Origin of the sequence: Clostridium sp. Cult1 (genome assembly GCF_021655095.1) — a bacterium.
Taxonomy (GTDB): domain Bacteria; phylum Bacillota; class Clostridia; order Tissierellales; family Tepidimicrobiaceae; genus Schnuerera.
This window is the reverse complement of sequence record NZ_PPXW01000001.1, coordinates 2417384-2475054: the sequence shown is the minus strand read 5'-3', so window position 1 is coordinate 2475054 and position 57671 is coordinate 2417384. Positions and strand designations below refer to the sequence as shown.

Below are 57671 nucleotides of genomic sequence, written 5' to 3'. Positions count from 1 at the left end.
CACTCCAGTATCTTTTTGGATTCTTTCTATTTCCTGAAGGCTATATCCAGTTTCCCTCATCATCTTTTCGTAATCGAAAGCAATACTACCAGATTCAAAAACATTGTAATCTATTCCAACTGCTTTCTTCATTATCTCGCTATTTCTTCCCATTACAGCTTCAAAACTCATATCCTTAGCCATATTATTCACCATCCTTTTCTATCAAGCTTCTAACTTGCCTACCAATATACAATAGCTCGGGTACACATTTTCCAAAATCGTGATCATAATAAGGATTTACCTCTATTAGTGTCCCTTCCACCTTTCTTCCGATATAGGTTTCTATTTGTACTTTGTCTCCTATATTAGCCTCTTCGCTAAGTAAAAAACCTTTAGTCCAAAATTCAAGAGGTACATTTTGTGTATCTTCTGGTATATTTGGAGCCCTATCTCCAGCTTCTAATACTATATTATGAATCCTTACCCAATCGCCTCGTTTAGCATCCATTCATATCCCTACCTTTCTTATTTTTATGAGGCGACCAAAGGTCGCCCTTACAATCATCAATTGTTAATCGATTAAATCTCTCATATCTCCCATTATAGCTCTTGGTACTGGTAAGTCGATCATAGTCTTAAGTCCTGGTGAAGCATTGATTATATGAGGTATCATATTAACACACATAGCAATTGTTCCTATGCCTCCGGGAACCTCAGGTTTAATGGACATATTTATATCAGGGGTACCTTTAATAGTAATATAATCCCCAGTAGTTCCACCTTCTAGCTGGGGTTCAACTTGTTGAGGGTGTACCATTTCAATCTTTAATTCTCCATCTACTTTTCCATATCCTTTCATATTACAACCAGCAACATCTCCCGGTTTAACTTCAGCATGAGGAGCTTTTCTATATACATTAGATACAATTGGTTCTCTGCTTAATTCTATTTCATCGCTTAACTTCCAACCTAATGCATCAGCAATCATAGTGATAGATTCAGGAAATCCAACGTGACCTGCTAAATCATTTTCATTTACTCTTCTATTAAATTCATCTACTGTCAATCCTACCCCTTGACCATGCATTACTGCTGGTCCAAATGGTGAAAGGTTATTAACTCTTTCCGCTTTAATACTTTCCACATCAATACAAGCACCAGTCAAAGTAATAACCAGCAAATCCATTATAAGACCTGGATTAATTCCTGTGCCTAATACGCTAACACCATTTTCCTTTGCTATTCGATCCATTTCTTTAGCAAGGCCAGGTTCTTGGGCCTGAGGATAAGCCATTTCTTCTGCAGTAGAAATAACATTTATTTTGTTTTCTAAACAATACTTTATTTTATCAAAAGTATCTCTTGTAAAAGAATCTGTAGCTATAATAACTACATCTGCCGCTTTTTCAGTAATCACTTTATCGTATTCACCAATAATTATATCTGGCCTGTCTCCTCTTTCAACATCTAAGTAATCATACATACTTTTACCAAGTCTATAAGTTCTACCTACTACACCTACTATTTCTACTCCTTTTTTATTGAGGAGCATTTCTGCCATTCCTTTTCCCATTGCACCTATTCCCCATAGGATTACCTTTACATTTTCCTTTCTCATATAAACACCTCCATAAGTTCTTATACTTTATCTATATATTTCACTTATTATTACATGCAAAAACGTTGCCAATATTTCAAAATTAATGGGCCTTATTTTTCTTTATAAAATGCTCATTAAATGCCATTTATTCATTGATAACTTAAAATATTAATGATTTAACAGCAAAATAGTTTGCATCAGACGCAAACTATTTTGCTGTTAATGAATATTTTTTAATTTTGTGCTGTAAAGTCTGTCTCTTAATACCTAATTTTCTTGCAGTTTTAGAAATATTATTCTCGTTAGCCTTCAAAGTTTTGATTATTATCTCTTTTTCAATCTCTTCCAAATAATTGGGTAAGGAAGTATCTATAATCGAAGTATTATTTTTAATAATTATATTATTGCTAAAAATATTAGAACAGGATATAAAATCCTCATTTTGTAAATACCTCCTATGGATCGGGGCATAATTCATAGCTGATTCTATAAAGTTTTCAAGTTCTCTTACATTACCAGGCCAAGAATAATTATAAAAAGATTCTAGAACTTCTCCATCTATACCGGCTATATCTCTACCTAATATATAATTATATTTAGTAATAAAATGATTAACTAAAGTTAATATATCATCTTTTCTTTCTTTTAAAGGAGGAATATTTATATATACTACATTTAATCTATAATATAAATCTTTCCTTAAGGTACCATTTTTAATACTTTCTAATGGTTCTTCATTAGTAGTTGCAATTATTTTAACATCAACAGGTATATCCTTAATTCCACCTATGCGGCGAATATATCCCTCTTGAAGAACTCTTAATAATTTTGCTTGTAATCCAAGGGACATAGAATTGATTTCATCTAATAAAAGGGTGCCTTCATTGGCCTGTTCAAATATTCCTTCCCTTTCAACTGCACCAGTAAATCCTCCTTTTTCCGTGCCAAATAATATACCCTCCAATAAAGTTTCTGGAATGGCAGCACAATTTTGTGCAATAAAGGGTTTATTTCTTCTATTACCACCATTATGGATGCTTTGGGCAAATAATTCTTTTCCAGTCCCGGTTTCTCCATATATTAATACGGATGATGGAGAAGAAGCAGCACTTTTAGCTATTTCAATAGCCTGGGTCATTTTTTTATTACTCCCAATTATATCTTTAAATGTATAGTATTTAATCTTATTTCCATTATTGCCTTTTTTGTTTGCAATTTTTAATTCTTGTTGAAGATCTATCAGTTTATCCGACAACCTCTTAAGATAAGTTATATTCTTAGCTATTTCCAATGCACCTACTACTTCATCTTTGCAAAATAGGGGAATGGTTGAATTTATGGAAGTAATACTTTCCCCTTTAAAATTGATATAAGTTTGAGTCTTGTCTAGGATAGGTTCTTTTATGGTTAATACTTTTATTAAAGTTGAAGTTTCTTCGCTTAAACTAGGAAATATGTCCAATAAATTTTTATCTATTACCTGTTCAATTTTTAAACCTTCTAATTTAGCCATAGCTTCATTATACAATATTGTTTTTCTATTACTATCAATTACATGTATCCCTATGTCTGTATGCTGCAAAATATTTTGCAGCACCAATAAGTTTAGATCTTTTTTGCCCATAAAATCATCCTTTATATCAATTAATCTTTAGGATTTACAGTCAACCCAATAGCAGCAATCATCCTACTTTTAGTACCTTTATCTCTCCTATAAGAATGAAAATTTTCTACTTGGCAGCTAGTACATGTATTAGATAATATAATATTACCACAATGAACTCCTTTTTCTTCTACTTGATAATAATTCAACCTCCATAAATCTAAAAAAACTTTTCCATCTCTTTTAATCAATATACGGGGAAACTTGTTATATTTTTCAGAAAACTCATTAGCTAACTCCTGACCAATCTCATAACAACACGGCCCTATTGAAGGCCCTATCCCTACTAATATATCCTTATTATTTGAATTATATCTAGTTGTCATCATATCTATCATCTTGCCACTTATATTATTAAAGGTACCTCTCCATCCTCCATGTGCAATTCCTACGACTCTATTTTTCATATCATAAAAATAAATTGGAACACAATCAGCATGATAGGTGGTTAATACTATACCTGTTAAATCTGTGATTAAACCATCTGCTTCTAGTTTCGATATTTCACAATAATTTTCTAATCTCTTATCAATAATTTCTATATTAGTACTATGAATTTGTTTTAAACTAATAATGTTTTCTTCAGGAATCTGAAATATATCAGATATACTAGCTTTGAAGCTATCATTATCCCACCCTACTTTAGAAGTGAAAAGATGATTAATATCATTAATGTCTACAAATCTGTCGAATTGATAATACATAATTCCATTCTTATGCTTTTCTATAATAGCCATGTCTCACCTCATCAAATTTAATCATCATTCAATAATTTATTCAACTCTTCCATAAATGTATTTATATCTTTAAACTGTCTGTAAACAGATGCAAATCTTACATATGATACCTCATCGATTCCTTTTAGTCTATTCATAATCATCTCTCCAATATGTTGACTAGTTACTTCTTTCTCCATAGAGTTATATAGTTCCTTCTCAATTTCATCTACCGTTTCCTCAATTATATTTAAAGGTACAGGTCTTTTTTCACAAGCCTTTAAAATTCCATTTAATATTTTATTCCTGTCATAAGGTTGTCTATTCCCATCCTTCTTTACTACTATTAAAGGTATTTTTTCAATCTTCTCATAAGTTGTAAATCTCTTTGTACATTTCAGACATTCTCTTCTTCTTCTAATAGCTTGTCCTTCATCAGTAGGTCTTGAGTCTACTACTTTGGTTTCATGATAATTGCAAAATGGACAATGCATCCTAACACCTCCTAACAATATCTCCAACTTGATTATAATATATCCTTTTCCAATTGTCTAATTAGTTGATTAGTATTCCGTATCTATGTCTACTAAAATTGCATCGGTACCAATTCGCACTATATTTTTCCATTCTATTAATAAATCCTTATTCTTCCCAAATAGACCTAAAACTTTCCCAGGACCAGGTATTATTACTGCAACTACTTTACCATTTTCTAAATCTATCTCAAAATCATAAATAAGACCAATTTTCACCCCATCTCTTATATTGATTACTTCTTTCTCCCTCATTTCTGATAAGTTAATCATTACCCCACCTCTTTTCTAGTACTCTCTATATATATATTTAAACCTTCATGGAAAATATACCTAATATTTTGTGGGGTAACGATCCTTGTTTTATTTATTTAAATCAATTTTCTCATCTGTCTTAATGCGTTTTTCTCTAGCCTAGAAACTTGAGCCTGCGATATGCCAATTTCTTCAGCTACTTCCATTTGAGTCTTCCCTTCATAAAATCTAAGGTTTAATATAAGCTTTTCTCTTTTATTAAGTTTACTTATGGCATCTCTAATAGCAATTCCTTGAAGCCACACTTCATCTTCTGATTTTTCATCTTTCACTTGATCCATTACATATATAGCATCTCCACTGTCATGATAGATTGGCTCAAATAAAGATATAGGTTCTTGAATTGCATCTAGGGCAAAAACTACTTCTTCCTTTGGTAGATTTAGTTCCTCTGCTATTTCCATAATAGTTGGTTCTTTTAGATTCTTATTAACTAAATGGTCTCTTGCTTGTAAAGCTTTATAGGCTATATCTCTTAATGATCTACTTACCCTTATAGAATTATTATCCCTTAAGTATCTTCTGATCTCTCCTATAATCATTGGTACTGCATAGGTAGAAAATCTTACATTCTGGCTTAAGTCAAAATTATCTATAGCTTTTATTAACCCTATACATCCTACTTGAAATAGATCATCTGCATTTTCTCCTCTTCTATTAAATCTTTGAATAATACTTAAAACTAATCTCAAATTACCTTGTATGAATTTTTCTCTCGCCTTCATATCTCCTGCTTTTATTTTAATAAATAGTTCTTGCATTTCTTCGTTTGTAAGTACTGGTAATTTTGAAGTATTTACCCCGCAAATTTCTACCTTATTAGTGTGCACAGCCTTCATTCCTTTCCACATGTTTTGCCCCTTTTCATTTAAAATTATTGCCTCCTTTTGCTTTTTTATTCAATTTGTCTTTGGTAAAACCATCCATTTTTCTTAAATAATTACTATAATCCAATAGGATTCATAAAAATAAAAAAGTGACAGAAATCACCATCTGTCACATTAATCGTACCATTTCCTTTCTCAGTCGTTTAATTATCCTTTTTTCCAATCTAGATATATAGGATTGAGATATACCTAGTATATCTGCTACCTCTTTTTGAGTTCTTTCCTTTCCATTGTTGAGACCAAATCGCAATTCTACTATCGTTTTTTCCCTACCTGAAAGTTTGTTAATGGCTTGATTTAATAATTCCTTATCTACCTCTTCTTCAAGAAATTTAAAAATAATATCTCTTTCTGTGCCCAATATATCAGATAATAACAATTCATTTCCATCCCAATCTACGTTTAAAGGTTCATCCAAAGAAACTTCTGATCTTAGTTTATTATTCCTTCTTAAATACATGAGGATCTCATTTTCTATACATTTAGAAGCATAAGTAGCAAGCTTAATATTCTTATCTGGATTAAAAGTATTTACTGCTTTAATCAATCCTATGGTTCCAATTGATATTAGATCTTCAATGCAAATACCTGTATTTTCAAATTTTCTTGCAATATAAACAACTAGCCTTAAGTTTCTTTCAATGAGTACACTTTTTATACTATCATCATATTTTAATCTTTTTAAAAAATAACTTTCTTCTTCAGGTTTTAATGGTGGTGGAAGAACTTCACCACTACCTATATAATAATTAGTTTTCAACAACCTTACCTTTGCCAACACCTTGTAAAAAAATAGTTTAATTCCAATTAGCATTTTTTTCAAAACCTCTCCCCCTAACCTAATATTTCTGGATGTAATAATCCATTATATTGTTCATCTGTTGCTAATTTATCGTTATATATAGCAACGATAATCTCATCCGTTAACTTTTTAATTCCATTATCCAAATAAACTTTTATACTATCTGGTACAAAACCAATCAATATACCATTATCATTTCCTAGGGATTTAAAGGGTATCAATCTTAGTTTTATTTCATCACCTAATTCTTCCATAACTTTGGCAATTAAATTTAGGTCTAAGTCGTTGTTTTGAGTATATACCCTTATGACTAGCTCCGGAAGTATTGCTTTTAACGCGGTAAATTCTGCTATTATAACTGGTTTCTGTGATATTGGCTCCTTTAGAGAGTTTCCTGTATCAATTAATGCTGTTAGATCTATTTCCTTATTATTTAAACTAATGGTTATATTAGTTATACAATTTTCTTTATTAATTTTTATTAAAAAATTTTCAAGGATACTCCTAATTAAAATAATTGCCAACCCTATACCTAGAGTTAAAAACATAATTAATTCATTAGAGTTACCAAATGAAAACTTAGAAAAAGTAAATTTGTTATTTAAAATATAGAAAATTCCAATTACTGTACCTGCAAATACAAAAGAAGTCAAATAAAAAGTTGATAGTTGTTTTAGAAAACTATTTAACCTTTCTGGATTGAAAGCTAGTATTATCATCAATATAGACACAGAGAATTTTATTATAAATTTACCCATAAATTCTAAGGATGGAAAAAAAGCAACTAATGTATAAATGGACCCTACTAATGCTGCAATGAATAATCTTAATTTACTAGTTTTTGTTCTTGTTATCTTGTTTGTTACATATAATATTATAAAATTAATTATTATATTTTCTATTAACAGGTATTCAGCATAGATATACAATAGAATACCTCCTTTATATGAAATTCTTATACTAAAAGCTTATTCAATTAATTTTAAATTTATGTCTATTATATATTATCGATGAGTAAAAATTTGTCATTATTTAATAAATAAAAAAAACGCATCTCAGTTTTGAGAAACGTTTTTTGACATTTAAGTATAAAAAAACTATCTATTTTTTTTTCTCAGGAAAGGTGGAATATCCAAATCGTCCAGTTGAAAATCCTTAGTTGCAGCACTTTCTTCTTCAGTATTAAACTCTAGTATTTGTTCCCTTCTTCTACCTCTTTCCACATCAAATCCTGTCGCAATTACTGTTATTTTTATTTCTTCTTTTAATGATTCATCTACTCCAGCTCCAAATATTATATTTGCATCTTGATCTACAGCTTGCCTTATTAAATCAGCAGCTTCATTGACTTCAAATAATCCTAAATCTTCTCCTCCAGTAATATTTAATAACACAGCTTTAGCTCCATCTATAGAAGTCTCTAGTAATGGACTTTTTATGGCTTGTTTAGCAGCTTCCACAGCTCTATTCTCACCAGAAGCATTTCCAATACCCATATGGGCGATGCCACGATTATACATTATAGTTTTTACATCGGCAAAATCTAAATTTATTAGATTAGGAACAGCAATTAAATCAGATATACCTTGTATACCTTGCTTAAGTACTTCGTCTGCCATTAAGAAAGCTTGTACCATAGTAGTTTTCTTTTCAGCTACCTGGAGTAATCTATCATTGGGGATAGTAACTAAAGTATCTACCTTAGTCTTTAACTCTTCTATACCTTTTTCAGCATGGATTAGTCTTCTTCTTCCTTCAAAAGTGAAAGGTTTAGTAACAACTCCTACAGTAAGTATACCCAACTCCTTTGCTACTTCCGCAATTATTGGAGCAGCTCCTGTACCTGTACCGCCACCCATTCCTGCTGTAATAAAGACCATATCTGCACCTTTTAGAGCTTCAGTAATTTCGTTTCTATTTTCTTCAGCAGCCTTCATCCCAATTTCTGGGTTGGCGCCAGCCCCCAATCCTTTGGTAAGCTTTTCTCCAATCTGTAATTTCTGTTCAGCTCTTGATGAATAAAGGGCTTGTCTATCAGTATTAACTGCAATAAAATCAATACCTCTAACTCCACAATCAATCATCCTATTTACAGCGTTATTTCCACCACCGCCCACACCAACTACTTTTATCTTTGCAAATTCTTCAACATCTACATCAAAGTCAAACATAGATTTAACCCCCTTATTTATTTATTGCGTACTTTTCTCTTAACATTAAACTTTTCCTCGAACCATAAAAATTGTTCAAATTTAACAATATTACTGCTAACATACTATTCTTGGTTTTTAAATCTTTTTTTAAACACAATACGCCTAATACTTGCAAAGTTTTCAAACAATCTTCCTCCAAAGGTAAAGATTGCAGCATAATATAGTGGGACTCCAAGTCTATCTCCAATATAAGCTAAAAATGCAGCCAAAATAGCATTTCCAAAAAAACCAGACATAAAAATGCCTAAATCAAATTTATTCTCCAGATTAGCTCTTATCCCACCAAATACAGAATCTAGACAAGCTAGAATCGCCACTGAGATATATAAAGAGTATTGAACATTATAAGTATATGGCAATATAAGGCCTATTGCTATACCAATTAAAATACCTATTGAAGCAAAAAACATATTAATCACCTTCTTTTGATGGTTTGGCGTATTTGAAACTAAATCTTCCATTATATCCTGGAATTATAATATTATCTTCTATAGTGGTTTCAATATTAAGTTTGTCTATAGTTTTTAAAGCATATCCATAAGTATTTGGTGCATTTATTGCTGCATTCAACAATTTTGGTTCACCTATGGCCTTAATATAAAATGGTGTTCCTACACTTCTTCCATTAATTCTAATAATTGGCCCTCCACATTTTATTTCTGAAATGGATAGTACCCTTTGGTCATTTATACTTATTGCTTCAGCTCCAGCACCTCTTAAATCATTAATTATTCTTAACACATCTGCATCATGAATTATATCCAAATTATATTCTTGACCAAAAGCTTCTTCAGACATGTTGTCTTCCATTTTTATTATGATACCTGGTCCTTGAACTTTTTTTAATCCTGCAACCAATTGGTTTTTGCTTAATTCAGCTTGTAATATATCTATAATATTTTCATCACCACTAGCTATACTTTCTAACATTTCAATTTGAGCATTTTTACTTTCTAGCATTACTCCTAATTCTTCAATTTCTTTATTTATTGCATTTATTTCACTTTTAGTGGCTTGAATTGAATTCAATGTAACAGGTGCAAAATTGGGTATATTTTGTTTAAGCTGAATTGCTATAAAAATACCCAATAATACAGAAAAAGCAAAAACTGCTAAATTAGGTTTATTATTTCTTTTCATGTAAATCCCCCAAATTTTAATTGGCCTCATCTTCGACAGGTTGTGAATATACAAATTCTATTAATTTCCTATATTTTGGTATTTTTATATTTTTTTCTTTAGCCAAATAAACGTTATAATCATAGTATTTTAATGTCCAAACAATTCCTCTCTTTATGGATAGAGCTGATTCTAAAATTTCAGGATTTCCAATGGCTTTTATGACAATAGGTGAATTTATGGATACTCCATTCACCTCTATATGATCCCCTGCTCTTTCTATTTCAGTGAAAGCAGTATATCTTTGATCATTAATAGAAATCGCTTCTGCTTCTGCAGCATTTAATACACTAACAGTTTGAAGTATTAAATCTATGTCATCTACTATACTATATTCTAAACCAAACTGAACATCAGCAGGAGGCTCTTGGATTTCCAGAACTATTCCTGGACCTTCCAAATCCACATAACCTGCTAATATTCTGTATTTTTCCAAATCCTTATATAAGTTTTCAGCATAGACATTATTATCAGCTTCTCCTTTCTCATATTGCTTAATTTTATTTTCAGCTTCGTATAAAGCATTAATAGCCGCATCCCTTTCTTCTTGTGCTTTCTTTAGATCAATAGCTAATTGCTGAGCTCTTTGGGTTGGTAAAACTCCTTCACCAACGGTCTTACTAACGGTTTTAAACTGTATCGCTAAAATAATGCCTAAAAATAAGGAAACCAATGTAATTGCAATTTGACCATTTTTCCTTTTCATACAATTCCCCCTAGCTATCTTCTGTCACTACTATTGGATTATCACCTTTATTTAATAATATCTGTTTCACCTTGATATCTTTTTTTTCTATATCATTTAAAATCTTATTAAGGAAGCTCAATTTATATTTTACATTATTTAAAGGTCCAAAAGCAACCTTAATGCCATCTTTTAATTCAACCATTATATTATTATTATCGGCAAAATTAATATATTTCATTAACTTTATAAGATCTAACTGTTCACTATAAGTAATTAATTCTTCTATACCTTGTTCTAAAGTAGAATATATATTATCTCCTACTTCCAATTCTTCTAGTTCCAATCCAAATATTCGAGGTAATTCAACCTTATCCTTTTTTTCATCTATATTTAATATATTTCCTTCTTTATCTATATAAAGAAAAGAACCTATATAAGATATAATTGCAATTTCCTTTCTTTCATCTATTTCTATAATTATTTCCTTTGGTAAATTTCTTTTAATTTTTGCATCTTTTATATAGGGCAATCTTTCCAAGCTTTCTTTTCCTTTTTTCCTATTTATTTTAAATATGTTTTCTCCCATATTACACATTGAAGCCTTTATAACTTGATCATAACTTAACTTTTTATTTCCAACAACTTTTATACTTCTTATGTTGAAAAAATCAGTTTTAAAAGCAAATAAGTAAAGTAGTACCAGTGTTAAAACAAATAAAAGCAATTTCAATATTCTTTTTCTTTTTTCTATTCTTCTTTTAGACTTTTTCTTTTTTTTCATTTATTACCCCACCTATTCGCTTGTCCTAAAAATAGAGAGCAGCATAAGCTGCTGTTAATCAACTTTCTTAATATCAGCACCTAATGCTTTTAATTCTAAATGAAAATTTTCATATCCTCTTTCAATATGGTACATATTCTCCACCTCAGTAATCCCTTTTGCAGCTAAACCTGCTAAAACAAGACATGCTCCACCTCTTAAATCTTTTGCTGTAGTCTTTGCTCCAGTTAATTCTTTTACTCCCTTAATTATTGCAACTTTACCAAACACTTTAATATTTGCTCCCATTCGTATTAATTCTTCAGCATGTTTAAATCTATTTTCAAATACTGTCTCTGAAATAATGCTAGTACCATTGGCTATACTTAGTAGGGCCATCATCTGAGCCTGCATATCTGTAGGAAATCCAGGGTAAGGCAATGTCTGAATCATCTCAATGGAATTTATTTTTTTGGGTCCAATTATCTTTAATGAGTTATTATCGCTGTATATTAAGCAGCCAGCTTCTTTTAATTTTGCAATAACTGCCTGTAAATGATCAATAATAATGTTTTTAATAATTACTTCTCCTCCTGTAATAGCAGAAGCAATCATATAAGTTCCTGCCACTATTCTATCTGGCATGGTATTATGAGTAACATCCCTTAGTTTATCTACTCCATCGATTATTATAACACTCGTACCAGCACCATTTATCTTTGCTCCAGCTTTGTTTAAGAAATTCTGTAAATCGATTATCTCAGGTTCCCTTGCTGCATTACGAATGGTTGTAGTTCCTTTAGCTTTTACAGCTGCTAATATAATATTCTCTGTTGCACCAACGCTTGGATAATCCAGCTGAATCTCACATCCCTTTAATCCTTTTGTCTTACAATAAATAAATCCATGAGACTCCTCTATCTCTGCTCCTAATTCTCTTAAGGCCTTAAGATGCATATCTATTGGCCTAGGCCCAATTTCACACCCACCTGGATAACTTATGATAACCTCCCCAGTCCTTGATAGCATAGCTCCCATAAGTATTATTGATGATCTCATCTCCCTTACTAATTCTTCAGGAATTTTTATATTATTTAAAGGTTTGGAATCGATCCACATCATATTACCCATTTTTTTTACATTACAACCAAGGGATAATAGTATTTTTTCCATAACTTCTACATCTCTAAGTTCTGGAACATTAAAAATTGTACTTTCATTTGCTCCTATAACGGTAGCAGCTAGAATTGGTAAAACTGCATTTTTTGCCCCAGCAATATTTATTTCTCCAGTTAAACTATTGCCACCAGTAACAATTATTTTTCCCATTATCGCACCTCCAAATATGACTATACAGACGTATATGACTATATTATGCATATTTTATGGAAGTGTGACAAAATAGTTATTCAGTTATTTTATCTATTATATTTACTATTTTTTCTGTTGCATCTAACCTGCCCAAACTTTTACTTTTATTGGCCATTTCATTCAGTTTCCCACTATTCATAATTAATTTATTTATTACTTCATTTAATCCTTCTCCTGTTAAGTCCTTCTCTAGAATTAAATAAGCTGCCCCCTTTTTTTCAAAAGCCTTTGCATTATATTCCTGATGGTTTTCAGCTGTATAACCTTTAGGTACTAATATACTTGGTACACCTACTGCAGAAAGTTCTGCTAAAGTTATAGCTCCGGCGCTTGTTATAACTAAATCCGCTATATTTAATCCTTTGGGGATATCATAAAAATACGGTACAATCTTAATGTTCTCTTTTGCATCTAAATTTTCTTTCTTCATTTTTTTTATAAATTCATCATAAAATCTTTTACCTGTAACGTGAATGATTTGCAAGTTATCCTTTGATATGTTTTTTTTAATCACATAATACATTGCATCATTTAATTTCTTCTGTCCACCACTCCCCCCAAAGGAAAGTATAAATGGAACATTGGGATGTATACCTAAATCCCTGTAGGCTTGGCTCTTATCAACTTTTATAATACTACTTCTTACAGGATTTCCAGTTATAATCACTTTATTAGGATATTTAAAATATTTTTTAGATTCCTCAAAGGTTACAAGAATTTTATCCACATATCTAGCAAGAATTTTATTGGTAATTCCTGGGTAAGCATTTTGTTCATGAATTATAGTAGGAATTTTCTTCCTAGTTGCCATATAAACTACAGGTCCACATACATAACCTCCAGTACCAATGACCACATCTGGATTAAACTCATTAATAATCTTTTTTGAATCCAATAATCCTAATATTAACTCCTTAAATGCTTTAAATGACTCCTTATTTATTTTTCTAGGCATACCCATAACTCTAATAGTTTCAAAATCAAAGCCTTCTTTTGGCACTAACTCGCTTTCAAGACCTTTTTCTGTACCTACATATAATATCCTTGAATCCTTGTCTCTATTTTTTATCTCCCAAGCTATTGCCAAAGCTGGATATATATGCCCCCCAGTTCCTCCCCCAGTTATTAAGTATTTCATTCTTTCAACTCCTATCCAATTTTACATGTCTTGATATATTTAAGAGAATGCCTACCGATGACATATAAAGAATTAATGACGTTCCCCCATAACTAATAAAAGGAAGGGGGATTCCTGTTGTTGGTATGGATGATGTAACTACTGCAATATGGATTAAAGACTGGACCGTAATTAAAGCCACTATGCCTGTAGCAAGTAAGCAACCAAAAAGGTCTTCTACATTTAGAGCAATTCTAATTCCTCTCCATATAAGTATCATAAATAATAGAATTACCGTTAATGCACCTAAAAAGCCAAGTTCCTCTCCGATAATTGCAAAAATAAAATCATTATATGGTTCTGGAATATAGAAAAATTTTTGCCTGCTTTTACCCAAACCTAGCCCAAATAAGCCGCCAGAACCTAATGCATATAGGGATTGCACTGCCTGCCATCCAGTATCAGCTTTATCAGCAAAAGGATCTAAAAAAGCAGTAAGTCTCCTCATCCTATATTCATTTTCATCACTAGTAATGGCCAATACTAATCCAACAGAAGCACCTGCTAATAATAAAAGCAAATGACTAATTTTTAATCCAGATACAAAAAACATGCTCATTAAAGTCATTCCCAAAGTTACAGTTGTACCTAAGTCCTTCTGTAAATAGATTAACCCACAAGATAATCCAATAATTAATACAGTAGGAATAGTGGTCTTTTTAAAATCCTTGATCATATCCTTTCTTTTAGATAAAAAAGCAGCTAAAAAAATAATAGATCCCAATTTAATTACATCAGATGGCATAAAAGTAGTAAATCCCAAATTAACCCATCTTCTTGCGCCTTTTTTTACAATTCCTAAAGGAGTAAATATTAATAGGCCACTTAACATAGACATAATATATATTAATTTTGACATTCTATATATTATCCTGTAATCAAAATTCATAAAAAAAAGCATCGCAATTAATCCTAAAGTCGCCGCAATAATTTGCTTTTTTAGGAAATAATAACCATCATTCATCCTTATGCCTTCTGGCCAAGATGAACTAAATACCATAATTATACCTATAAATACAAGGAGTAATGTTGCTAAAAGTAAAGTGAAGTCACATGCCCTCTTTTTAACCTTTTTAGCCATTTTTTTCCTCCCTTAAGTCATATACATAATTTTTAAAATCATTACCTCGCATTTCAAAACTACTATACATATCCCAAGAAGCACAAGCAGGTGATAACAAGATATTATCCCCGGTACTAGCTAATTCATAACTTTTGTTAACTGCTTCTTCCATTGTATTCACTATATATATATTATTAAATCCATATTTTATGGCAGTATTCTTTATTTTTTCTTTAGTTTCTCCTAATAATACAACGGATTTTACTTTATACTTGAAAGATAGAATAAAATTATCAAATTCACTTCCTTTATCCTGACCGCCAGCTATTAATATAATAGAAGATTTTAGAGCTTCTATGGCTTTTATGCTTGCTTCAGGATTTGTTCCCTTTGAATCATTATAAAATTTAACTCCATTAATAGTATCTACATATTCAATCCTATGTTCAACTCCTGGAAAAGTTTTAAGTACTTCATTCATAATTTTTATGTCTAGTCCCATTATCCAGCCTATAGCTACACTAGCAAGGACATTTTCCAGATTATGCTTTCCTAGAATTTTTATTTCTTCAGTTCTAATGATATTATGAACTTCATTTCCATCATCTATTACTATATACCCATTTTTTATATATGCTCCCTTTGAAATTTCATTATCAACACTAAACCAAATTAAATGAGACTTTATTTCTTCTCCTAAATTCTTTAATAAAGGATCATCATAATTAAGGATAGTATATTCGTCTTCAGTTTGATTGACAAATATTTTTTTCTTTGCATTGATATAGTTGTCTAAAGTTTTATGCCAATTTAAATGATCTGGTGTGATATTTAATATCAAGCTGATTTTAGGGTTAAATTTCACAGTATTTTCTAATTGAAAACTACTAGTTTCAACAACAAATATATCATCTTTGGAAGAACTTACAACATCCCATAGAATTCCCACACCAATATTTCCTGCTACATGAGTATGGAATCCTGCTTTTTTAAAAAATTCTCCTACTAAAGTAGTTGTTGTAGTTTTTCCATTAGTACCTGTAATAGCAATAAAATTACTGTTTGGACTAATCCGATAGGCTAGTTCCAAGTCGGTAATTACCTCAATACCCTTCTGCTCAGCTTCCTTTATAATATCTAGATTTAATGGTATTCCTGGACTCTTAATAATTAAATCTATGTTATTTAGTGGAACATCATTAGTCCCTAAATATAATTCTATATTTAAATTTTTGATTTCAGAAATATTTTCTTCTAATTCCTTTTCATCTTTTAAATCACTAATAGTGATTTTAGCCCCTAATTTATTTAAAGCTTTTACAGTAGAAATCCCACTAATCCCTAGACCTAATATTAGTATATTTTTGTTTTTCAAATCCATATTTACACCTTACTTTCTATTAGTTTAAACTTGCCACACCTACTAAACATAAGATTACGGTAATACTCCAAAACACAATCACTACTTTAGTTTCTTTCCATCCTTTTTGTTCAAAATGATGGTGAAGAGGGCTCATCAAAAAAACTCTCTTTCTTGTAAGTTTATAAGATACAACTTGAATAATAACGGATAAAGCCTCAGCAAAATATATTCCTCCTACTATTGGAATCATTAAAGGTAAATTTAATAATATTGCAATAGCAGATACAGCTCCACCTAAAGCCATAGAACCAGTATCTCCCATAAATATCTTTGCTGGATAAGCATTATATATTAAAAAACCAAGACAGGCCCCAGTCAATGAGGCTGAAAATATGGAGATACTATCCATCCCCCAATTAAGAGCCACTAGTCCAAAGAAGGATAAAACTATTAAAGTAACTCCAGAGGCTAATCCATCTAATCCATCAGTTAAATTAACACTATTTACAGTACCTACAACAACAAAAGCTATAAAAGGCACATAAAGAACTCCCAAATCCAAATATCTATGACTTAGAAAAGGAATAATTACTTTGGTACCTAACATAGATGTTCGAGATTGATAAATTGCTAACAATATAGCTAATATTATTTGGCCTATTAGCTTTTGATATGCTCTCAATCCTAAAGATCTCTTATTAACTATTTTCATATAATCATCAATAAATCCTATAAGTCCAAATCCAATAGTTGATACTAATAAAATATACATATCACTGTTCAACAACCCTGAACTTATCGTCGTTACAAGTAATGCAATTACTATTATAATACCTCCCATAGTAGGTGTTCCAGATTTTGTTAAGTGAGTTTTGGGTCCATCTTCTCTTACATTTTGACCGATGTTAAGCTTTTTCAGTATTGGTATTATAATAGGTCCTAATATAACAGTTATTATAAACGCTATAATAACAACTCTAATAATATCTATATATTCAACCATTTGTTTTCTCCTCTCTCGTATCTGCTGCTGTTATTTATCTAAATTATTCAGTATATCTAACACTATTTGCTTTTCATCAAAAGGAATTACTTTATCTTTAATGATAGTATATGTTTCATGGCCTTTTCCAGCCAATAATATTACATCCTTTGATTTAGCATTTGATAAAGCAAATTCAATTGCTCTTCGCCTATCAGTAATAGCTATATATTTTCCTTTAACCTTTTCAACTCCTACTATAATATCCTTAATAATTGATTCCGGATTTTCAAACCTTGGATTATCTGAAGTCACTATACACAAGTCAGCATGCTTTGCTACCGTCTCCCCCATAATTGGTCTTTTAGCTTTATCCCTATTGCCACCTGCACCGAAAATAACAATTTTCCTTCCCTCAGCAAATTGATCTATAGTCATTAAAACCTTCTCTAAACCATCAGGTGTATGAGCAAAATCTATAATGACACTAAAATCTTTATCTATTGGAACTGTATCAAATCGACCTGTAATACCTGTAATGGATTCTAGCCCCATCTTAATTATAGATAAGTCCACATCATATACGATTCCACAGGAAGCAGCCGCCAATGCATTATAAATATTGAATTTACCTAATAATTTTAAATTTATGGGAATAGAACCCTTCGGAGTGTTCAAAGTAAAATCTACTCCCTTAATATGACATTTGATATCTGTAGCGTAAACATCCCATTTATCATTTAATCCATATGTAATAATAGGTATGGGATTTTTAATATCATCTATCATCCTAATTCCAAAAGGATCATCTCCGTTGATTATATTATACTTTTTAGTTCTATCAAATAATTTAAGTTTACTATTATAGTAATTTTCCATATTCAAATGGTAATCTAAATGATCTTCTGTTAAATTAGTAAAAACACCTACCTGAAAATCTATATATTCTACCCTTTTTAAATCTAAAGAATGGGAAGATACTTCAATTGCACAATACTCAGTATTTACTTCTACCATCTTACTTAAATGATCTTGAATAGTTAAAGATTCGGGGGTTGTATTTTTTAAATCTATTACATTGCCATCTATTATAGAACCTAGAGTTCCAATTAAACCTGTCTTTTGGCTATTTTTTTCAAATATACCCTTTATTAAATATGTAGTCGAAGTTTTTCCATTAGTACCTGTCACTCCGATTAGTTCCAATTTTTTAGATGGTTCCTTAAAATATTTAGAAGAAAATCTAGCCAATGCTTCGATTGTACTATCTACTTTAATTAATGTAATATCACCTATATCTATTTCTACATCCTTTTGGACAACTAAACAGTTTGCTCCATTTTCAATGGCTTCTTGTAAATAATCATGCCCATCTACGGTAAATCCTTTAATAGCAACAAACATATTATCCTTAGATACTTTTCGAGAATCCTGTTGGATTCCCTTAATATCAATGTTACTACTACCATTTACAATCTCGCATTTACTGTTTGCAATTATTTCTTTTAACTTCAATTCTATCCCTGCTTTCATTTCATAAATATAATGAATTAAAAGGCAACTTAATAAGTCGCCCCTTAATATATTACTCTTTAGCATCTGAAAATTCAACTTTTATATTATAATTTATATCAATTTCAGTACCAGGTAAAGGATCTTGGTTCATTACTGTGCCTTCCCCAATAAAATCATATTTTAGACCCAGCCCATCTAATGTTTTAATTACATCTTCTCTAGATTTTCCTTTAAGATTAGGCATAATAATTTTACTTTCTTTTTTATAATCTTCATCTAGATATAGATCTATTATGGATCCTTTAGTTACCTCCGTTCCAGGCAAGGGGAATTGATCTATAACCATGGAGTTTTCTATGATGTTAAATGATTCAGTTGTATATTTGAATCCTAAATCAGATAATATTTTACCAGCTTCTTCTATCTTCATATTCCGAACATCAGGAACATTAACAGTATATTCAAATTGTTCTTTTTCTTCCTCTGTAAATTCTGGTTTAACTTCCAAATATGATAAGGTTTCCTCTATTATCTTTCCTGCCACTGGAGCAGCAACACTACCACCATAATAAATGCCTTCAGGCTCATCTACAATAACCAATATAGCTATCCTTGGATCAGAAGCTGGTGCTACTGCAACAAAAGAGCCAATATATTTTCCAGGTGCATATTTACCATCTATTATCTTTTGAGCTGTTCCAGTTTTACCTGCAACTCTATAACCTGGTACATAGGCATTGGTTCCAGTTCCTTTTGATACAACACTTTCCATCATCTCTAACATGGTATCTGATGTGGTTTTAGATATTACTTGCCGTTTAATCTCTGGTTTGTTTTCTATGATAACATTACCTTCATCATCGATTAATTCTGATACAAGCCTTGGTTTCATAAGATTGCCTCCATTGGCAATAGCAGAGACAGCATTAATCAGCTGAATAGGGGTTACAGCTATACCGTGTCCATAGGACATAGTAGCCAAATTGATTTCTTTTATAATATCAGTATTAATAGGTATTATTCCTCCCTGCTCACCAGTCAATTCAATGCCAGTCTTTTCTCCAAACCCAAAAGCTTTAATGTATTTATAAAGTTTATCTTTACCTAACTTCCTTCCTAAATCTACAAAGACTACGTTACAGGAATTTTCCATGCCTTCCTTTAAAGTTTGAGCTCCATGAGGGTTATACCATCTTGCACATTTTAGTACCCCTCCAGGTATATCTCTTACAAAACCGTTACAATAAAAATTAGTTTTTGTATTAGCCACATTTTCTTCAATAGCCGCAGCAGCAACTATGGTCTTAAATGTAGAACCAGGTTCATAGGCATCATTAATAGCAAAGTTACGCCACATATCGTACCATTTTTTCTTTAACTCGTCATCAGATAAATTTTCCCATATCTTTTTTTCTTCTTCATTTAAAGGTTCCCTTGGGCTATTTGGATTATATTGAGGTAGAGTTGTCATTGCTAATATATCTCCAGTATTGGGTTCCATAACTATTATTGAAATATTTTTAGCTTTAGTAGTTATTAAAGATTCCATAGCAGCCTTTTCTGCAAAATGTTGGATAGTTTCATCGATGGTTAAAACTACATTTAACCCATCTTCTGCATCATAAACCCTTTCTCCATCATAAGGCATTTGTCTACCTCTTGCATCCTCTGTTTTAACCCATCTTCCTGGGCTTCCTGATAGATACTTATCATAGGTCTTTTCAATGCCATATAATCCATAATTATCTATATCAGTGAAACCGATAACATGGCTAGCAAAATCTTCATAAGGATAAAATCTTTTATTATCATCAACAATTTCAATTCCTGATAACTTTAAATTTCTTAATTCTTTAGCTTCTTCTTTAGATATCCATTGCTTTATCTTTTCTACATTGGTTTTTTTCGTTATTTTTTCATAAACCAATGATTCGTCCATTTGAAGCACTTCTGCTACTTGTTTAGCTGTATTTATTGGATCAGTTATATCAGCAGGACTAGCCCATACAGTATATGAACTAACAGAAATTGCTAATTTTTTTCCATTTCTATCGTATATAGTTCCTCTTTTTGACTTTATCTCTATCCCTTTTGTCCATTGCTCTAAGGCTCCTTTTTTCAATTCTTCCCCTGTTGCAATTTGAATATACCCTAATCTAACAATAAGAGCAAGGACTACTATCGTTACTACAATGAGTACAAATATTAATCTTTTTTTTGAAACATTGCTAGGTACTGTCAAATTAAACCCTCCTAGAATAAACTCAGTACCAAATTGAAAATATTTTTAAATTGACCTACTATAGAGATTCTCTCTTTTTCATCTGATTTATCTGGCAACTCTAGTTCGTCAATATCTACATATACTATTTGGTCCTCTGTTGGATAATTCATGCCTAACATAACAATGGCATCTTCCTCGATTTTAGAAGAACTTTTTATAGTTTCTAATTCAGCAACTAGATTTTCTTTCTCTTTTATTAGTTCAATTCTTTGTTTTTCTAATTCTGTAATCTCCAATCTCATCTTAGTAATATTTGCATATCTATATAAAATAAACAAAGATAATATTAATCCAATCATTGCAATTCCCATCATGGCTAATTTATGTATAGCCTTGTTTTTTTTCTTAACCTTAACTACTTTTTTTCTTTTACTTTTTTCAGTATTGACTTTTTCAGGAGAATAATTATATTCTTTTTTAGCTACTAACAATTTATTCCTGCCCCCTTTATTTTAGAACTTAAACCCGCTCAACAATTCTTAACTTTGAACTTCTAGCCCTAGGATTTCTATTTATTTCATCTACAGTTGGTATAATAGGTTTTTTAGTGATTATTTTAACCTCTCTTTTTTTATCGCAAACACATACCGGAAACTCCGGTGGACATATACATTCTTTATTTAACTCTTTAAACTCTTCTTTTACAATCCTATCCTCTAAAGAATGGAAAGTGATTATGCATAATCTACCACCTTTATTTAGCAATCCACACATAGTAGGTATACTCTTCTCTAGTACATCCAATTCTTCGTTTACCTCTATTCTAATGGCTTGAAAGGTTTTCTTAGCAGGATGATGTCCTTCCATTCTAACCCTTTTGGGTATAGCTTTTTTTATAATGTTTACTAAATCCAAAGTAGTATCAATAGATTTAATTTTTCTCTCATTTACAATAAATTCCGCTATACGCTTTGCCCATCTCTCCTCTCCATATTTCCAAATAATCTTTTCCAAGTCTTCCTGGGAATATTTATTTACTACATCCCAAGCACTAAATTGTCTTGTGTTATCCATTCTCATGTCCAATGGTGCTTCTTTGTTATAAGAAAATCCTCTTTCTTCTTGGTCCAATTGGTGAGATGAAACACCTATATCTAATAAAATACCATCAACTTTTTCTATTCCTAAGTTAAACAATATTTTTTTAATGTTTACATAATTATCATGGACCAATATAGTTTTATCTGAATAATCCCTCAAGACTTCTTTAGCTTTGTTGATAGCGTTAATATCTTGATCAATTCCAATTAGTTTACCTGTTGTCAGTCTTTTAATTATTTGATAAGAATGTCCAGCGCCACCTAATGTTCCATCTACATAAATCCCATCTTCTCTAATATTTAAGCCATCTATTGCCTCTTTCAATAATACAGGTATATGTTCAAACTCCAATTTTTTCACTCCTTAACATCAAATGCCTAACTCTGCCATTTTTTCAGCAATATTATCATAACTCAAACTATCATCTTCATTATAAGCAGTCCATTCCTCTTTGCTCCATATCTCAATTCGTGCAGCAACACCAATAATAACTGCATCCTTTATAAGTTTTGCATGTTCTCTTAAATTACCTGGTATAAGTACTCTGCCCTGTTTGTCTAATATACATTCTGTTGCTCCTGCAAAGAAAAATCTAACAAATGCTCTAGCATCTCTGTTGGTAAGTGGTAAAGATCTTAGCTTTTCTTCAAGCACTTGCCACTCTTCAATGGGATAAACAAAAAGACAGTTGTCTAAACCCTTAGTCATAATAAAATTTGACCCTAGGTCTTCCCTGAATTTAGAAGGCATAATTACTCTACCTTTATTATCAATTGTGTGTTGGTATTCACCTATAAACATACCATTCACCCTTTACTGTCCTCTCTATTTTCTTTTACCCCACTTTGTACCACTTTACCCCACATATTATTAATTCTATACCATTTCATTAATTCCTGCTATAGTTTTAAAAAAAATTCTTTTTTTAATAGGGCTTTAGCCCTATTTATTTACATTTTTTATCTTTTTCTATTATTATTTGATAATCTTCCAATTATTAAAGAAAAATAAATAAAAAAAATAGAGGTTTCCCTCTATTTTTGTATAGTACTGTTTTTTCTTCTCTTTAATAAATAATAAATTGCTATAAATACCGACAATATACTAATAAGTTGAGCTATCCTTATAGATCCTAACATCAAACTATCCGTTCTAAGCCCTTCAACGAAAAATCTAACGATTGAATATAATATTAGGTACAGTAAAAACACTTCTCCCGAAACTTTAGTCTTATTACGTCTATACCATAAAAGAAATAGAAATACCATAAAATTTCCAAGGGACTCGTATAAAAAAGTTGGATGGACTTTTACACCATCTATCACTATACCCCAAGGTAAGTCAGTAGGTGTACCATAGGCTTCTTGGTTTATAAAATTGCCCCATCTTCCTATTGCTTGGCCAAGGATTAAACTTGGAGCACAAGCATCCGCTACTTTCCAAAAGTCTATACCTTTTTTTCTAGTAAATATCACTGCTACAATAACAGCTGCTATTATTGCTCCATGAATAGCCAAGCCCCCACCTCTAAAATGGAATACTTGTATCAAATTGTTTTTATAATAGTCCCAGCTAAAAATCACATAGTGTATTCTAGCACCGATTAATGCTATAGGGATAGCATATAACAGAAGATCTATCATAGTATCTTCACTAATTCCTAGCCTTTTAGCCTCCCTTAACGCTAGTATAGTCCCTATAACTACCCCTAGGGAAATTAAAATACCATACCACATTACCTCTATGCCAAATATTTTAAATGCTACAGGATTCATCTTTTGTCACCTTCCCTATGTTTATTAATATAGTTAGTATAGCATATAATTTCTAATTTACCCAGAAAAACATATATTAAAAATAGATTAAGTGATTTATTCTATAGAGTTTTGATGACTCCTTAGAAAGTATATAGTATCTAAAGTCAATTCCTTTGAAGCTTCTATTATTTCTTCTTTAGTTACCTTATCGATATCTGCTATAATTTGATTATAGCTTCGATTATCTTCAGTTAGTATTTTGTCAAGAAAAAATTCTGATATCAATATCCCATTTTTATTTATAGCTTTAACTGAACCTTTAATTGATTGCTTTGATGTTCTCATCTCATCTTCATTAAATTTTCCTTTTTTCAATTCATCTATTCCATTTCTAATCTTTTTTATTATTTCTTCAATATCTGTTAGTGAAGTACTACAATCCATTAAAATAAAGGATTTGTATTTGTTTATTTTTGAGTTAACTAAATATAAAGCTTTATTAGGCCTTGTTATTTCCCCTAAATTTTCTGCATTAATTCTATCTTCTAAAATATTATTGGCAACCAATAATCCATTGTATAAGGAGCTTTCGTAAGGTATACCTGTTCTATATCCTACTACCAACCTATTTTCATCTATGTCCATATTCTCGTAAATCATGTTTTTAATCATTACTTTTCCAGCTATATACTCCCTCTCAATTTTATAAATATCATTTTTCTTAAATTTGAAACTCTCTTTTAAATAGTCTTCAATATATCCTTTATATTCACCTACAAAAAATATTTCCATGGGGGCTTTGGATAATATTTTATTATAGTGTTCAGATAATGTTACACTATCTATTTTGGCTAAATTCTCCATATATCCTAAAGGAGAAATGCTGTATTTTTCATTTTTATACATTTCTTCAATACATCGTTGTATAGAGTAATTTTTGATATCTTCTTTTTCTTTAATTATCATTTGCTCAAGAATTTTCTTTCCTTCTTCCACATATTCAGAGCTGAATAAACCTTCCTCTAAATAAGGAGCGAATATTATATTTTTTAAAAGATTAATAGTATCTACTATATGATTATCATAATTCATATGAGGCAATTTAGGTATTTCTATTGAAAATCTAATTACTTGTCTCTCTCCTTTTCTATCTATATCTACACTCAACCATGAATCATTTAATTCTTTTAATCTTTGAGAAATTCTTATGCTTGAATCGTATATTTTAGTTCCCATCTTCAAAACTATAGGAATTAAAGCATTTTTTGTTACATCTTCTCTATCTAAAGGTAGGATAAAATAGACACTAAGTAAACTTGATTTCAATTCATCCATGTTAATTAAGTTAAGATTTATTCCTTTAGTAATATTTACTCTTTTAGATTTTAACTCCACACAATTTACCTCCTTCATTTATATATGCTATTATATTATCTTTATTTATAATTAGTGCTTAATAATAATGATATAAATAAAAACCCGATCATATGACGGGTTTTTTATTCTTTCTTCAATTTTTCAATAATTCTATTTATTTCTTTCACCTGTTCATCATAGGGTTTTCCATTCATTAATGCTAATATGACCTTTTCAATTTGCTCAAATGTCTCTTTATTATCTGTTATTAACACCTGTCTTATCATAGTATCATTTTCTAAAACTGTATCTATTACCATTTCCTTTATATCATCTGTTAAAGTTGAACCGTCTGCCATTTCTAAACCAATGGCTACAACATCATTAAATATTATTGATGTAGCATTATCTATTCCATATAGATTTACCACTAGATTCGATATATTTTCTGAACGAATTATAATATCGTGATCTTTACCTCCTACATCTAATGTAATTTCTTCTTCCTGATTTTCATCTACTATCAAATTATCTTTAGAGCATCCAGTAGTAATAATACCTAATATTGTTACTATAATAAATAATTTTATAAAAAACTGATTTTTATCTTTCATTAAATAATCCTCCTTTCATCTATAGTTTTTCAATAATAGAAAAATTTATTACAAAAATGGATTTATAAAATAGGTTTTATCCAATATATTATTAATTAAACCTATTGGTGTTGAATTGAAGTTTTAGATAATATATAATAGTTCTTGTGCAAAGTTTATGGATTTGTGAAAGGAAGATTTTGATGAAATTAGGAATTGTGGGACTACCAAATGTCGGTAAAAGTACTTTATTTAATGCATTAACATCTGCAAAGGCAGAAGCACAGAATTATCCGTTTTGTACTATAGAACCAAATGTAGGAATAGTATCAGTTCCAGATAAAAGACTGGATATGTTGGCTGATTTAGTTAACCCAGAAAAAATAGTTCCTGCTACTATAGAATTCTTTGATATAGCTGGATTAGTTAAAGGTGCTAGCAAAGGTGAAGGATTAGGGAATAAGTTTTTATCACATATTAGAGAAGTTGAATCAATAGTTCACGTTGTTAGATGTTTTGAAGACGAAAATGTAACCCATGTAGAAGGAAAGATTAGCCCAATAAATGATATTGAGATAATCAATTTAGAATTAATGCTTTCTGATTTAGAAATAATAACTAATAGGTTGCATAAAGTTGAAAAACTGGTTAAAGGTGATAAATCTTATAGCAAAGAATTTGAATTGCTGAAAACCGTAAAGGATTCTATTGAAAAAGAGCAACCATTGAGAAGTATTGGTTTTTCAGGTGAAGAGATACATTTGTTGAGAAGCTTTGGTTTATTATCTATAAAGCCTGTATTATATGTTTGTAATATATCTGAAGAAGATCTGCTACAAGGTGAAGATAATAAATATGTGAAATCAGTTAAAGAGTATGCTTCAAAGGAAGGTTCTGAGGTAATTGTAGTTTCGGCAAAGATCGAAGCAGAAATATCTCAGTTAAGTAAAAAAGAAAAAAAGGAGTTTTTATCTGAATTAGGGCTTGAAGAATCAGGATTAGATAAGTTAATAAATGCTAGTTATGATCTTTTAGGTCTCATGAGCTTTTTGACTGCAGGTCCAAAGGAAGTAAGGGCTTGGACGATTAATAAAGGAACTAAGGCACCACAAGCAGCAGGAAAAATACACTCGGATATAGAGCGTGGATTTATCCGAGCAGAAGTAATAAATTATAAAGATTTATTAGAATGCGGTGGAACTGCTCAAGCAAAAGAAAAAGGCCTTATACGATTAGAAGGCAAAGATTATATAATACAAGATGGAGATGTAGTGTTGTTTAGGTTTAATGTATAAAACCAAGGAGTGAAATTTTCTCCTTGGTTTTATCTATTAACAGATCTAGCCATCCTTCTATAAGTATGTCTCTTACCCTTAATTGCTATAGAATATATCATTATATTTTCTGGAGTAGCCATTCCTGGAGACATACCAGCATCACCTATATGATGTATATCTGTACCTATCATTTTGCTATATATAGCAATATTTCTGATTGTCCACTCATCAGCACCCTCTTGGGAAGTGCCTATTGAAGTTATTGTTAATTTATTATAGGAATGACAATAGTCAACTAGTTCCTTTGCATAGTCTAAGGTAATCCCCGGTACTGTTCCTGGAGCTGGAATCAATATTATGTCACTACCTGCTCCAATAAATTCCTTTATCAACTCTTTATTTATAATATTTCCTCCTGCTTCTTCTGTGCTACCAGCACTATGCATTTTCCCTGCTGCTATTATTATTTCATCTCCAACAGTATTTTTAATCTCTTTTATAGATTGAATGATTTTGTCATTGGTAACTCCAGTCTTAGGGTTTCCTGTTAATAATACTATATCTACGCCTTGTTCAACTAATTTTTTCACATTTTCTACTGTAGCTATCCTACCCTTAGGTAATTTAATTCTATCGTGAACCAATATGTCTTGATCTACAGGCTCTAAGTTGGCTCCTACCATCCTACCAGTATAGAATTTTATTTTCTTTATCGTTTCTTTAGGCTCCCCAACAGGTATGCCTTCTACATACGGATTATCAACATCATAAAGATTCAATAAAAGAATATCTGCACCAAAAGCAGAAGCTAATTCAACATTACTTACATCCCAAAGCAAAGGTGTAGCAGTGCATATAACCTCTGACATAATAGTCCTGCCTTCACCATTTTTTATGCTCAGTAGTTTTTCTTCTTTAGTCATATTTTTAATATCAGATGTATCCAAATCCAATATTCTTTTAATCATAATTTTCCTCCTATTGCTAAATTTTATGCAGGTAATGTGGCAACTTAACAATCACCATATTACCTGCAATAATCAATTTATCATTTTAAATTCTTGTTAATTTCATCTGCAATAATTTCAGCTTTTGTACCTACTATAACTTGAACATTATTTGCTGTTGGTTTTAATATTCCAGATGCCCCTGCTCTTTTCAACTCTTCTTCATCGATTAAATTGCTATCATTTACAACTAATCGAAGTCTTGTAATACATGCACTAACTTCTCTTAGATTATCTGCTCCTCCTAAAGCCCTTATATATGATTCAGCCACCCCATCCATTCCTATTTCACTAATTAATTCATCTAGTCCTTCTCCTTCTTCATCTACTCTACCTGGAGTAGGTAAATCTAGTTTCTTAATAGCAATAACAAATATTAGATAGTATATAATTCCAAATGCCAATCCCACCGGAATAAGAAGCCATCCATTTGTAGCTAATTTCATATAAAGGAAATAGTCTATAGCTCCAGCAGAAAAACTAAATCCATGCTTAATATTAAGCATGTATGCAACAGATAAAGCTAGACCTGAAAGTAAAGCATGGATAATGTATAAAGAAGGAGCTAAAAACATGAACATAAACTCAATTGGTTCAGTAATTCCCGTCAAGAACGAAGTAAATCCAACAGAAAACAAAGCTCCACTAACTTCTTTTCTGTTCTTTGGTTTTGCTGTTCTATACATAGCTAAAGCAGCTCCTACTAGTCCAAACATCATTATAGGATAAAATCCAGCCATAAATATCCCTGCATTAGGATCCCCTGCTAAAAATCTACCATAGTCACCAGTTCTACCACCAAATTCTCCAAATATAAACCAAACTATATTATTGATAACATGGTGTAATCCAACTGGAATTAAAAGCCTATTTAAAAAACCAAAAGCAAATACTCCTATTGCACCTGCCCCTATCATCCAATTTGCTGCTGTGTCTATGGCATTTTGGATAGGTGGCCAAACATATCCAAATATTAACGCTAATATAATACAGACAAAACCAGTAACTATAGGAACAAATCGTCTTCCTCCAAAGAACCCTAACCAATCTGGGAGTTTAATATTATGATATTTATTATATAAATTCCCTGCAACTACTCCTACAATTATCCCTCCAAGTACTCCCATATTGATAGTTTCGTTGATAACGTTTGCCCCTTCGGTAAGGACAAAATATCCTACTACACCAGCTAAACCTGCAGCTCCTGAATTATCAAAGGCAAGTCCTACTGCTACACCTATAGCAAATATAATAGGAAGGTTGCCTAATATTGCATCTCCTGCTGCAGAAATAAATGGAATATTAAAAACATCATCCTGACCGAGCCTTAATAATATACCCGCAATAGGTAAAACTGCCACTGGCAGCATTAAAGCTCTCCCTAATTTTTGTAATTTCCCAAATAAACCTCTCATCTAGAATACCTCCTTTTGATATAAATTAAAGATTTAATTCTATCCTCCTTTCTATAAAAAAAGGCACAAACCTATTATGTAATCGACATATACAGTCTAGGTTTATGCCTTTATTGTTGTGCTAAATTTGTTTCTATATATATTTCCATATCATTATATTACTATTTTCAATATTCATAGAATATACCAGCACTATAATTTTCTATAGTTTATAATTTATGATTATGCTTGGATCTAATACTCTAAAGGTAAAGGATTCAGTAATAAAGAATCTAACCTTCTTATTATCGTTATACTGATAACCAATAGATAGATCTTGACCAATAGTTAGCTCTAAATCTTCGTGATCATAAGGGACTAGCAAGGCTCCATCTAATACATGACTATAGACAATTTTATGTCCAAGAAGATCTTCTATCCTTTTTTCTAATGGATAGGAAGTTTCTTTAGATATAATTTTTTTGTAAGCTTTTTCTCCTACTATTAATGTAAAAGGTCCTTCTTGGTAAACTTCCTTAAGTTTAATCAGACCTTCTGTTATTGATTCCATAATGGAGTTAGGGTCATTTCCAAAGTCTAGTGTTTCTCCTTCTACCGACTTGATCAAACCCTTAATATTTGCACTCTCTAAACCATTATATACTGCATTTTCTTCAAATAGTGCAATCTTTTTAGCAGCTTTCTCTAAAGGTTCGTAATCAATATCCTTCGCCCCTCGAGTTATATTGTCTAATTCCCATCTATCCATTTCAAATTCAACTCTTGCTTCTGTTAAAGGCAATACTTGATAATTGCCATAACAAAGATCTCCATCTTCTTTTATTTCTCCTAATCTTCCATCTGTTATCACATTAAAGTCAAGACCTTTAGGACCTTCTACTTTAACTACCCTTCTTGCTGAAAGATAAGTTTTAAAAACCTCCATAAGCCTGTCTTCTATTTCTTCCCAAGCTTCTTTAGTTATAGGTGCAAGTTCTTTATATAACATTTCCCTTTCACTCCCTTATTTTAAATCTCCAACATTTAATCCAGATTTTCCTTCAGTTTCCTCTTCATTATTCTTTCCCATTGCAGTCTCTTCAATACCAGCAATAGGTCCTTCAGTAAATAAGTAAGTTCTTAATTCTTGGTCCCATACAGGCATATTCCTTCTTAGCCATTCTAAAGTCATGCATACATGTTCAATTTCTTCGTCTCTATTGTGGGCCATTATAGCTTTTAACTCTTCATCATTAGAAGCTACTACTCTTTGATTATACCAATCCACAGCTTCCACTTCTTCTTTCAAACTGTTAAGGGCTCTAACTATATCTTTAGCCTTATCATCTAACAATTCCACCGGTTCATGATATTGACTCATAAATTATCTCCTCCTACACTTTATTGTACTATATTAATATTACCCACTAGCAATCAAAGTAATCATTTTTACTAAAAAATCCCTTTAGATAATTAAAAAAAGCTAAGTAATTTTAACATTATATCACTTATCTTTTTTATGATTTTTTCAATTTGTTTGTTTAACTATTTTTACAGAAGCACTAGCTCCAATTCTTGAAGCACCTGCTTCTATCATAGCTAATGCAGTTTCATAATCTCTTATTCCCCCTGAGGCTTTGATTTGTAAATTATTGCCTACAACAGTTTTCATAAGTTTAACATCTTCAAGAGTAGCCCCTCCAGTACTAAAACCAGTTGAAGTTTTTACGAAATCAGCACCAGCTTCCATAGCCAGTTCACATGCTTTTATCTTTTCTTCTTGATTTAATAAACAAGTCTCTATAATTACTTTTACAATTGCTTTATTTTTGGTAGCATCTACGACCGCCTTTATATCATTTCTAACAACATCATACTCTTTATTCTTTAATGCTCCAATATTTATAACCATATCTACTTCATTAGCTCCATCTTCAATAGCTTTGATAGTTTCGTATGATTTTACATCTTTAGAATTTGCACCTAATGGGAACCCTATTACCGTAGCAATTTTAACTTCTGAATCCTTCAAAACTTCCTTAGCCAAACTCACGTAAAAAGGATTAACACAAACTGCTGCAAAACCATATTCTTTTGCTTCACTACATAAACTGCGAACCATATCCTCAGTAGCTTCCGGTTTTAACAATGTGTGATCAATCATAGAAGCTATGTTTTTCATCAAATCACCCCTATTATTTTATCAGCTCAACCAAATCTCCATTTTTCACTCCAGCAGCATTTCCTTCTTCAATATCCACATGCATTTCCAGAGCAAAATTATCCTTTACTCTAACCAAAACATTTTCAAATACAACCGCTCTCATACCTTCAGTTTTTACCTTAACTATATCCCCATCTTTAACCCCATATTTTTCTCCATCTGAAGTATGCATATGTATATGTCTTGCTGCAACTATTGTCCCCTTTTCCAAATCAACCTCACCTTTTGGTCCAATAACTTTAACTCCAGGAGTTCCTTCTATATCTCCTGAATTTCTAACTACTGGTGCTACCCCAAGTTTAAAAGCATCAGATATAGAAATCTCCACCTGAGTATTTCCTCTTATAGGTCCTAAAACCCTAACGCCCTTAATAGTTCCTTTAGAACCAACTATATCTACTTTTTCCTCACAAGCAAATTGACCAGGTTGGGATAAATCTTTTGTCCTAGTTAACTTATAGTTATCTCCAAATAGAGTATATAAATCCTCCTGGCTTAAATGGATATGTCTATTAGATAGTGCAATTGGTAATTTAGAATTCATTCTTATTCCTCCTCATATTATTTAAGTTTGTCTTCTTCACTAATTATATTAGTTTGCCAGTGAAAAATCAAACATCTAAGATAAAATCTGAAAAAGAGTATGATAAAAATCCGGATAAGAAACATTTACACATTCATGATCATTAATCCTAGATTTTCCCTCTGGTAATAATGATGCAATGGATAATGCCATTGCTATTCTATGATCATTATATGAATTAAGATCTGCAGCTTTTAATGAGCTTTTACCTTCAATAATCATTCCATCAGGTTGTTCTAGTATATTTGCACCCATCTTCTTTAACTCTCTAGAAATTGATATTATCCTATTGCTCTCCTTGTATTTTAATTCTTCTGCCCCTTTAATAATAGTTTTTCCACTAGCCAAAGAAGCTGCTACAGCAATAATAGGTATTTCATCGATTAAAGTTCCAACTATATCTCCATCAATTATAATCCCTTTTAACTTTGAGTATGTAACTTGGATATCTGCAACAGGTTCATTATTCACATATTTTTTATTAAAAATTTTGATATTTGCACCCATCTTTTTCAACACATTTATAATACCAGTTCTTGTAGGGTTAATCCCAACATTACGTATGATAATATTTGAATTATTAATTAAAGTTGCTGCGACTATAAAATAAGCTGCAGACGATATATCTCCAGGAACATGAATTTCCTTACCTACTAAGCCAGGGTTTGATTTAATAAATATTTGACCTTCTTTATTTATTACGGGACAGCCAAAAAAGTTTAACATCCTCTCAGTATGATCTCGTGTCACTTTTCCTTCCATAATTCTGCTTTCACCTTCTGCATATAAAGAAGCTAAAAGTATAGCAGATTTAACCTGAGCACTAGCTACTGGTAGTTGATAGTTTATTCCTTTTAATTTGCTCCTTGGCTTAATCTCCAACGGAGGATATTTATTCTCTCTCCCCTTAATACTGGCTCCCATCTTTGTTAAAGGTATTATAATCCTGTCCATTGGTCTATTAGTCAATGATTTATCACCCATTAAGATTGAAGAAAATTCCTGACCTACCAATATACCACTTAAAAGTCTCATAGTTGTACCAGAATTACCGCAATTAATTATGCCATTTGGTTTCTTAAGACCTTTTTCTCCTACTCCTTTGATAATAATTTTCCCACAATTCTCATTAACAATAACTCCCATATTTTTGAAAGCCTTTATAGTCATCTTTACATCCTCTGACATTAGTATGCCCGATATTAAAGTATCTCCTCTTGCTAAAGCACCTAACATTATACTTCTATGGGAAATAGATTTATCTCCTGGAACTTCTAATTCTCCTCTTAAACCTTTCGCTTTCCCTTTGATAATCAAATCCATTCACCCTTTAAGCTGTTTATTATTGTCTTATCATCAACATCATTAAATATATCTACTTTTCCTTTTCCTGTAGGCAAAACAAATACTATTCTTCCATCTATATTTTTCTTGTCATTTTTCATCGTATTTATTAAAGTTTTAATCTCTTTAAGGTTAAACTTTATTGGAGTTACAAGACTTTTAACTACTCTATATATTTTATCAAAATACTCTTCATCAATTAATCCTAATTCCATGGAAATATAAGATTCATATATTATACCTAAAATCACAGCCTCTCCATGATTATATTTGTTAAAATTATAATAACTTTCTATGCTATGGCCAATAGTATGGCCAAAATTCAATATCTTTCTTAGCCCTTTATCATACTTGTCCCTGTTTACTATATCTTTTTTGATTGAAATAGATTTATTTATTATATTTAAAAGTGTATCTTCGTCCTTACCATATATATTTCCAAGATTTAAGCTAGTAAATTCGTATAGATTATAATCAGCTATTAAACCATATTTCAAAATCTCGCCCAAACCACATGTTATATCTCTTTTAGATAAAGTTTTTATAAAGTTTATATCTATTAAAGTCATCTTTGGAAAGTAAAAGGATCCAATAATATTTTTAAGCCCACCATAATCTATTCCTACTTTTCCTCCAATACTACTATCTACTTGTGCTAAAAGAGATGTAGGAATTTGAATATAATCTATGCCTCTCTTAAAAATAGATGCAACAAAACCCGCAATATCTCCTACTACTCCCCCACCAAAACCGATAATTAAAGCGTCTCTATCAATATTTTTATCAATTAAATTGTCAAATATGGATAAAAGAGTCTCAATTGTTTTACTCTTTTCTCCAGGAGAAAGAATAAAAAAATTAGCATTGTATTTTTTAATAACCTCTTGCAAGCAACTTGAATATAATCCATTAACATTTTCATCGGTTATAATATACAAATCATCTATTCTTGCTTCTTTCAAATAGCTATCCAGTTGTCCAACTATATTCTTGCCTATTCTTATTTTCATATTATCACCTTTTTTTTAATCTTTCTAAATAATTATCAAAATTAATTTTCATTTCTTCAAAACTATCGCCACCAAATTTTGCTACCATCTCGTTAGCTAAAACGTAGGCAAGCATATTCTCCGCTACTATACTTGCTGAAGGTACAGCACAAACATCTGATCTTTCAAATTGAGCTGATGTTTCTTCCTTAGTTTCCATATCTACAGTTTTTAATGGCTTTTTCAATGTGGGAATAGGTTTCATGATAGCTCTTATAACAATATCTTCTCCATTGGAAACCCCTGCCTCTATGCCTCCTGCATTATTGGTTTTTCTATAGTATCCTTTCTTGCCATGATATATTTCATCATGGACTTGAGATCCTAACTTACTTGCAGTAGAAAATCCTAATCCAAATTCAATACCTTTTATTCCTGGGATACTCATTATACTAAAAGCTATTTTACCATCTAGCTTTCTATCCCAATTTGTATAACTTCCCAATCCTACAGGTATATTAGTTCCAATTACCTCAATAATTCCTCCCAAAGTATCTCCTTCCTCTTTGGCTTTGTCTATTTCATATAATATCTTTTTTTCTGCATCCTTGTCCAGCACTCTAACGATAGACCTATCTGTTTTTAATAGATCTTCCTTGTTAATATTATTATAGATTTTTTCTGAAATTTTTATATTTCCAATCTGAATTATGTGACTAAAAATATGAATATTAAATTCCCTTAATAACAATTTACATATACCACCTATTGCAACTCTCATAGCTGTCTCTCTGGCGCTAGCTCTTTCTAATACATTTCTACCACCTTTATGATTGTATTTTAGAGCACCAGCCAAATCTCCATGGCCTGGTCTGGGTTTTGTCACTTCGACTAAATCTATATTTGTTCCTTTATTTCCTATAATAATAGATATTGGATTCCCAGTAGTATAATCCTTGTTTACTCCAGATAAAATTATAATTTCATCTTTTTCAATAGCCATTCTTTCGCTCCTACCATATCCTTTCTGTCTTCTGGATAGTTCATTATTTACAAAATCCATGTCCATATATAGATTTGAAGGAATACCTTCTAATATACCTAATAGTCCTTTACCATGAGATTCTCCAGCAGTTAAGTATCTAATCAATATTATCACCTTCCACTGAAAAACTTCTACCTATGCAAGGAAGAAGTTCTATTTTAAATATATTATATACTATTAACGATAATTCTTCGTTAAATAATTGGCTAGATTATATACACCTATGATAATTCCAAAACCAATAGACAGAAAAGCCATTATCTTATAATATATTGGATAGTCAACAATAGACGAAATCAGATACAGGATTATTCCTAAAATAATAAATTTATATATTTTATCCTTACGATAAAGACTCAGTTTCTCCTTAATGGATTCTCTTCTATATCTGTACTTATCGATTATTAATTCCTCTATTTCTTCTTTTACCGGATAAGCCCCTATTTTTATTAACATCTTCTTTATTTCATCATAATCTACTAGTAAATAATCCGTTTCTTTTTTAACTTCATCAGCAAAATAAGAACTAGTTACAATAATACCATCTTCAATATTTTTAACTTTCATTTCTTCAATATAATGCTCTAAATCTTTTAAAGTAACCTTATTATCCAGTGAATTTTTAAAACATTTAACACCATATATATCACCATCAACTTCCCCAATGTAATTAATATGACTATTATATTGGAAAAAAGAAGTGTTGTAATACTTTTCCAATAATTCTTTTACATATATAAAAAAATCTCGATTTCCATATTTGGCAATTTCTTTAGTAATTTGTTTATTTGCTATATCCTCATTAATCTCTAATATTTTCCTATATCTAACTCTTCCCTTATAGGCTATTAAAATTATCAAATATATTCCCATTAATATCATAGTAAATACTATTGATAATATAATTTTTTTTGTTGAGTTAAAAATAGTTATTAAAAAAAACAAAGTCAATAACAAAGATACAAATATCCAATCAATTAAAGATGCATGAATGCTCTTTCCATCTTTAATTCTACTAGTATAATAGCTATTAAGTATCATTTGTTTTCTTATACGTTTAAAATAATCTTTAAAATTTAATAATATATCCATTATTATCTTTTCCTTTCTTAATCAGCATATAACCTATTATTTGTATTATTGCCAATATAGATAAGAATAATAATATAATTCTAATAAATATACTGATAAAGAATTCTTCCGGTAACATTTGTATCAATAAATCGGTCTTCGGATTTAATAGCCATAGATCATTATCAAAAAATATTACATGAAAATATGTAAAATACTTGTTAAAGTCTATCATGGAAAAAATAAGTAATAGTAAAAATAATCCATGCCATATAAAGGGACCATAAAACATAGAAATGCCAAGGCTCTTCCATTTCCCTTTAAATTGTAAAATTCCTATTGCCAATATTGAAAGTATAAATGTTATTTTTTTTAAAAAAAATCCATATTTAAAAAGTAATTGTACATCTTCCATATGCCTTATTTCTTTTTGATTAAAATAAGGAGATAATACTTGTCCATCTAAATCTTCTTTTAAATAGTCTAAAATTATTTCTGTTATTTCTTCAAGTTCTTCTTTTGACTTCTCTGTCGCATGAGTAATATTATGTTTATCATAAGATTTCAAAAATATATTTTTATTAAATGTGTTAACCTCTATACTGTATAATAAAAAGCAAAAAGGTAAAGTTATCATCAATATAATTACTAAGATTTTTTTCAAAAACAATCCCTCCCTCTTCTTATTATGCCTTTTAAAATTATAGAAGTCTATAAAAAAAGATTGAAAGATTAAATTCTTTCAACCTTTTTAGTTTATCCCATTGCCTTTTCCAATTTGTCTAAATATTTGATAGGAAACATTCTCAGTAATTCCTTATATTGTTCAACAGTAAGACCTTGTACAGTTGTATATATTTCTATTTTCCCATCAACATCGGCTTTTCTAAATCTTTCTTTTATGGCTTCAAAGGTTTGATTGACTACCATATATTCACTCCTTATATTACTATTATAAGATAACCTTATAAAATTATTATGTTAAAAGAAGTGTTTTTTATACGGATGTAATCTTAAATATTATAATTCCAAATCATCAGGAATTTCCCAATTATGATAGATATCTTGTACATCATCATTATCCTCTAATATTTCTATAAGCTTTACCATGTTTTTTACATCTTCATCATCATTTAACTCTGTAGTATTCTGAGGTAAGAAAGCTAATTCTGCTACAGCAAACTCAAAACCGCTATCACTTAATGCATCCCTAATTTCATTAAAATTCTCTGGACTCGTTATAATTTCATAAACATCATCGTCACTACTAAAATCTTCAGCGCCTAAATCAATAGCTTGAAGCATTAACTCTTCCTCATCTATTTTATCGTTTTTTTCTATTGCTAAAATTCCTTTTCTATCAAACATAAACGAAACACAACCTGATTGGCCTAAATTGCCACCAAATTTATCAAATGCATGTCTTATATCGGAAGCTGTTCTATTTCTATTATCCGTAAGACAAGAAACAAATACTGCTATTCCACCTGGACCATAGCCTTCGTATACTATGTTTTCATAGCTGTCAGCTCCCAATTCCCCACTACCTTTTTTTATAGCCCTTTCAATATTGTCATTTGGCATATTGGCAGCTTTAGCTTTTTCGATAGCCGCTTTCAAAGCTGGATTATATTCTGGATCTGCTCCACCTTCTTTCGCTGCTACCATTAAATATCTGCCTAGTTTTGTAAATTCCTTAGCTCTTCTTGCATCTTCTTTACCTTTTTTATTTTTAATATTATTCCACTTAGAGTGACCTGCCATCTTTACTTCACCATCCTTAAATTATTGCTAATACATTTTAACATAATATTAAATAATGAGCATCCTTTTTATTTATTTTTTGGTATATAAATAGGTGGAAAATTTCTTTTATGTTCACTATTATTATTCATTTTTTTTATTCTTTCCACCAAATTCTTAGGTCCAGTTTTGTTAATAATATAGTTATCTAAAATATCGTATCCAAATCCCATTTCATCTTCATCGGTTTGGTTTTCCCATAAGCCAGCTGTAGGTGGTTTCTCAATTATTTCTTTAGGAATATTTAGATACTTAGCCATATCCCAAATATCCTTTTTAACAAAGGAAGCCAATGGTAATAAGTCTACACCACTATCACCATGTTTAGTAAAATACCCAATGGTAAATTCGCTTTTATTACTAGAACCTATAACTAAATAATTATAGTTTTGTGCAAAATAATATAATGTGGTCATCCTCAATCTAGGTTTTATGTTAGCCATTGCTAATTTGTTTACAGACTTAAAATCAAATGATTCAATAAATTCATCATAAACCTTTGAAAGTTCTACCTTTTTAGTTGTTAGTCCTAAACTTTCTGCAACAAGCAACCCATGTTCTTCATCTAATGGATTGCTATGACAAGGCATTATTATGCCCAAAGAATTATTTGGAAAAGCTTTCTTGGATAACGCCGCCACTACCGCAGAATCAATACCACCACTTAATCCAAATACCAATCCTTCTCCACCAGCTTCTATAGCTTTATTTCTTAACCATTCTATAATATCGTTGCAAATCTTCTCTATATTTTCCATCTTACTACCTCCACGGTTTATACTTTTGAGTATAAGTTATGCATTTATGGTAAGATTAATAATTAGTAACAATAGGTATTTAACCTTATTAATTATACCATAAAGGAGTTAATTATGCATTCAAAACCTCTTAAATTAGTTGGAATTGGATTAGCAACAGGTCTAATAAATGGATTATTTGGTTCTGGGGGAGGAACTTTGGTAGTACCTGCTCTAGTATTTTTACTTGGTATAGAAGATTATAAAGCTCATGCAACTGCTATTTCTATAATACTACCCTTATCTATAATTAGTTCTTATATTTATTTTAAAAATAATATTATTAGATTTGACATTGGATTAAGTATAATCTTAGGTGGAGTTATAGGCAGTATTTTAGGTGCAAAACTTCTAAATAAAGTTCCTATCCCAATATTAAGAAAAATATTTGGCAGTGTTATTATATATACTGCAATAAGGATGATAGTTAAATGAAATTATTTATTATCGGGCTCTTATCTGGAATAATTAGCGGCATGGGAATTGGAGGAGGTGCAATCCTAATTCCATCCTTAGTGTTTTTTAGCTCATTAGAACAACAAGAAGCTCAGGGAATCAACCTAATGGTATTTATACCTGTAGCTATTGTAGCTTTAGTAGTTCACTCTAAGGAAAAGAACATTGATTTTAAATATGCTAAATGGATTATTCTGGGAGGAATAGGCGGTGCTATGATAGGATCTCTTTTAGCAATGAAAATAAACCCAGATTCCCTAAGAAAATACTTTGGGATATTTCTTCTATTTATTGGTATATATGAATTTTTCAAAAAGAAATAGGTTTGAAAATACCTATTTCTTTTCAAGTTCATTTAATGTAGCTAAAACACAATCATTATATATGATTTTAAAACCTAATTCTGTGGCTTTTTCTATAACTTTATCATCATAAGTTCCTGGCTGAAACCATATATAATCAATATCTAGCTCTTTAGCTTCCTCTAAAGTTTTTAGACTAACTTTGGGAGGAACTACTAAATCAATTACATCTATTTTTTTTGGCACTTCTTTTAAAGAAGTGTATATTTTTTCCTTTTGGATATAATCATATTTTGGATTGATTCCATAGGTTTCATAGCCATGGTCCAATAGTTTTTTCCATATTTTATATCCATACTTTTCCTTATTAGGAGTTACTCCTACTACAGCCCAAACCTTTTTATCTAACATTTCTTTCTTTATCATAGAATCACCTCAATATATTTATACCCCTTAGAGCTGTATTAATTTAATCATTTTATCCTTTTGCCATTTTTCATAGAGATGTATTCCTCGCTTATGTTTTCAATAATTCCTCGACCACTAGTTATATCAATAATAGTCTTCTTAAAATAATCCACTTCTGAAAATTTAATATAAACATAAATATTTACTGCGTCATCATATACTACATCATCTACTAGATAACCCTTGGTCATAAGATAGTTTTCAATAGTCCCATATATTGTATAATCTATCCTAATCTTTAATTTAGTATGGAGTACCTTATCAATTATTATTCCTGCTTCTAATCCAATTTTTGCCCCTTTAGTATATGCTCTTATAAGCCCTCCAGTACCTAATTTAATTCCGCCAAAATATCTAGTAACTACTACTACCACATTTCTAAGTTCTTCTTTCTTTATAACTTCTAATGCTGGTATTCCTGCTGTTCCAGAAGGCTCTCCATCATCGCTAAATCGTTGAATATTATTATCTTCTCCGAAAACATAGGCATAAACATTATGAGTTGCATCCCTATGCTTACTCTTTATTTTTTCAATAAAATCTAGGGCTTCATTTTCTGATCCGATAGGCATTGCATATCCAATAAATCTTGATTTGTTAATTACCATTTCATCTTCCCCATATCTATGTATAGTTCTATAAATATTATCCATTCTGCATCTCCTTTCATCTTAAATCTATAAAGGTATAGCCTCACTTCTTTAAAACGAATCAATTCCTCAATTATTTTTTATACACAAACATTATATCATATATTAATTCTATGGTTTACCGTTCTTGATACAACAATGGATAAAGCAGACTTTAATTATTAAAGTCTGCTTTATCCATAACACTAGTCTATGCATAAATCTGGTCTATTTCATAATCCTTAAACTCAAGATACTTTTTATAAGACAAACTCACTAAGGATTTATCCTGACTGTAAGTAATCATTTCTATAGCCTTATCTATCGGATAAAATCCCCCATCTTTAAAACCTTCTTCTTTATTTATATTATAATGGTTACCTAACGACTCCATGACATACCAGATTATAATATTACATACCGCTTGTTTTCTAGATAAAGAAAAAAATTCGTAACTAGTTTCTCCAGCAGTAGAAACGATGTTAGCATCTACACCCGTTTCATACTTAACGCGGCTAATGGCCGTTTCTGTTGGAAGAGAACCGTTACGAATTTTCCCTTTAGGTAATACCCATTCATTTTTCTCATTTTTTAAAATCAAAACCTTATCCCCATTAAATACCACACCACCTGCACAATTTCTAACAATCATAGAAATCAGCCTCCTTTTTTATCTTACTATTATCATACCCAAAATTCTTTAATTATTCAATGAATATTTATATTTTTTTAAAAATTAATTCTATTCAAAATATGCTAAATGATGAATTCTAAATACTTTTCATAATCTTGTGAACTTATATTTAAACTTAACTCTGTACCATTTTCTTTGTATTCAATAGAATCTACATTATAGTTTTCTAAAAAATAATTAACTAAATATTGGCTATCATAAGGTATCAATAGAGTAACATCCTTATATTTAATAGGTAAATTATCCTGAATTAGTTCCATTAATTCATTTAAATTAATCCTATCTTTGCTAGAGATGAAAATCTTTTTATCTACATATTTATTATCAAATAATAAATTACTAATATTTGCTTTATCCATTTTATTGAACACTGTAATTATTGGCTTATCTAAAACCTCTAATTCTGTTAAAATATCAGTAGTTGTATTTATCTGTATATCTAAATCTTCACTTGAAGCGTCTACAACATGAAGAATTAAGTCTGCATATAGAACCTCCTCTAATGTACCTTTAAATGCCTCTACTAAATGGGTTGGAAGTTTACTTACAAAACCTACAGTATCCGTTATTAAAAAAGCTTGCCCATTAGGCAACTTTCCTCTTCTCAAAGATGTATCTAAGGTTGCAAAAAGCATATCATATACAAAAACCTTTTTAGATTCATCGTATTCTTCGTTCATCTTAATAATACTATTTAATAATGTAGATTTGCCAGCATTTGTATAGCCTACCAGTGCTACTATAGGAAGGTTAGAATCCTTTCTCTTTTTTCTCTTTATATCCCTTGTTTTTCCTGCTTCTTTTAAAGCTTTTTCGATATTATTAATCTCTCTTAATATATGACGCCTATCCGTTTCAAGTTTTTGTTCACCAGGCCCTCTAGTCCCAATTCCACCACCTTCTCTAGACAAATAATCTCTAAATCCTACTAGTCTTGGTAATCTATATTTGAGTTGGGCTAATTTGACCTGTAATTTACCTTCCTTAGAAGTGGCCCTATTAGCAAATATATCCAGTATTAAATTGGTTCTATCTACAATCTTTTTATCAATTATTTTTTCTAAATTTCGTAACTGAGCACCTGATAATTCATCATTAAATACCACTGTACTAATATCTAATTCTTCACAGTAATTTTTTATTTCAATTGCCTTACCCCTACCAATAAAATAGGCAGGATCTATTGAATATTTTCTTTGAATAACTCTTCCTAAAACTATACCTCCAGCTGCATTTACTAGTTCTTCTAATTCATCCATAGAATTATCTATATCTATGCTATCTGTTGTTAGCTCTACTCCTACAATCAAAGTTCTTTCTCTTCTTATAGCTCCTTCAATCAATATATCACCCTTTCAGATTAACATAACAGTTTATTTACCAGTATTATACCATTAATCCACTATATTTAATATACCCTCTTTAGGTATATTTACATATTGTTCAGGTACATCTCCTACGATAATGGTTTCAGCTATTGGTATATTTGTGGTAATCCTTAAAGTTTCAGATTCTAAAGGAACTATCATTTTTATATCCGTAACTACGATTATATATATCCTATGTCTAGTTTGATTAATACCTGTTGACTCAAATTCTGTTGCAAAATCTACAGACACTGACCCTTGAGGAATGATTTTTATTTTTATACTTGGCAAATTAATTAGTTGAGTGTCGAAAGCATTCCTTAAAGGCACTTTTATTATAGATTCAGAAATTTCTTTTAATTGCTCTTGTACTTCCAATGCTACTTCAGAAGCTATGCTGTTCATTAAAATTGTATTGGCTTGCATAAGCGTTACTTTCCCTTCATTATCATATTTGACGAATATTAAATCATTATAATTTATGTCCCTTTTTATTTTATTTTTTATAGTATCATTTATAGTTTCTGTAGTTACTGATCTAGCTTTAACTTCTGCAATTGCTGTTACAGTAGGAGCAATATTCTTGTCAATATATTTATATATGTATAATCCTAATAATAACAAGATTATAATCCATAATAATAATCTTTTTCTTTTTATTATATTTAGATAGTATTTCACAAAAATCCCTCCTAATATATAATATATGTATAATATACTGATTAAGGATAATAATTAAAAAACCAGACTATATATTTTAATAATTCATTTTATTAACATTCTTTGATATGTGTGGTATAATTGATTTGTTTACTACCTTTTTTTAGATTAAGGAGGTATTTTGATGTCAGAAGACAATAAGAAAAAATCAAAGCCCAAATGGAAGAAAAAACTTAAAATTTTCTTTTTACTATTAGTTGTACTAGCTATTATAGCAGCAGGAGCAATTACCGGCATAGTTATTGCTATCGCCAAAGATGCTCCCAAAATAAATCCAACTAATATTAGTTCATTATTAAATCAAACATCATTTATATTGGATCAAAATGGTAATGTTTTGGAAAAAATTCAGACTGAAGAATATAGAACTATTGTAGATATCGATCAGATGCCTAAACATTTAAAAGATGCTTTTATTGCTATTGAAGACGAACGATTTGAGGACCATATAGGTGTAGACCCAAAAGGTATTGTTAAGTCAGCTATAGACAATGTTAAAGCAGGCCATATTGTAAGAGGTGCCAGCACAATAACTCAACAATTGGCTAAAAATCTCTATCTTTCTAATGAAAAAAAGTTTGATAGAAAAATTAAAGAAGCTTACCTAGCTCTGCAAATAGAAAATGCATTAACAAAAGATCAAATTTTAGAAGCATATTTGAACAGAATTTTCTTAGGCCAAGGAGCTTATGGTGTTCAAGAGGCTGCCCAAACTTATTTTTCAAAAGATGTTGAAGATCTGACTATTGCTGAGTCTGCCGTTTTAGCAGGTATCATTCAGAGCCCTACTAGATATGCTTTATATCAAACCTTAAAACCTGAAGATTTTGATGCTGAAAAACATGTTGAAGTTGGACAGGTAGATATTTTAGGAGAAAAATATATTGCTGTCTACAATGAAAAGGCTATAAATCGTCAAAAAGTTGTATTAGGAAAAATGTTGGAATTGGGCAAAATCACCGAAGATGAATATAATGCTGCCTTAAATGAAGATATTAAAGCTAAGATAAAACCAGGGCAAAAGAAAATTCAAGGTATTTCTTCATATTTTAACGATTTTATAAAAGTTCAAGTTATGGATGCATTGATGAATGAACTTGGATATTCTAGAGAAGAAGCTGAGGAAGAACTATATACTGGTGGACTTAAAATATATTCTACTATGGATTTAGAGCTTCAAAGAATTTTAGAAGATATATATAATAATTTCACTGAAGTCTTATTAGGTAATCCAGACAATATAAAAGGTCCTGCTTTAATAAGTTGGAAACTTAATAAAGCACAAAATATTATTGATGATAGAAATAATATTTTATTTTATAGGCAAGAAAATATATTAAATGAAAACTATAACCTTATAATAGAAAAAGGTACCTATGAAATTGCTGATGGAAAGTTGATAATTAATAATCCAAAATTAACTCTTTACAAGAGTAATATAGATATAGCAGATTACTATACTATAGATGGCAGGAAAAACTTAGTTACCTATAGAATGGGTTCACTATCATTGCCTGAAAAGGACTTTTCTATAGGAGAAGATAAATCCTTAACTATATCTAGCAATTTTTTAAAGGATAATTCTGATTTTTATCAAATTGATGAAGAAGGTAATTTGTTAATAAATGAAAAATATTTCTATAGACAAGATGAAGGAATAGTACAACCCCAATCAGCTACTGTCATAATGGACTATAGAACTGGACAAATAAAAGCATTGGTAGGAGGTAGGGATGTAGAAGGTAATCGGATTCTTAACCGTGCTACTTCTTCTGCAAGACAACCTGGTTCAACTATAAAACCATTGGCTGCATACTTACCTGCTTTAGATAATGGATATACTGCAGCTACACCTATTGATGATATACCTTTTTATGATGGTAACGGCAATAGATGGCCTAATAATTGGTATACAGGATATAAAGGTATCCATACTTTAAGGCGTTCAGTTGAGCAGTCTGTAAATGTAAATTCTGTGAAGACAGTTGAAGCCATTGGTGTTGGTACTTCTATGGAATATTTAAGCAGAATGGGAATAATAAATAAGGATAATCCTTCTAAAGATAATTTTGTAACAAGTGCAGAAAATAAAACTAGTAATGATGAAAATCTATCTGCCTTAGGATTAGGAGGTATGACAAAGGGATTAAGCCCACTAGATATGACTGCAGCTTATGGTTCTATTGCAAATAGTGGTACCTATATCAAGCCTATATCTTTTACAAAAATATTAGACAAAGATGATAATATATTATTAGAGAATAAACCAAAAGAAAATACTGTTGTTTCACCTCAGGTAGCATATATAATGAGTGATATATTAAGAACAACTGTATCTAACGGTATAGCAGGAAGAGCTCAAATACCTAATATGCCAACAGCAGGTAAAACCGGTACAACCCAGGATAAAGCAGATGCTTGGTTTGTTGGATTTACCCCTTATTATGTAACAGGTTTATGGATAGGTAATGACTCTCCTCAGATTAAATTAAATCAAGGTAGTGCAATGGCTGCTCAACTATGGAAAATTGTAATGACAAGAGTTCATGAAGGATTAGAAACCAAAAATTTCGAACAACCGGCAAATATTGTTTCAGTAAATATTTGTACACAATCTGGTAAATTAGCAACAGAACTATGCAGCCGTGATCCTAGAGGTAGTACTATTAGAAAGGAAATATTTGTCGAAGGTACTCAACCTACTGAATTCTGCGATACTCATGTGGAGGTAGAAGTGGATATTACCACTAACAAAATTGCTAATGAATATTGTCCCGAGGATAGTATAGGAAAAAGAGTATTTATTAAAAGGGAACCACCTTATGATCCTGCTAGTAATGGAGGTATAGTTCCGTCAGATTATCAATATACTGTTCCAACAGAAGTTTGCGATATACATGATAAGGATAATTGGATTAGCGATTGGCTAAATGATCTAATAAATAATGGAAATGACGAAGATAGTGAAGATGAGTTTGATGATAATAATGGCGATAATAGTAATAATAACGGTAATAGCGATAATAACAATGGAAATGAAAATGATGATGGAAATAATGAAAACAATCATTAAGAGGAGCCAATTCTGACTCCTCTTATCCTTTAGTCTTAGGATTTGATACGATTGCCATAATATATCCAAATATAATAGCTGCCGCTATCCCTCCTGCTGTTGCCTCTAGACCTCCCATAAAGGCACCTATTACACCTTTCGATTTCGCCCCTTCAATAGCCCCTTTACTTAAAGCATACCCAAATCCAGATATAGGCACAGAAGCTCCGGCTTCTCCAAATTTTACTAATGGTTCATATAAACCAACAGCTCCTAAAACTACACCTGATACTAAGAATATTACTAGAATATGAGCTGGAGTCAATTTAGTAGTATCTAAGAGTATTTGTCCAATTACACATATTAATCCTCCTACTAAAAAAACCTTTAAATATTCCATCTATATCATCCTCTCTATTCAACAAGATTATCTATAGTTACAGCATGAGCTATCCCTGGTATAGATTCACCTTGCAAAGTTGATATTGGTGAATGCAAAGCTCCAGTAGCGATTAGCAATACTCTATTTAAATTTCCTTTCATCATTTCCTTATAAATATAACCATTAAAAACAACAGCTGCACAGGCACAACCGCTTCCTCCAGCATGGGTATCCTGCTCTACACCATCAAATATCTTTATCCCACAGTCAGAATAATTCTCAGAAAGATCATACCCTTCCTTTTTCATTAAATCCAATAATATCTTTTTACCAACCATTGCTAGATCCCCAGTAATTATTAAATCATAAGCATTAGGGTTATACCCTGTATCCTTAAAATGTTGTGATATAGTTTCAAGTGCCGCTGGTGCCATAGCAGCTCCCATATTATTAGCATCTGTTATTCCTAAATCTTTAATTTTACCGGTAGTAATGTAGGTTATATATGGACCATTACCAGTAGAAGATAATACTGTAGCACCCGCACCTGTTACTGTCCATTGTGAAGAAAAAGGCCTTTGTGAACCATATTCTAGTGGGAATCTATATTGTCTTTCAGCAGAACTAAAATGGCTAGAAGTCGCACAAACCACATTATCTGCAAATCCCCCATCTATTACCATAGCTCCTAAACTTAAAGATTCTGTCATAGTTGAACAGGCTCCATATAGTCCAAAATAAGGAATTTCTAATTGTCTTGCAGTATATGAAGAAGATATTATTTGATTTAGCAAATCTCCAGAAAAAAGATATTCAATATCATTAGGAGATAGATTAGCATTCGAAATTGCTAGTTTAATTGCTTCTTCTTGAATTCTAGCTTCAGCTTTTTCAAAGGATTCCTGTCCCCACATGTCATCTTCTAATATTAAATCAAAATAATCCTTTAGGGGACCATCTCCTTCCTTTGGCCCCACAATTGATGCAGTGCCAATGATAGATGGAGGATTAGCAAGCTTTACAGTTTGTTTTCCAATCCTTTTAATAGACATGATATCACCTTCCTTTTGAAAGTAATAAATATAAAATTCCCACAATAATCGAACTACTAATTCCATATACTAGGACAGGTCCTGCTATGCTAAACATTCTGGCAGCAACGCCAAAAATAAACCCTTCTCTTTTAAATTCCATAGCTGGAGAAACAATTGAATTTGCAAATCCAGTAATAGGTATGGCAGCTCCAGCTCCACCAATTTTTCCTATATTATCATATAACCCTAATCCTGTTAAAAAAGATCCTAAAAATACTAATAGTATAGAGGTAGCAGAAGTAACTTCCTTTTCATCTAATCCATATTTGAACAATATATTCCTAATAATTTGACCTACTACACATATTAATCCTCCCACTATAAAAGCAAATAGAATATTTTTAAAGTAGGTAGGTTTTGGTATCTTTTTTTCAGCATATCTTTGGTATTCTTTCTTTGTCATCTTATCCATATTTTCACTCCTAAGCTTTTTTAAATATTAACCAATAATATAAAGAACCTATTAATTTACCCAAAATTAATGCTGCAATAATAAATTTTAATTGATGCTTAGCTTTAAATTTTTTTGCAAATACTGGCATTACGTTTAATACCTCTGCCAATGCAGAAGCAAATAATCCATAAAATATACCGATAGCTATCCCAATCAAAACTGAAAAATACTTACTTATATTGATTTTAAAACTTGAAAAATATATAAAGCTAGCAATGGTTCCACCAATAATGATGATATATTCATATATTTTAATATATTCCTCAGTTTCAGTTATCTGAGTTACTCTAGGCACAATTTTTAATAGAGTTAAAAAAGCAGCAGCTGCACTGCCTACTGTAATTCCTGTGGAAGCCCCAATTATAGAAATTAAAATTGCTTTCCCATATATTTCACCACCTGTTTAGATCTTCAGTTTTTTGTTTTTTTAAGTCGTTAAGGATATTCTCTTCTACATCTTTATCATAAAGATAAAGCTCTAATTCCAGTGGCCCTGGCTCCTGTCTCCTTCTTTTACTAAAGCTAAATATCCTACTAAAAAATGCAAACATACCTAATCCAGTTCCTATAGATAAGGGAATTGTCAGTATTAATGGGTTATCTTTTTTTATTCCTGTAATAGTAAAGTATATCTTTTCCATAGATTTACTCATATTGACGTCTTCATAGAAGTTAATAATTGCAGCTCCAGCACCAAAGAATAACACTAACATAACAATAGCAATTTTAACAATATTAAAAATCCTACTGGGATCTTCCTTTCCTTTAACTTCCAATAATACATCAGGGCCTCCTATCAATGTAATATCAACATTTTCTATATTCTCTAATATCTTTGTGGTTATTTCATTACCTGAAATATAATCATACATTTCTTCGCTCTTACTATTATAGATTCTAACCTTTTCTACTCTTTTTTTAATATTGTCATCCTTGCAATAAACCTGCCCTATGTCTTCTACATACACATGAGTATTCAATTCTATTGAATACTTGGTATCAAGATTAATATATACTTGCTCATTAGCGATAACTATCACCCCTCATTATAGAATTTATAACAAACTTTGCCTTTTTTGGCACTTCCCTATTTGTACCTAATTCTCTATACCACAAAATACAACCAAATAAAAGTAAAGCTACTATTAAAATAGCCAAAACATTTCTTTTAGTTTTATGTATTTTCATTTTTTTATACATTTAATCACCCCATTCTACAATTATTATTCTCTTATATTTTTTTTTAATTCAAAAAAATTAAGGCATAATTTCATGCCTTAACTAACATTCTCTTCATCTCTTCTATTATCTTTTTTTCTATTCTGGATACTTGAACTTGGGATATTCCTAATAACTCAGCAACTTGAACCTGAGTTTTATCCTTAAAATATCTTAAAACAATAACTTGTCTATCTCTTTCCTTAAGTTTAGATAACATTTCTTTTAAAATTATTTTCTCGATAATATCTTTTTCTCTATCTTCTTCTGCGCTTATTTTATCAATTAAAAATAGAGGATTTCCTTCGTTCTGATGTACTACATCATATAGATAATCCGGATGATAAGAAGACTCTAAAGCCATTACAATATCCTCCTTATCAATATCTAATTCATCAGAAATCTCCTGTATAGTTGGTTCTCTACCCAATATTTTTGAAAGTCTATCCTGAGTATACTTTACTCTATTAGCAGTCTGCTTTAATGATCTACTTACTTTAATAAGTCCATCATCTCTTAAAAATCTTTTAATTTCTCCTGCAATCATAGGAACAGCATAGGTTGAAAACTTTACATCATAGGATGTATCAAATTTATCTATAGCCTTTAAAAGACCAATGCTACCTATCTGGAATAGATCATCCATCTCGTAGCCTCTATTGGTAAACCCCCTTAAAACACTTTTTATAAGACCCATATTATGCTTTACCAACTTATCCTTTGCTTCCATATCCCCATTTTGTGCTTTTCCAATTAATTCTATAGTTTCCTCATGACTTAATAAAACATAATCTCTATTCCCTTTTTTCATAGTATCTACTTCCTATCTGAAAGACTTTTAAAACTCTTTTTCATTTTAATTTTTGTACCTTTATCAATATAACTTTCAACCACTAACTCATCCATAAAGGTTTCCATAACAGTAAATCCCATACCGGATCGTTCTAAATCAGGTTTTGAGGTATAGAAAGGTTCCATAGCCTTGTTAACATCCTCAATCCCTTTTCCGTTATCTTCGATAGTTATTTCAATATTATTATTTTCAATTTCTGCCTCAACTATTACTAAACCTTCTCCGTATTCATATCCATGAATAATAGCATTGGTAACCGCTTCTGACACTGCCGTTTTAATATCTGATAACTCCTCTATAGTAGGGTCTAATTGAGAAGCAAATGCAGCTACTACTACTCTAGCAAAAGATTCATTATTAGACTTGCTCAAAAATTCTAATTTCATATAATTTTTCTCTATCATTTTATCATCCTCCTAATCCCTTATAGCTTCATCAATAGACGAATAGGTATTAACTATTTTTAACAATCCAGACATCTTCAGTATTCTATCTATATATGGATTTGTACTAATAACATAAACCTTTCCTTTTCTATCCATACAATTTTTATATCTACCCATTATAAGCCCAATACCAGAGCTATCCATAAAACTTAACCCCCGCAAATCCAAAACTATATTAAGTAGATTGTTTTTATAATATTGTTGATCAATCTTTTTTCTTAGATCTTCAGATGTATGATGATCCAATTCTCCCTTAAGCTTCACTATCAAATAGTTTTTTAAAACATCCATTGAAAATTCCAATTTATCCCCTCCTAAAAGATATTCTCTTTATATTTCTATTAATGTATCTTTTTCTCCTTCATAGAAAAACCACTATTTTTGTTACAAAAAGGAAAAAAGAGTCTTATATTTAATTAAGACTCTTTTAGAAAGTTATTCCTATATATTCTTACAAGCCAAAACAACTTGACTTAATAATATGGAGGTAGTGACACTACCTACTCCTCCAGGAACTGGAGTTATTTTATCTACCTTAGGCGATAATTTTTCATAATCTGCATCTCCACTTAATTTACCATTTTCATCTAGACTAACCCCTACATCTATTACAATTGAGTTTTCATTAAAATATTCTTCTCCAAAAAACTTAGCTTTTCCTAAAGCTATAATTACTACATCTGCTTTATTGGTAATTTCCTCTAAATTTTTTGTTCTAGAATGACAAATAGTAACTGTAGCATTTTCCTTTAATAACATCATTGCTAATGGTTTTCCTACTACCATACTTCTATTTACAACTACAACATTTTTACCTTCCAAAGGTATATCATAATACTTTAAGATTTCCATAGCAGCTTTAGGGGTACATGGTGCAAATCCATCCATATCTCCTTCAAATATTCTTTCTAAATTTAATGGATGCATACAATCTACATCTTTTAATGGATTAATAACATTTCTAATAATTTCCTCATCGATATGCTTTGGCAATGGTCTAAAGACTAATATTCCTGAAATATTATCATCATTATTTAGTTCTTCAATTAATTCAATAAGTTCTTCTGTCTTAATATTCACATTTTTTTCAAAAACCTTAGATTTAATACCTATATTATCGCAATTTTTAATAATGCTCTTTTCGTAGGAAATATCCCCTGGATTATTCCCTAACCTAACAATCGCTAATGTAGGTACCTTGCCATGTTTCCCTAGCTCCTCAATATCTCTTTTCATCTTTTCCTTAATTTGAGTAGCTACCACATTACCTTTTAATATCTCTGCCATAGTTTTGCCTCCTTCAAATATTATATTATTAAAATACTCTTTATATTTAATAAGCTATTATTTTCAATTTAATATAATTCATTGAATATCACCGATTTTATTATATCATAAAAGGCTAAATAAACAAGAAGCTGTTAGAAAATCTAACAGCTTCTTTACTAATTTATGGTGGCTTCTTTTTTTAGATCTTCTTCTTTAACAGATTTACCAAAGTATTTTACAATTCCAATAATAACTGCAGTTCCAATTAATAAAATTATTATTGGATGGGCTGAAAGATAACCTGCAAGTATATAGGATATTCCAGCAACAATAGCCACCGTTATAGAATAAGGCATCTGAGTCTTCACATGGTCTAAATGATCTGCTCCCGATGCCATAGAAGACATTATGGTTGTATCAGAAATTGGGGAACAATGATCTCCAAAAATGGCACCAGATAAAACTGTTCCCAGTGTAATTGTCATCATATGTGGATCTCCTCCACTTTGAACAAATGCATGTGCCATGGGAACAGCTAATGGAATAACGATGGCCATAGTTCCCCAAGCGGTCCCGGTAGCAAAAGATATTATAGCTGACATGAAAAATATTATTATAGGCAATATGGCAAAGGGGAAGTTTTTAGGAACTATTCCCACTAAAAATTCAGCAGTTCCCACATCCCCTGTTACGCTGCCCAATGACCAGGCTAATACTAAAATCATACACGCCATTAACATTGATTTTGCTCCATCAACCCAAGCATCAAAAGCTTCATCAACAGTAAATATTTTGAGGTCTCATAGTTGGACCAACGATTAAAGTATTTGCATAATCGTCGAAGAAAACAAACACCCCTAATAAGTAGGTATATAGTTGAGCAGATCTAGGGCTTTTTATTTTCCTGCCCAATGCCTTTGCTACTGCTATTGTTCCTCCCATCTTATTTACTACTCCTACCATTCCACCTATGGCTAGCAAAAATATTATAATTGCTGCGTTCCAGGAATCAGCTAAAGAACCTACTAAGTAATTATCCATTGTTCTTAAAAAACCATAAAAAGGATTCCATCCATTTAACATAGTAGCCCCAATAAATATTCCCAAGAACAGGGATACTAATACTTGTTTAGTTATAAATGCAAGAAGTATTGCCAATAACGGTGGTAGAATTGACAGCCAACCAAAATTTGCTGTACTTTCTCCTTCTGCAAAAACTGGAAGCGATAAAACTAAAATAAGTAATAATACTAAAACTATAGTTTTTAATCTAAACATACCTATACCTCCTTATAAATTATAATAGTAACCCTAGAAAATACCCCCTTTCTATTATATTCTTAAATATTTGTCTATAAATAAAACAGTAGCATCCTAAAGTTTATTAACTGGTACTACTGTTGTATTTTAATTAACAACCTGTTAATTAATCGTTATAACTGATCTGTTTATAATCAAATATTCCATTATTTTATATTTACATATTTTTTGAATTACTTACTTTTTATTATATTATATATTTACCTATCTATCAATATTTTTTCTGAATTATTGCAATATTCGAATATCTTTTTTGATTGTTTAAATTTTTTTAAAACATATATTTATTACATATATTTATTTATAGTAAAAGACCATAGAATATTTCCTATGGTCTAATTTGTTTATTATCCATATACTATTGTCTTTATTCAGGCTCAACGTGAACCATACAATGCTTAACATCATCAATACTATCTTCGATTAAATCATGTACTCTTTCTGCAATTTCATGACCTTCTGTTACTGAAAGGCTTCCTTTAACAAGTATATCCACATCCACATATATCCTGTTTCCAAAGATTCTAGTCTTTAAATTTTTTATATCTTTAACTCCTTCTACAGAAAAGGTTAAATCTTTTATTTTTTCTATAGTTTCGTCGTCTGCTGCCTGATCCACTAGTCCCCTTATGGATTGCATGTATAAATCTACACCTACCTTTATAATTAGAATACTTACTATAACTGCTGCTATAGGATCCAGTACCTTAAATCCCATTCTTGCTCCTAAAATCCCAATAAAAGTTCCAATTGAAGATAAAGCATCTGTTCTATGATGCCATGCATCCGCCTCCATAGAAAAGCTTTTAATCTTTTTGGCTGCTTTTATTGTATACCAAAACATAGCTTCCTTTGATATTATTGAAATCAAAGCAGCAATAAGAGCTATTCTACCAGGCGTTTTAATTTCCCCAGTTATCAATATTTTAATTCCTTCATAACCAATTAGAATCCCAGTAATAACCAAAAATATACTCAATATTTTTGCAAAAACAGGTTCATATTTCTCATGCCCATACGGATGGTTTTCATCTGCTTCTTTTGATGAAATTTTTAATCCAACAAGTACAACTAAAGTCGTAAGTACATCTGATAGAGTGTGAACTCCATCAGCTAGCATAGCACTACTCTGGCCTATAATTCCAGCAAAGACCTTAGCTGCAGATAAAATAATGTTTATTAATATTGTAATTATTGAAACCTTTACTCCCAATTCATAATTTCCCATATAACTCCCTCCACAATAATATAATATGTTAAATATCAATTTATTATCAATCTAAATAATATTAATTGATAATAAATGTAATTACTATTATATACCCTTAATTATTGGAAATCTACATTTTTAGCTAAATAGAAGTTATTATCATTTGATACTAATTATAGTTTTCTATTTATGAAAATTTAAAAACTACTGAACGATTTGCCCAGTAGTTTCCATAGAAATATAGACTCTATCTCCTATATTGTAATCATTTTGTCCATCATTATTTTTTTGCACTCTATAGATTTGAGATTTTGTCTTAACCTTATAATGGATAAATGAGCCTAAAAACAATTTTTCTTCAATAACGCCTTCTATTTCCCCTTTCTTTGAATCCATAATAATTTTCTCTGGTCTAATGAAGTCTAAATTTCCATTTCTACTTTTAATTGAATTAGACCAACCGATAAAATTTAATACAAATTCAGTTCTAGGATTATTATAGACTTCCTCTGGGGTTCCTATTTGTTCTAGCCTTCCTTTATTCATTATCAATATTCTATCAGCAATAGATAAAGCTTCTTCTTGATCATGGGTAACAAAGATCATTGTAATATTAAATCTCCTTTGAATTGCTTTAATCTCATCTCTCATCCTTATCCTTAATTTGGCGTCTAAATTTGATAAAGGTTCATCTAATAGTAATACTTTTGGATTGATAATTAATGATCTAGCTAAAGCTACCCTTTGCTGTTGTCCTCCACTTAACTGGGTTACTTTCTTATCTTTTTCTTTTCTTAATCCTACTATATCCAAATATTCTTCTCCTTTAATTAGAGCAGCTTTTTTTGAAAAACCTCTAAATTTTAATCCATAAACAACATTTTGTATTACCGTCATATGCGGAAAAAGAGCATAAGATTGAAAAACAGTAGATACAGGCCGTTTTTCTGGAGATAGATTAGTTATATCTTCACCATCAATATATATTTCACCAACTTCAGGTTTTAGAAAACCACCAATAGTCTTTAAAACCGTAGTCTTACCACATCCACTTGGTCCTAATACACATATAAGTTCACCTTTATTCACTTCAAAACTTAGATTATCTACTGCTGTCAAATCCCCAAATTTTTTAGTTAAATTATCTATCTTAATAAACATTTTTTTCCTCCAACAAGAATTTTGAAAAGGTAATATTCACAACTAAAGTAATAAGAATTAGCATACAAGCAATTACCGATCCTATCCTATACTCACCACTTTGTATAGCATCAAACATTACAAGAGTAGCAAGTTTCTTTCCAGGATATACTAAAAATATTATAGAACCTATGGTAGTCATAGTTGCAGTAAAGTTATTAACAAAGGATATTAAAAATGCTGGCTTTGACATAGGAGTTATTACATCTTTTAATATATATATATCATGAGCTCCCAAATCCTTACAAGCTTCTGTTACTTGAGGGTTTATTTGGGAGATAACTGCACTACTAGCCTTTGTAGGCAATGGCAACTGTTTAAAAATACAATTCAAAATTACTATTAAGCCTGTTCCCGTAAGTTCTAATGGATATTTATTAAAAGCTAAAATATATCCTAATCCAAAAAATGTTCCCGGAATAATATAGGGCATTGTAGAAATAAAGTCTATGATCTTCATTCCTTTAATTTTTCTAATTTCTAAATAATAGGAAATTAAAAAGCCTATAATACTTCCAACAGCACCAGTAATCAAAGAATATAGAATACTTCTTAAAAAACTTCCCGAAATATAATTTTTAGATTCTTTTATATTATCAAAAGTAAAATACATGGTTCCAAATCTTTGTTTTGTCATTGCAGAAATAAAGATGGATAGATACTGTAAAATCATCATAGTTAGGAACAAATATGCTATTATCTGAAATAACCTAGGAAAAAACCCCTCTATCCTGACCATGGTTTCATTAGATTCTCCCCGAAGATTAGTTCCTGTTATAATATTTGAATCCTTTAAAAATATTCTATATAAAATAAAGGCTATAATAGCAGGTATAAATAATAATATACTAATAGCTGCAGCCATAGGCAAATTCGAATAAGCTACTACATTTAAATAGGCCTGAGTAGCTAATACGTTAAAGGATCCTCCTATAATAATGGGCGTGCTAAAATCTGCTAGGGATCTAACAAAAGTAAGTAACCCCACTACAATAATCCCGGGTCTCATCAATGGTATAAGAATCTTTGTAATAGTATAGGATGAATTCCCTCCTAAATCCAAAGAACTATTAAATAGACTTTTATCTATGCCGTTAATAACTCCAATTAACATTAAAGCATTTAGTGAAGTAAATCCAAGGGATTGCATAGCTACTATTCCT

At 30.7% G+C, this 57671-nt stretch carries 66 protein-coding genes (1 of these 66 cut by a window edge); 4 read left to right on the top strand and 62 right to left on the bottom strand.

Annotation, left to right across the window (positions count from 1 at the left end; genetic code table 11):
- The 28 genes from ortB to C3E89_RS12230 form a co-directional block, all read right to left on the bottom strand.
- Nucleotides 1-183, bottom strand: the start of a protein-coding gene (ortB, locus tag C3E89_RS12365) for a 2-amino-4-oxopentanoate thiolase subunit OrtB (protein ID WP_236913247.1). It extends 1236 nt beyond the left edge of the window; the window shows 183 of its 1419 coding nt (coding positions 1-183); its start codon is at nucleotides 181-183; its stop codon lies beyond the left edge, outside the window.
- 1 nt (nucleotide 184) lies between these two features.
- Nucleotides 185-490: a 2-amino-4-oxopentanoate thiolase subunit OrtA gene (ortA, locus tag C3E89_RS12360; RefSeq protein WP_236913246.1), complete on the bottom strand. Its 306-nt coding sequence runs from the start codon at nucleotides 488-490 to the stop codon at nucleotides 185-187.
- A gap of 63 nt (nucleotides 491-553) precedes the next feature.
- Nucleotides 554-1600 carry a 2,4-diaminopentanoate dehydrogenase gene (ord, locus tag C3E89_RS12355; RefSeq protein WP_236913245.1) on the bottom strand — a complete coding sequence of 349 codons (1047 nt, stop codon included), beginning with the start codon at nucleotides 1598-1600 and terminating at the stop codon, nucleotides 554-556.
- A 190-nt stretch (nucleotides 1601-1790) separates the two neighbouring features.
- The gene (locus C3E89_RS12350) at nucleotides 1791-3206 is read right to left on the bottom strand and encodes a sigma-54 interaction domain-containing protein (protein WP_236913244.1); all 1416 of its coding nucleotides are present in this window, start codon (nucleotides 3204-3206) and stop codon (nucleotides 1791-1793) included.
- 20 nt (nucleotides 3207-3226) lie between these two features.
- Entirely contained in the window at nucleotides 3227-3982 is a 756-nt protein-coding gene (gene pgeF, locus C3E89_RS12345; protein WP_236913243.1) for a peptidoglycan editing factor PgeF, read from the bottom strand.
- Nucleotides 3983-3999: 17 nt separating this feature from the next.
- A complete protein-coding gene (gene nrdR, locus C3E89_RS12340) occupies nucleotides 4000-4455 on the bottom strand; it encodes a transcriptional regulator NrdR (RefSeq protein WP_236913242.1) in 456 nt (151 codons plus the stop codon).
- 69 nt (nucleotides 4456-4524) lie between these two features.
- Complete coding sequence (locus C3E89_RS12335) at nucleotides 4525-4767, bottom strand: YlmC/YmxH family sporulation protein (RefSeq protein ID WP_236913241.1); 243 nt, start codon at nucleotides 4765-4767, stop codon at nucleotides 4525-4527.
- Nucleotides 4768-4865: 98 nt separating this feature from the next.
- Nucleotides 4866-5639, bottom strand: a complete 774-nt coding sequence (sigG, locus tag C3E89_RS12330) for an RNA polymerase sporulation sigma factor SigG (protein WP_236913485.1) — start codon at nucleotides 5637-5639, stop codon at nucleotides 4866-4868.
- Nucleotides 5640-5805: 166 nt separating this feature from the next.
- Nucleotides 5806-6510 (bottom strand): RNA polymerase sporulation sigma factor SigE, encoded by a 705-nt coding sequence (sigE, locus tag C3E89_RS12325; RefSeq protein WP_236913484.1) that lies wholly within the window; start codon nucleotides 6508-6510, stop codon nucleotides 5806-5808.
- A 20-nt stretch (nucleotides 6511-6530) separates the two neighbouring features.
- Nucleotides 6531-7427, bottom strand: coding sequence for a sigma-E processing peptidase SpoIIGA (gene spoIIGA / locus C3E89_RS12320; protein ID WP_236913240.1), 897 nt, complete (start codon nucleotides 7425-7427; stop codon nucleotides 6531-6533).
- A gap of 168 nt (nucleotides 7428-7595) precedes the next feature.
- Complete coding sequence (gene ftsZ, locus C3E89_RS12315; protein ID WP_236913239.1) at nucleotides 7596-8669, bottom strand: cell division protein FtsZ; 1074 nt, start codon at nucleotides 8667-8669, stop codon at nucleotides 7596-7598.
- Nucleotides 8670-8773: 104 nt separating this feature from the next.
- Nucleotides 8774-9121, bottom strand: a complete 348-nt coding sequence (locus C3E89_RS12310) for a small basic family protein (protein ID WP_236913238.1) — start codon at nucleotides 9119-9121, stop codon at nucleotides 8774-8776.
- A gap of 1 nt (nucleotide 9122) precedes the next feature.
- Nucleotides 9123-9851 carry a DUF881 domain-containing protein gene (locus C3E89_RS12305; protein ID WP_236913237.1) on the bottom strand — a complete coding sequence of 243 codons (729 nt, stop codon included), beginning with the start codon at nucleotides 9849-9851 and terminating at the stop codon, nucleotides 9123-9125.
- 16 nt (nucleotides 9852-9867) lie between these two features.
- Nucleotides 9868-10596 carry a DUF881 domain-containing protein gene (locus C3E89_RS12300; RefSeq protein ID WP_236913236.1) on the bottom strand — a complete coding sequence of 243 codons (729 nt, stop codon included), beginning with the start codon at nucleotides 10594-10596 and terminating at the stop codon, nucleotides 9868-9870.
- A gap of 10 nt (nucleotides 10597-10606) precedes the next feature.
- Entirely contained in the window at nucleotides 10607-11359 is a 753-nt protein-coding gene (locus tag C3E89_RS12295; RefSeq protein ID WP_236913235.1) for a cell division protein FtsQ/DivIB, read from the bottom strand.
- A gap of 54 nt (nucleotides 11360-11413) precedes the next feature.
- The gene (murA, locus tag C3E89_RS12290) at nucleotides 11414-12667 is read right to left on the bottom strand and encodes a UDP-N-acetylglucosamine 1-carboxyvinyltransferase (protein WP_236913234.1); all 1254 of its coding nucleotides are present in this window, start codon (nucleotides 12665-12667) and stop codon (nucleotides 11414-11416) included.
- A gap of 76 nt (nucleotides 12668-12743) precedes the next feature.
- The gene (murG, locus tag C3E89_RS12285; RefSeq protein ID WP_236913233.1) at nucleotides 12744-13847 is read right to left on the bottom strand and encodes an undecaprenyldiphospho-muramoylpentapeptide beta-N-acetylglucosaminyltransferase; all 1104 of its coding nucleotides are present in this window, start codon (nucleotides 13845-13847) and stop codon (nucleotides 12744-12746) included.
- A gap of 4 nt (nucleotides 13848-13851) precedes the next feature.
- Complete coding sequence (gene ftsW / locus C3E89_RS12280; protein ID WP_236913232.1) at nucleotides 13852-14967, bottom strand: putative lipid II flippase FtsW; 1116 nt, start codon at nucleotides 14965-14967, stop codon at nucleotides 13852-13854.
- Entirely contained in the window at nucleotides 14960-16330 is a 1371-nt protein-coding gene (gene murD / locus C3E89_RS12275) for a UDP-N-acetylmuramoyl-L-alanine--D-glutamate ligase (protein ID WP_236913231.1), read from the bottom strand. Before murD ends, ftsW begins: the two co-directional genes overlap by 8 nt.
- Before the next feature lie 19 nt (nucleotides 16331-16349).
- Nucleotides 16350-17315, bottom strand: coding sequence for a phospho-N-acetylmuramoyl-pentapeptide-transferase (mraY, locus tag C3E89_RS12270; RefSeq protein WP_236913230.1), 966 nt, complete (start codon nucleotides 17313-17315; stop codon nucleotides 16350-16352).
- 30 nt (nucleotides 17316-17345) lie between these two features.
- Nucleotides 17346-18809: a UDP-N-acetylmuramoyl-L-alanyl-D-glutamate--2,6-diaminopimelate ligase gene (locus C3E89_RS12265; RefSeq protein ID WP_236913229.1), complete on the bottom strand. Its 1464-nt coding sequence runs from the start codon at nucleotides 18807-18809 to the stop codon at nucleotides 17346-17348.
- 70 nt (nucleotides 18810-18879) lie between these two features.
- Nucleotides 18880-21051, bottom strand: coding sequence for a stage V sporulation protein D (locus C3E89_RS12260; protein ID WP_236913228.1), 2172 nt, complete (start codon nucleotides 21049-21051; stop codon nucleotides 18880-18882).
- Between the two features lie 11 nt (nucleotides 21052-21062).
- A complete protein-coding gene (locus C3E89_RS12255) occupies nucleotides 21063-21524 on the bottom strand; it encodes a cell division protein FtsL (RefSeq protein ID WP_236913227.1) in 462 nt (153 codons plus the stop codon).
- Between the two features lie 28 nt (nucleotides 21525-21552).
- Nucleotides 21553-22485, bottom strand: coding sequence for a 16S rRNA (cytosine(1402)-N(4))-methyltransferase RsmH (gene rsmH, locus C3E89_RS12250; RefSeq protein WP_236913226.1), 933 nt, complete (start codon nucleotides 22483-22485; stop codon nucleotides 21553-21555).
- Nucleotides 22486-22503: 18 nt separating this feature from the next.
- Nucleotides 22504-22935, bottom strand: a complete 432-nt coding sequence (gene mraZ / locus C3E89_RS12245; protein WP_236913225.1) for a division/cell wall cluster transcriptional repressor MraZ — start codon at nucleotides 22933-22935, stop codon at nucleotides 22504-22506.
- A 233-nt stretch (nucleotides 22936-23168) separates the two neighbouring features.
- Nucleotides 23169-23909 carry a prolipoprotein diacylglyceryl transferase gene (gene lgt, locus C3E89_RS12240; protein WP_236913224.1) on the bottom strand — a complete coding sequence of 247 codons (741 nt, stop codon included), beginning with the start codon at nucleotides 23907-23909 and terminating at the stop codon, nucleotides 23169-23171.
- A gap of 96 nt (nucleotides 23910-24005) precedes the next feature.
- Nucleotides 24006-25286, bottom strand: coding sequence for an insulinase family protein (locus C3E89_RS13460; protein ID WP_236913223.1), 1281 nt, complete (start codon nucleotides 25284-25286; stop codon nucleotides 24006-24008).
- A 104-nt stretch (nucleotides 25287-25390) separates the two neighbouring features.
- Complete coding sequence (locus tag C3E89_RS12230; protein ID WP_236913222.1) at nucleotides 25391-25861, bottom strand: YhcN/YlaJ family sporulation lipoprotein; 471 nt, start codon at nucleotides 25859-25861, stop codon at nucleotides 25391-25393.
- Between the two features lie 182 nt (nucleotides 25862-26043).
- On the opposite strand from C3E89_RS12230, the gene ychF reads away from it, so the two are divergent.
- Nucleotides 26044-27135, top strand: coding sequence for a redox-regulated ATPase YchF (gene ychF, locus C3E89_RS12225; RefSeq protein WP_236913221.1), 1092 nt, complete (start codon nucleotides 26044-26046; stop codon nucleotides 27133-27135).
- 29 nt (nucleotides 27136-27164) lie between these two features.
- Here the strand turns inward: ychF and C3E89_RS12220 are convergent, their stop codons facing one another.
- From C3E89_RS12220 to nadE, 14 genes are all read right to left on the bottom strand, one after another.
- Complete coding sequence (locus C3E89_RS12220) at nucleotides 27165-28085, bottom strand: DUF7916 family protein (RefSeq protein ID WP_236913220.1); 921 nt, start codon at nucleotides 28083-28085, stop codon at nucleotides 27165-27167.
- Between the two features lie 80 nt (nucleotides 28086-28165).
- Nucleotides 28166-29539, bottom strand: coding sequence for an N-acetylglucosamine-specific PTS transporter subunit IIBC (nagE, locus tag C3E89_RS12215; RefSeq protein WP_236913219.1), 1374 nt, complete (start codon nucleotides 29537-29539; stop codon nucleotides 28166-28168).
- A 202-nt stretch (nucleotides 29540-29741) separates the two neighbouring features.
- Nucleotides 29742-30527 carry a family 1 encapsulin nanocompartment shell protein gene (locus tag C3E89_RS12210; protein ID WP_236913218.1) on the bottom strand — a complete coding sequence of 262 codons (786 nt, stop codon included), beginning with the start codon at nucleotides 30525-30527 and terminating at the stop codon, nucleotides 29742-29744.
- Nucleotides 30528-30542: 15 nt separating this feature from the next.
- Nucleotides 30543-30899, bottom strand: a complete 357-nt coding sequence (locus C3E89_RS12205) for a ferritin-like domain-containing protein (RefSeq protein WP_236913217.1) — start codon at nucleotides 30897-30899, stop codon at nucleotides 30543-30545.
- Nucleotides 30900-31046: 147 nt separating this feature from the next.
- On the bottom strand, nucleotides 31047-31700 hold the full coding sequence (deoC, locus tag C3E89_RS12200) for a deoxyribose-phosphate aldolase (RefSeq protein WP_236913216.1): 654 nt from the start codon (nucleotides 31698-31700) through the stop codon (nucleotides 31047-31049).
- A 13-nt stretch (nucleotides 31701-31713) separates the two neighbouring features.
- Entirely contained in the window at nucleotides 31714-32286 is a 573-nt protein-coding gene (pduL, locus tag C3E89_RS12195; RefSeq protein WP_236913215.1) for a phosphate propanoyltransferase, read from the bottom strand.
- Nucleotides 32287-32361: 75 nt separating this feature from the next.
- Nucleotides 32362-33648 carry a 3-phosphoshikimate 1-carboxyvinyltransferase gene (gene aroA, locus C3E89_RS12190; RefSeq protein ID WP_236913214.1) on the bottom strand — a complete coding sequence of 429 codons (1287 nt, stop codon included), beginning with the start codon at nucleotides 33646-33648 and terminating at the stop codon, nucleotides 32362-32364.
- A complete protein-coding gene (gene aroB / locus C3E89_RS12185) occupies nucleotides 33639-34679 on the bottom strand; it encodes a 3-dehydroquinate synthase (protein ID WP_236913213.1) in 1041 nt (346 codons plus the stop codon). The genes aroA and aroB overlap by 10 nt, the downstream gene beginning before the upstream one ends.
- Before the next feature lie 4 nt (nucleotides 34680-34683).
- The gene (aroC, locus tag C3E89_RS12180) at nucleotides 34684-35808 is read right to left on the bottom strand and encodes a chorismate synthase (protein ID WP_272876622.1); all 1125 of its coding nucleotides are present in this window, start codon (nucleotides 35806-35808) and stop codon (nucleotides 34684-34686) included.
- Nucleotides 35809-35880: 72 nt separating this feature from the next.
- Nucleotides 35881-36795, bottom strand: coding sequence for a hypothetical protein (locus tag C3E89_RS12175; protein ID WP_236913212.1), 915 nt, complete (start codon nucleotides 36793-36795; stop codon nucleotides 35881-35883).
- A complete protein-coding gene (locus C3E89_RS12170; protein WP_236913211.1) occupies nucleotides 36773-37438 on the bottom strand; it encodes a TIGR01906 family membrane protein in 666 nt (221 codons plus the stop codon). Before C3E89_RS12170 ends, C3E89_RS12175 begins: the two co-directional genes overlap by 23 nt.
- A 92-nt stretch (nucleotides 37439-37530) precedes the next feature.
- The gene (locus tag C3E89_RS12165; RefSeq protein WP_236913210.1) at nucleotides 37531-37704 is read right to left on the bottom strand and encodes a hypothetical protein; all 174 of its coding nucleotides are present in this window, start codon (nucleotides 37702-37704) and stop codon (nucleotides 37531-37533) included.
- Between the two features lie 90 nt (nucleotides 37705-37794).
- On the bottom strand, nucleotides 37795-38538 hold the full coding sequence (locus C3E89_RS12160) for a YebC/PmpR family DNA-binding transcriptional regulator (protein WP_236913209.1): 744 nt from the start codon (nucleotides 38536-38538) through the stop codon (nucleotides 37795-37797).
- 68 nt (nucleotides 38539-38606) lie between these two features.
- Entirely contained in the window at nucleotides 38607-39335 is a 729-nt protein-coding gene (gene nadE, locus C3E89_RS12155) for an NAD(+) synthase (RefSeq protein ID WP_236913208.1), read from the bottom strand.
- Between the two features lie 114 nt (nucleotides 39336-39449).
- Here nadE and C3E89_RS12150 point away from each other — a divergent pair, with 114 nt between their 5' ends.
- Nucleotides 39450-39809 carry a sulfite exporter TauE/SafE family protein gene (locus C3E89_RS12150; protein WP_236913207.1) on the top strand — a complete coding sequence of 120 codons (360 nt, stop codon included), beginning with the start codon at nucleotides 39450-39452 and terminating at the stop codon, nucleotides 39807-39809.
- The gene (locus tag C3E89_RS12145; protein WP_236913206.1) at nucleotides 39806-40153 is read left to right on the top strand and encodes a sulfite exporter TauE/SafE family protein; all 348 of its coding nucleotides are present in this window, start codon (nucleotides 39806-39808) and stop codon (nucleotides 40151-40153) included. The genes C3E89_RS12150 and C3E89_RS12145 overlap by 4 nt, the downstream gene beginning before the upstream one ends.
- A 12-nt stretch (nucleotides 40154-40165) precedes the next feature.
- Here C3E89_RS12145 and C3E89_RS12140 read toward each other — a convergent pair whose 3' ends face one another.
- The 5 genes from C3E89_RS12140 to yunB form a co-directional block, all read right to left on the bottom strand.
- On the bottom strand, nucleotides 40166-40558 hold the full coding sequence (locus C3E89_RS12140) for a CoA-binding protein (RefSeq protein WP_236913205.1): 393 nt from the start codon (nucleotides 40556-40558) through the stop codon (nucleotides 40166-40168).
- A gap of 47 nt (nucleotides 40559-40605) precedes the next feature.
- The gene (locus C3E89_RS12135; RefSeq protein WP_236913204.1) at nucleotides 40606-41253 is read right to left on the bottom strand and encodes a YigZ family protein; all 648 of its coding nucleotides are present in this window, start codon (nucleotides 41251-41253) and stop codon (nucleotides 40606-40608) included.
- A 187-nt stretch (nucleotides 41254-41440) separates the two neighbouring features.
- Nucleotides 41441-41881, bottom strand: a complete 441-nt coding sequence (locus C3E89_RS12130) for an NUDIX hydrolase (protein ID WP_236913203.1) — start codon at nucleotides 41879-41881, stop codon at nucleotides 41441-41443.
- Nucleotides 41882-41985: 104 nt separating this feature from the next.
- A complete protein-coding gene (hflX, locus tag C3E89_RS12125; protein ID WP_272876621.1) occupies nucleotides 41986-43266 on the bottom strand; it encodes a GTPase HflX in 1281 nt (426 codons plus the stop codon).
- Between the two features lie 51 nt (nucleotides 43267-43317).
- Nucleotides 43318-43971 carry a sporulation protein YunB gene (gene yunB, locus C3E89_RS12120; protein ID WP_236913202.1) on the bottom strand — a complete coding sequence of 218 codons (654 nt, stop codon included), beginning with the start codon at nucleotides 43969-43971 and terminating at the stop codon, nucleotides 43318-43320.
- 163 nt (nucleotides 43972-44134) lie between these two features.
- On the opposite strand from yunB, the gene C3E89_RS12115 reads away from it, so the two are divergent.
- Nucleotides 44135-47083: a penicillin-binding protein 1A gene (locus C3E89_RS12115; RefSeq protein ID WP_236913201.1), complete on the top strand. Its 2949-nt coding sequence runs from the start codon at nucleotides 44135-44137 to the stop codon at nucleotides 47081-47083.
- 22 nt (nucleotides 47084-47105) lie between these two features.
- Here the strand turns inward: C3E89_RS12115 and spoVAE are convergent, their stop codons facing one another.
- From spoVAE to C3E89_RS12040, 15 genes are all read right to left on the bottom strand, one after another.
- A complete protein-coding gene (spoVAE, locus tag C3E89_RS12110; RefSeq protein WP_236913200.1) occupies nucleotides 47106-47462 on the bottom strand; it encodes a stage V sporulation protein AE in 357 nt (118 codons plus the stop codon).
- Nucleotides 47463-47476: 14 nt separating this feature from the next.
- Entirely contained in the window at nucleotides 47477-48496 is a 1020-nt protein-coding gene (spoVAD, locus tag C3E89_RS12105; protein ID WP_236913199.1) for a stage V sporulation protein AD, read from the bottom strand.
- A gap of 4 nt (nucleotides 48497-48500) precedes the next feature.
- Nucleotides 48501-48950, bottom strand: coding sequence for a stage V sporulation protein AC (spoVAC, locus tag C3E89_RS12100; protein WP_236913198.1), 450 nt, complete (start codon nucleotides 48948-48950; stop codon nucleotides 48501-48503).
- 10 nt (nucleotides 48951-48960) lie between these two features.
- Nucleotides 48961-49335 carry a stage V sporulation protein AB gene (locus C3E89_RS12095; protein WP_336512975.1) on the bottom strand — a complete coding sequence of 125 codons (375 nt, stop codon included), beginning with the start codon at nucleotides 49333-49335 and terminating at the stop codon, nucleotides 48961-48963.
- Nucleotides 49336-49384: 49 nt separating this feature from the next.
- Nucleotides 49385-50032, bottom strand: coding sequence for a stage V sporulation protein AA (locus C3E89_RS12090; RefSeq protein ID WP_236913196.1), 648 nt, complete (start codon nucleotides 50030-50032; stop codon nucleotides 49385-49387).
- Nucleotides 50016-50192 carry a hypothetical protein gene (locus C3E89_RS12085; protein WP_236913195.1) on the bottom strand — a complete coding sequence of 59 codons (177 nt, stop codon included), beginning with the start codon at nucleotides 50190-50192 and terminating at the stop codon, nucleotides 50016-50018. The genes C3E89_RS12090 and C3E89_RS12085 overlap by 17 nt, the downstream gene beginning before the upstream one ends.
- A gap of 70 nt (nucleotides 50193-50262) precedes the next feature.
- Complete coding sequence (gene sigF, locus C3E89_RS12080) at nucleotides 50263-51021, bottom strand: RNA polymerase sporulation sigma factor SigF (protein WP_236913194.1); 759 nt, start codon at nucleotides 51019-51021, stop codon at nucleotides 50263-50265.
- Nucleotides 51022-51026: 5 nt separating this feature from the next.
- Complete coding sequence (gene spoIIAB, locus C3E89_RS12075) at nucleotides 51027-51464, bottom strand: anti-sigma F factor (protein ID WP_236913481.1); 438 nt, start codon at nucleotides 51462-51464, stop codon at nucleotides 51027-51029.
- Between the two features lie 15 nt (nucleotides 51465-51479).
- Nucleotides 51480-51812, bottom strand: coding sequence for an anti-sigma F factor antagonist (spoIIAA, locus tag C3E89_RS12070; protein WP_236913193.1), 333 nt, complete (start codon nucleotides 51810-51812; stop codon nucleotides 51480-51482).
- 138 nt (nucleotides 51813-51950) lie between these two features.
- A complete protein-coding gene (locus C3E89_RS12065) occupies nucleotides 51951-52796 on the bottom strand; it encodes a bifunctional 5,10-methylenetetrahydrofolate dehydrogenase/5,10-methenyltetrahydrofolate cyclohydrolase (RefSeq protein ID WP_236913192.1) in 846 nt (281 codons plus the stop codon).
- A gap of 158 nt (nucleotides 52797-52954) precedes the next feature.
- Nucleotides 52955-53518 (bottom strand): Na+/H+ antiporter NhaC family protein, encoded by a 564-nt coding sequence (locus tag C3E89_RS12060; protein WP_236913191.1) that lies wholly within the window; start codon nucleotides 53516-53518, stop codon nucleotides 52955-52957.
- 37 nt (nucleotides 53519-53555) lie between these two features.
- Nucleotides 53556-54056, bottom strand: a complete 501-nt coding sequence (locus C3E89_RS12055) for a hypothetical protein (protein ID WP_236913190.1) — start codon at nucleotides 54054-54056, stop codon at nucleotides 53556-53558.
- A 409-nt stretch (nucleotides 54057-54465) separates the two neighbouring features.
- Nucleotides 54466-55326, bottom strand: a complete 861-nt coding sequence (locus C3E89_RS12050) for a cation diffusion facilitator family transporter (protein ID WP_236913189.1) — start codon at nucleotides 55324-55326, stop codon at nucleotides 54466-54468.
- A 186-nt stretch (nucleotides 55327-55512) separates the two neighbouring features.
- Nucleotides 55513-56469, bottom strand: coding sequence for an ABC transporter ATP-binding protein (locus tag C3E89_RS12045; RefSeq protein ID WP_236913188.1), 957 nt, complete (start codon nucleotides 56467-56469; stop codon nucleotides 55513-55515).
- On the bottom strand, nucleotides 56459-57671 hold a 1213-nt coding region (locus C3E89_RS12040; RefSeq protein WP_236913187.1), incomplete at its 5' end, for an ABC transporter permease. The genes C3E89_RS12045 and C3E89_RS12040, both read right to left, overlap by 11 nt.

Coding starts and splice junctions, on each gene's coding strand:
- ortA (WP_236913246.1), bottom strand. CDS start 490: ATGGATGCTAAACGAGGCGATTGGGTAAGGATTCATAATATAGTATTA.
- ord (WP_236913245.1), bottom strand. CDS start 1,600: ATGAGAAAGGAAAATGTAAAGGTAATCCTATGGGGAATAGGTGCAATG.
- C3E89_RS12350 (WP_236913244.1), bottom strand. CDS start 3,206: ATGGGCAAAAAAGATCTAAACTTATTGGTGCTGCAAAATATTTTGCAG.
- pgeF (WP_236913243.1), bottom strand. CDS start 3,982: ATGGCTATTATAGAAAAGCATAAGAATGGAATTATGTATTATCAATTC.
- nrdR (WP_236913242.1), bottom strand. CDS start 4,455: ATGCATTGTCCATTTTGCAATTATCATGAAACCAAAGTAGTAGACTCA.
- C3E89_RS12335 (WP_236913241.1), bottom strand. CDS start 4,767: ATGATTAACTTATCAGAAATGAGGGAGAAAGAAGTAATCAATATAAGA.
- sigE (WP_236913484.1), bottom strand. CDS start 6,510: ATGCTAATTGGAATTAAACTATTTTTTTACAAGGTGTTGGCAAAGGTA.
- ftsZ (WP_236913239.1), bottom strand. CDS start 8,669: ATGTTTGACTTTGATGTAGATGTTGAAGAATTTGCAAAGATAAAAGTA.
- C3E89_RS12310 (WP_236913238.1), bottom strand. CDS start 9,121: ATGTTTTTTGCTTCAATAGGTATTTTAATTGGTATAGCAATAGGCCTT.
- C3E89_RS12305 (WP_236913237.1), bottom strand. CDS start 9,851: ATGAAAAGAAATAATAAACCTAATTTAGCAGTTTTTGCTTTTTCTGTA.
- C3E89_RS12300 (WP_236913236.1), bottom strand. CDS start 10,596: ATGAAAAGGAAAAATGGTCAAATTGCAATTACATTGGTTTCCTTATTT.
- C3E89_RS12295 (WP_236913235.1), bottom strand. CDS start 11,359: ATGAAAAAAAAGAAAAAGTCTAAAAGAAGAATAGAAAAAAGAAAAAGA.
- murA (WP_236913234.1), bottom strand. CDS start 12,667: ATGGGAAAAATAATTGTTACTGGTGGCAATAGTTTAACTGGAGAAATA.
- murG (WP_236913233.1), bottom strand. CDS start 13,847: ATGAAATACTTAATAACTGGGGGAGGAACTGGGGGGCATATATATCCA.
- ftsW (WP_236913232.1), bottom strand. CDS start 14,967: ATGGCTAAAAAGGTTAAAAAGAGGGCATGTGACTTCACTTTACTTTTA.
- murD (WP_236913231.1), bottom strand. CDS start 16,330: ATGGATTTGAAAAACAAAAATATACTAATATTAGGTCTAGGGATTAGT.
- mraY (WP_236913230.1), bottom strand. CDS start 17,315: ATGGTTGAATATATAGATATTATTAGAGTTGTTATTATAGCGTTTATA.
- mraZ (WP_236913225.1), bottom strand. CDS start 22,935: ATGTTTATAGGTGAATACCAACACACAATTGATAATAAAGGTAGAGTA.
- lgt (WP_236913224.1), bottom strand. CDS start 23,909: ATGAATCCTGTAGCATTTAAAATATTTGGCATAGAGGTAATGTGGTAT.
- C3E89_RS12230 (WP_236913222.1), bottom strand. CDS start 25,861: ATGAAAGATAAAAATCAGTTTTTTATAAAATTATTTATTATAGTAACA.
- ychF (WP_236913221.1), top strand. CDS start 26,044: ATGAAATTAGGAATTGTGGGACTACCAAATGTCGGTAAAAGTACTTTA.
- C3E89_RS12220 (WP_236913220.1), bottom strand. CDS start 28,085: ATGATTAAAAGAATATTGGATTTGGATACATCTGATATTAAAAATATG.
- nagE (WP_236913219.1), bottom strand. CDS start 29,539: ATGAGAGGTTTATTTGGGAAATTACAAAAATTAGGGAGAGCTTTAATG.
- C3E89_RS12210 (WP_236913218.1), bottom strand. CDS start 30,527: ATGTTATATAAAGAACTTGCACCTATAACTAAAGAAGCTTGGGAAGAA.
- C3E89_RS12205 (WP_236913217.1), bottom strand. CDS start 30,899: ATGAGTCAATATCATGAACCGGTGGAATTGTTAGATGATAAGGCTAAA.
- deoC (WP_236913216.1), bottom strand. CDS start 31,700: ATGAAAAACATAGCTTCTATGATTGATCACACATTGTTAAAACCGGAA.
- pduL (WP_236913215.1), bottom strand. CDS start 32,286: ATGAATTCTAAATTACCAATTGCACTATCTAATAGACATATCCATTTA.
- aroA (WP_236913214.1), bottom strand. CDS start 33,648: ATGGATTTGATTATCAAAGGGAAAGCGAAAGGTTTAAGAGGAGAATTA.
- aroB (WP_236913213.1), bottom strand. CDS start 34,679: ATGAAAATAAGAATAGGCAAGAATATAGTTGGACAACTGGATAGCTAT.
- C3E89_RS12175 (WP_236913212.1), bottom strand. CDS start 36,795: ATGGATATATTATTAAATTTTAAAGATTATTTTAAACGTATAAGAAAA.
- C3E89_RS12165 (WP_236913210.1), bottom strand. CDS start 37,704: ATGGTAGTCAATCAAACCTTTGAAGCCATAAAAGAAAGATTTAGAAAA.
- C3E89_RS12160 (WP_236913209.1), bottom strand. CDS start 38,538: ATGGCAGGTCACTCTAAGTGGAATAATATTAAAAATAAAAAAGGTAAA.
- nadE (WP_236913208.1), bottom strand. CDS start 39,335: ATGGAAAATATAGAGAAGATTTGCAACGATATTATAGAATGGTTAAGA.
- C3E89_RS12150 (WP_236913207.1), top strand. CDS start 39,450: ATGCATTCAAAACCTCTTAAATTAGTTGGAATTGGATTAGCAACAGGT.
- C3E89_RS12145 (WP_236913206.1), top strand. CDS start 39,806: ATGAAATTATTTATTATCGGGCTCTTATCTGGAATAATTAGCGGCATG.
- C3E89_RS12140 (WP_236913205.1), bottom strand. CDS start 40,558: ATGATAAAGAAAGAAATGTTAGATAAAAAGGTTTGGGCTGTAGTAGGA.
- C3E89_RS12135 (WP_236913204.1), bottom strand. CDS start 41,253: ATGGATAATATTTATAGAACTATACATAGATATGGGGAAGATGAAATG.
- C3E89_RS12130 (WP_236913203.1), bottom strand. CDS start 41,881: ATGATTGTTAGAAATTGTGCAGGTGGTGTGGTATTTAATGGGGATAAG.
- C3E89_RS12115 (WP_236913201.1), top strand. CDS start 44,135: ATGTCAGAAGACAATAAGAAAAAATCAAAGCCCAAATGGAAGAAAAAA.
- spoVAE (WP_236913200.1), bottom strand. CDS start 47,462: ATGGAATATTTAAAGGTTTTTTTAGTAGGAGGATTAATATGTGTAATT.
- spoVAD (WP_236913199.1), bottom strand. CDS start 48,496: ATGTCTATTAAAAGGATTGGAAAACAAACTGTAAAGCTTGCTAATCCT.
- spoVAC (WP_236913198.1), bottom strand. CDS start 48,950: ATGGATAAGATGACAAAGAAAGAATACCAAAGATATGCTGAAAAAAAG.
- C3E89_RS12085 (WP_236913195.1), bottom strand. CDS start 50,192: ATGTATAAAAAAATGAAAATACATAAAACTAAAAGAAATGTTTTGGCT.
- sigF (WP_236913194.1), bottom strand. CDS start 51,021: ATGAAAAAAGGGAATAGAGATTATGTTTTATTAAGTCATGAGGAAACT.
- C3E89_RS12065 (WP_236913192.1), bottom strand. CDS start 52,796: ATGGCAGAGATATTAAAAGGTAATGTGGTAGCTACTCAAATTAAGGAA.
- C3E89_RS12060 (WP_236913191.1), bottom strand. CDS start 53,518: ATGTTAATGGCGTGTATGATTTTAGTATTAGCCTGGTCATTGGGCAGC.
- C3E89_RS12055 (WP_236913190.1), bottom strand. CDS start 54,056: ATGTTTAGATTAAAAACTATAGTTTTAGTATTATTACTTATTTTAGTT.
- C3E89_RS12050 (WP_236913189.1), bottom strand. CDS start 55,326: ATGGGAAATTATGAATTGGGAGTAAAGGTTTCAATAATTACAATATTA.
- C3E89_RS12045 (WP_236913188.1), bottom strand. CDS start 56,469: ATGTTTATTAAGATAGATAATTTAACTAAAAAATTTGGGGATTTGACA.